The sequence below is a fragment of the Agrobacterium sp. 22-221-1 genome (genome assembly GCF_053522445.1).
Window position 1 is genome coordinate 230453 of record NZ_JBNWCL010000006.1, and the last position, 57016, is coordinate 287468.

The following is a 57016-nucleotide window of genomic DNA, read 5'->3' on the forward strand; positions in this document are numbered from 1 at the left end:
CGTTTGCTCGAGGAAATGACGGCCACCCATGCCGATCACAAACGTGACGATGATGAGGATGACGACAAATCCGAGAAGCGGTTTCCATATCCGGAAGGGCATGGCAATGAAAGCCAGAAATGCCCAAAGCGGATCACGCGCGGCGGCTCGCATCATGTTTTTGAATGCGTCCCGGACAAGTCGCAATCGGTTCATGGAGCACCCTGCCCGCTGTCGCCACACTCTCCTGTGCCCGGCAGCCCTGGTTCGATCAGATCGGCAAAGAGCGCCTTGTCATTGTCGCGTGTCAGAAAACCCGGCAGTTCGCGGCGCAGCCATTCACCAAGCTGCTGCTTAAAATCCTGATCATCCGAGGTCTCCAGGTGATGCAGAACGAGCGACCCTATCAGGACCTTGCGGCGCGTATCGTTGTTGCGCTCGGTTTTTGAAAGCCGGGCCTTGAGCGCGGACCGTTGCGCCTCCAGTTCAGCCAGGCGTTGTGCGATGGTTTTCCTTGCCACGATTATTCCTTTCGATTGCGGCCGCACCGGAACTGCCGCTGTGACCGCGGCTTCGCTCCCGGAAGACAGACCAGTTTCTATGAGGAGATCGACATAGCGATTGCAAGAGGAGGTTGGACCCTGTGGTTCATGAGGTTGCGGTGGCTGTTGCCTGAGCTCAGGATTACTCCGCCACCGGTGAAGCTCAGTCGCTGGAATTTCCGGCTTGTCCCGCGGCCTGTTCGAGCTTTTCGATGTGCTCGCGGCAGAGCGTCTCAACCAGCTTGTGAAGTTCAGCCGTCCGCTCCTGAAGCCAGATGAGCGCTTCTTCGGAAACCTCGAAACGCTTCGAATAGCGTGCCTTGACGTAGGCCTCATTCAGGATGTTGTACCATGTGGTAAATCGCTGACGATCGCGCGGCCAGATGTCGATCAAACGGTGATCGCGACCTTCGGAAAGTCCGCGCAGGAATTTCAGGTTGTGCGACGCAGGGGAATAGTTTGTCAGTGTCAGGAGGTAGCAGTTGTAGGCGGTCTCAACTGCTTGGTGGAGCAGGAAGACGGCTTTTTTATCCATTTCCTTTCCAGAAGCGATTTCGGCTAGCTCGAGAAACTCGCTTGCGCTCTTCATTTCCCGCTGGAAATGTTCTTCCGCCACTCTTAGTGCATCGTTAGGGCTAAGAGGCTTGGGCCCGGCGAGTTCTCTGTCATCGAATTCGTAGAGGACAATACCCTCGCGAGTGATATCGACGAAGAAGGCCTGCCCATCATTCAAAAAGTTGGTGATCTCCCGAGCGCCATGCACGATGAGACCAACAGGCGTCTCGATCTCCTTGTCCCACATCAGCCGGTCTGTTGTCTTGTCCCAGTATTTGGGATCGGCCAGTTCCTTGTTGCTGACGATGACGAGAATATCGAAATCCGATCGATAGCCTTTCGACGTATGCGGTTCATCCACCCAGGTGCCACGCGCGTAAGAACCAAACAAAATGATTTTGAAAATCCGCCCGTCTTTCTTGGCATCAGACTTGGAGCGCTCCACCAGATCAGCAAACTCTTCCTGGATAATCCCGACGACGCGCGCAAGCTCGCGTTGCTTTCGTTCCGGCAGGTGTTCAAGGCTGGTCTTCATGTCTGCTCCGTTTCTCGACGGTATCTTGTATGGTCCATTGTAAACTTCTTTGAAACTCCGATTTTTGGTAGCCACCAATCGAATGCCTGTCTCCCGAACTATCCACCGCGCGTTGCCTGCGCCCGCTCCTGCTTGTCGAGCCGCGCCTGCAATGTTTTCCTCCGCTCGTACAGCAACCCTTGTCCCTTGTCCCTGATCAGTCGTTCGATCAGCCTGCGCCTATCGCCCTCCCCGGATTGATGCGTTTGTCCCCTATTCAAACACGAGCAATCGCCACTTGGCGACTACTACTTTTAGTAGTCGAAATGCCTGTTCGATGTTGCTAGCCTCGCCACCGGTAAACAGACAAGGGCGCACTTACGACTTGCAGCGCAGTTAAGCGCTGGGTTTCCCCGTTGAGAACCGGAGATTTCGTTTGGCGATTTATCATCTGAGCACCAAACCGGTCTCGCGGTCATCTGGCCGCAGCGCTGTGGCATCTGCCGCCTACCGTTGCGCGGTTCTCCTCACCAATCAGCGCGATGGCCTTGTTCATGATTTTACCCGCAAAGAGGGCGTGGAGCATAAAGAGATCGTGCTGCCGGAAGGTCTTTCTGCCGACTGGGCTTTGGATCGTTCGGCTTTGTGGAACGCTGCCGAGTTTGCAGAAAAGCGCAAGGATGCCCGCGTTGCCCGCGAATTCGAAATCGCGCTTCCGCGTGAGCTTTCGCCAGAAGGGCGACTGAAGGCTGCGCGCGCCTTTGCCCAGGATCTGGCAAACCGCTATGGCGCGGCAGTGGATTTTGCCATTCATTCGCCAGGCGAGCATGGTGACATCCGGAACTACCATGCGCATGTGCTGATGACGACGCGAGAGGTTCGCCGGGTCGGCCTTGGCGAGAAGACCCGTCTTGAGCACAAGAACGCACGGCTGTTGGCAAATGGTATGGCGACAACCGACATGCAGCTTCAAGATATCAGGCAATCATGGGAAGGCATCGCCATCCGTCAGCTTCAACGCGAAGGCCTGGATATCCGCATCGATCATCGCTCACATGCGCAACGCGGCCTCGAGTTGTCGCCGACCGGGCATATGGGCGTGCATGCCTCTCAGATGGAACGGCGAGGAATGGCAGTCGAGCGCGGCCGGCTGGATGACAAGGCAGCACGGCGAAATGCCGAGCTGATCCGCCAAAAACCGGAACAGGTTTTGTTGCTGATCAGCAATGAAAAGAGCGTGTTCGATCGACACGATATCGCCAGGACCCTGCATCGCTATATCAACGATGACGCACAGACATTCCGAAACGCTTTCGCGGCTGTCATGACATCACCAGCGCTCGTGGAGCTTCAGGCTGAGCGCATCGATCCTGAGACAGGCAACGTGTGCAATGCGCGCTATTCGACGCGGGACATGATCGATCTGGAACTCGCAATGGCGCGGTCGGCGAAGCGGTTGCATCAGGCGCATTCCCATGGCGTCGATCCTCGCCATGTCGCGCGTGCAATCGAGAGGCAGAATCGCTCTATCCGGAAAAGCTCCGGCGGACCGTTTGCTGCGAGCGATCCGTCAGCGGGATTGTCGGACGAACAGCGTCACGCGATAAAACATGTTACCGGTCCTGAAGGCATCACGGCCGTGGTCGGGTTCGCTGGTGCGGGAAAGTCCACCATGCTGGCAGCCGCGCGTGCGGCGTGGGAGGCTCAAGGTTATCAGGTCCATGGCGCGGCGCTTGCCGGAAAGGCTGCCGAGGGTCTTGAAGAAAGTTCTGGCATCCCGAGCCGCACCCTGGCGTCATGGTCTTACAGTTGGAACCACGGCCGGGGCATGATCGGCAGCAGTGACGTGTTCGTCATCGACGAGGCCGGCATGGTCGGGAGCCGGCAACTCGCCCGCTTTATCGTAGAAGCAGAAGAGCGCGGCGCAAAGATCGTTCTCGTCGGCGACCATGAGCAGCTGCAGGCGATCGGGGCCGGCGCCCCCTTCAGGGCGATTGCCGAGCAGATTGGCCATGTCGAACTTTCCGACATTCGCCGCCAGCGCCATGATTGGCAGAGACAGGCATCGGTTGCCTTTGCGACCCATAAGACGGCCGAGGGCCTCGCCGCCTACCGGGATCACGGCGACATCCACTTTGCGGAAAGCCGCGACGCAGCGATGGCGCAGATCGTGCATGATTATGTTGCCGACAGTGAGAAGCGTGCCGATGGCACCCGGGTTGCCATGGCGCATCGCCGTGCCGATGTACGCGCCCTCAATGCTGCCATCCGTTCCGAACTTCAGAACAGACAAAGGCTGGAGCGCAGCCACGGGCCGAACGCCGGTGGGGACCGTGAGAATGGTGAGGACGGTCGTGAACTAACCTTCCAGACCAATAACGGCAAACGCGCCTTCGCCGCCGGTGACCGGATCATCTTCCTCGAAAACAACCGCGACCTCCGCGTAAAAAACGGCATGCTTGGCACCGTCGAGCATGTCGAAAAGGGCAAGATTATCGCCCGGCTCGATGGTCGAGGCAGCGACAGTGTCAACGTTCCCACGGACAGCTATCAGGCGATCGATCACGGTTATGCGACGACGATCCATAAAAACCAGGGTGCGACGGTCGATCGCGCCTTTGTGCTGGCGTCCAGCACCATGGATCGACATTTGACCTATGTCGCCATGACCAGGCACCGCGACAGCGTGCAGCTCTATGCCGACAGCCAGGAGTTCACCAAGGCCGGCCGGCTGGTTGACCATGGCGTTGCGCCCTACGAACATAATCGTCAGGCGCGAGAAAACTATTTTGTGACGCTGGAGAATGACAAGGGCGAGCGGCATACAGTGTGGGGCGTTGATCTCAAGCGGGCCATGCGAGATGCATCGCCAGAGATCGGAGACAGGATCGGACTGCAGCATGAAGGCGCCACGCCTGTCACGCTTCCGGACGGCACGCAGGTCGAGCGCAATGCGTGGCGTGTCGTCAAGGGTGATGAACTGGCCTACCAGCAGTTAGAAAACCGCCTGTCGCGTTCCGGCGCGAAAGAAACCACGCTGGATTACATCAGGGACTTTGCCGAGCGGCGGGGTATAGCGGAGCAGCTCGGGGTCAGGAGCGAGATCGAACTTGCTACCGCCCAAAAAGAGCGTCAAGAGGTTTTGGCCCGTGCGGCCCATCCGGTGCGGGAGCAACAGGGCCGGCCATCAGAGCGTCGGCATGTTTACGAGGAACCTGCAGGCGATCTGGCCGGCCCTGTTCGCCGCGAAAATCGTCGCAATCAGTTCGCCGGAAATATCGATGACGGACGGCAGGACGACAGGACGGAGGACAACAAAAGATATCGCCGCATCCGGTGGTCCGATCTCATGTCGCAAGACGGTGCCGTCCCTGCCCCCACAGGAGTTGCCGGCCAGCAATCGCCGCTGGAACCCTGTAAGCCCAATCCGCTGGTGCCGACGATCATTCGCTACGAACGCAGCATCGAACAAATAGCTCGGGAAAGAGCGATGTCCATCATCGATCAGCGATTCGACACGGTGGAATCTGTAGCGCGGCACGTGTTCCGTGATCCGGTGGACGTCGCCGCTAGGCTGCGCACCGCGATGACCGAGAAGGAAGGCAACGGCAGTATCATGGCGAAGGCCATGGTCGAGCAGCCAGAGCGCTTCGGGGAGCTACGTGGCAAGTCAGGTCTGTTCGGAAACAACAAGGAGCGGAAGGAGGCGCTGCAATATGCCAGGTCTCTCTCTGCCCATATTGGCCATGTCTCCGAGGCATGGGAGCGCCGGCTTGGCGAAGAACGTCAGAGCGAACAATGGCAGCGCGAACAGCGCGATGGGATCGAAGTGCCAGACCTCACGCGGCGCAGCGCCGAAATCCTTGCCAAGATGGAGAAGATGCCGGTCGAGAGGCGAAACAAGCTCGTCACAGAGCTGCGATCGTCACATGAGGGCCGAGCCGCGCTCGATGAGGCCAGGCTGATAGCCGAAGCAATCGCGCGGCGGTTTGGTAGTTCCGATCCTCGCAGGATTGCCGAGGAGATCGCTGCACGCCCGGAGCTCGCAAAGCAGGCTGAGCAGATCCAGATTACCGCCAGTATCGTGAACCGAACGCGCATGGCCGAGTTCAGCCATGACCACGCGTTGAAACAGCAGCTTGCCCGGTCTCGGGGGCCTGGATTGAGCAGATAGCAGGAGCTGACGACGACAGCAGTGTTTGATAGCGGTCACCCTTGAAAGTCCGCCGCGTTTCCAAATCTCCTGGGCGGCGCGATGGACCTGCCCCGTCGCGACCGGAGAGAGCATTCCGTTTCTGACCTGTTTGCGTTTCGGGTTGCATATCATCTCGATGTAATCGAATACACACCGATGATGAAAGGCTGGAAGATGTCAGTCGTCTTTGCAAGGACCTCCTCCGAAAATGCGGAAAGCCCGGGACATACGGCCTCGTTGCAAATACTGGCCACAATGCAGCTCGCCCACCCATTCCGGCGCGAGCATGCGCGCGTTGCTCTCTTGTCCAGGACGCAATTATCGAAGCAGGAGCCAAAGCTCTTGCAGCGGAAGCCACTTCCCGATCAAATTTCAGGCCATATGATCTTTACTTTCGGATCATATGATCTATATTGTGACTATCAGGAGGCCACTATGCAAATCGCCGTCAAGTCCCACAAACCCGCGGAACTCAATGCCGTTGCACTCAAGGCCTATGCCAAGGTCGCCGATGCATGGTCGCTGAGCCTCAGGGAAGCAGCGGGCCTCGCCGACATGTCGGAGAGCACATGGAAGCGCGCGCGCAAACCGGGGTTTACCGGCGAATTGACGAAGGACCAGTTGCTGCGCCTCAGTGCCGTGATCGGGATCTACAAGTCGCTCGAACTTTACTTCTCTGAGCAACTCTCTGGAAGCTGGTTCACGCGCCCGAACACGGGCCCGCTCTTCAGCGGCGCGCGGCCGGTCGACACCGCCATCGATGGCGGCCTCCCGCAAATTCTGGCGATCCGAACCTATCTCGACGCGCTGCGGGGCGGCGCATGAGGAAAACCGAACTGTCGGTTCGGGGACTGGTTCGCCTGCTGCCCGCGACCTACCACAAGCCGCCGGCGCTTCGCGGTCTGGTCGACAGCGACGAGGAACTGGAGGTCCTTGCCGAGATCGAGGGGTTGACCAGCGCCCGGTTGCTCGCCGAGCGCGGCCGCAATCCGCATCTCGATCCGCGAGAGCTCGCCTGGCGGCGGCGCAACCGTGATCTCAGGATCTACGGCGACACGCACGTCAATGCCGCCTTCACCTATACGCGGACAGGTGGCAACCGCTTCAATTCCGAAGATCGCGGTGCATGGTATTGCGCCTGGGACGTGATGGTATCGGTTGCGGAGGTCGCATGGCACAGAACCCGCGAGCTCCGTTTCACCGGATCGTTCCATGACAGCGCCCGCTATGTCGAACTGATCTCCGACTTCATCGGAGAATTCGACGACCTGACCGATGAACCCGAACACGCCGCGCTCAACCCGGACCCGGAGGTTGGCTATCTCGAGGGACAGGAACTGGCCGCCCGGTTGCGAAGAGATGGAAGCCGCGGCCTCATCTATCCCTCCGTCCGTGCGCCCGTCGGAAACTGCCTGGTTTGTTTCGATCCGGGGGCTGTCCAGAACGTCCGGCCCGGCGCGTCCTGGGATCTGAGCTGGCAAGGCACACCGGACTATTCGATCGTCGCCATCTCGTAGCGGCGACAAAGCACGGGTTTCCGCGGGATGGTCGACTGCCGGTTACGACGTCACCCACTCACCTTCGGCAATGAACCCACCAATCTGGCGTTTCCAGAGACGCGCGAATAAACCATCGCGCTCGACCAGTTCGTCTGGTCGCCCCTCTTCGACAATCCGGCCGTGATCCAGCACGATAATCCGGTCCATCCGTGCAATGGTCGACAGGCGATGGGCAATGGCAATGACCGTTTTGCCCTCCATCACAAGATTGAGCTTCTCCTGAATGGCGGTCTCGGATTGACGAAAGGGCTTGGGCTACGGTTGTGAGTTGCGGGGCAGTTCCCGGGGTTCGTGAATGACGAGCCGTAAATGTCTTACGCCCTGCCTCCATCCTGAAACCACGTGGTCGGAACAACAGACCGACGGGAGCGACGCACAAATATTCCGCGAGACGAGGAACCGTTCGTCCTTCCGCGCATTCATAAGCCGGACGGACCTTCCCCTCCGCCCATCCCTCCTTGCAGCACTGTAAGGTTGGCTACGCTCGAACCCTCCCCGCCGGAGGGTTTCTTTTTAATAGCGTGGCTATGGTGACTGAGTGTCAAAACGTTCCGCTGGTTATGTAACGGAAAGCAGTACCCGACACAGCCAGCCATGCCGCCCCGCACATAAATACGAGCATAAAAGCGCCAAAGGCGCCACAAAATCGCCGTACAATATTCAACCATCGCACTTGCCAATTGAACCGCGGGCCCGAGCGGTTCCCACCTAGCAGATAATAGCTGACGAAAACTGCCGCATGGACAATTACGATGGCGACAGCGACAATTCCGGATGCTTGAAGTAACGCCCAGGTTGCTGCAGGCTGCAAAAGAATTCCTGGGAGCTCGACAAATTTGCCTGGCAAATGAAACGACCGCAGGGTCTGGCGATTTTCCCACGCAATTTGCAAGAAACGGACGCTGACTACCGAAATGAAGGCTGGCACGAAAAAAACAGACCACATTTCCCGGGTACGGACCGCACCGACGACGCACATCACTACGACCCCTGCCGCCACTGTCGTGAGGATCGTGATAGCAAGATATGCGAATACGACATACAGATAGACTAGGCCAGCCGCGAGCAAGGAAACAACCACGCAAACCGGAATGAAGGCATCAGTGCTCTGTGCGCTATTCGTGCCGTAGTAATTATTCACGACATGGGTCACATTGAAGTACTGGTTTCCAATGTTATTTCCGGCACTGGGAGGCATAAAAAAGTACGATAGGAGGAGCCCGATTACCGGACCAAGAATGAGCCCGTTGATAATTGGATGAGATAAAATACCAACAATGGTTTCCATGTGTCATGCCTCGAATACAGTCGCGTTGGCGTTACAACCAATCCATTCACAACCAGTTATTGAAATTATTAAAAGGCTTTCCGACAACGATGATGTCGTAGCTGAGCGTTTTGCATTTCCTCCTCTCCGCGCTACATTGGCGGCAGCGAGGGTTGCAGAAATTCGGGGTAACAATGACAGCTATTCGGAGACGGGCGTTCCTGGCAGGGGCCACGTTCGCGTTGCTTCCAGCAGATTTTTGTCTTGCCCGGCAAAATGAGAGACAGATGGCAAAAGCGCTCTGGGAGCAATGGCAAAGGGATTGGCGTTGGATGGAGGCGACCGCCAGGCGCAGAGGCTGGTCCCTGACGCCTCTCTCTATCTCGCCACCCGCCACAGCAATCGACTTGACGTCCATTGAAACGCATCACGGATTGAACTTCCCTCCCCAGCTTCGAGAGTTGCTCACCGGTTACTCCAGACACGTTGAGTTCGGTTGGTATATTCCGCCGCATCTCCAGCCCCTCGAAAAACTGGGCTTGCCCAATATGAGTGCCAACCGGTCGGCAGTCTGGAGCATCGAGCACATACGTCAGCACGCGATCCCGAACTTCCTTGGATGGAAAAATGCGCTGGCAAGCAAGGATCGTTCGGAAGCGCCAAATACGCCCGAAATGTGGGAGAGCCAGTTTCCTTTCTACAGTCTGGTCAACGGCGACATGCTGACGATCGACATGTCCGTCGAGGACGGCCCGCAGCCGGTCCGCTATTTCAGCCATGAATTGCAGACTCTCCACGGCATGGCGCTTGCGCCAGACTTTTTCGCCTTCATCACCGAAATGTCAAAGCTTGGCTTTGCCGGTACGGAGTGGGCTTCATGGGGAAAATTCGGATCATGGGAAGAGCCGAACAAGACCTATTACATCAAGGCCGACAGTACTGGCGGCCAGGAGTGGCTTGCCTGGCTCGCAAGGGACGACGTCCGCGCGGACGAGCCTCCTCCGGCGATTGTTGAAGAAACAGCCGCAGAACGCCAACTTCTCGACGCCGCGCGCTCCGGCAATGTCGCCGCAGCAATTGTGGCTCTCGGAATGGGCGCACGGCCCGATGTCGTTCCCAATCCTGACTGGCTCATGGAAAACATGGCCTGGAACGACGAGTTTTCCACGCCCCTGACTTATTCCGTTCAAGCGAACCACATCGGCCTGGCACAGACCTTGCTCGATCACGGGGCTACACTGAATACCCGACGGCTTGTTACTGGCGATGCTGTTCAAACCGCGTCCCCCAAAACTCTGGAATGGTTGATTGAGCGAGGAGCCCGAATCGATGGCTGGAAGGACGACCGCTTCTGGCCGCTGCATTTACTTGTGACCCGTCGCAGCGAAACAACAGCCCGGACAAGATCCGAACTGGAAACCCGGCTTCGTAAAGACTGGGGTCTCGATAAGTTGGCAACGACGCAAACAGAGCGCGAGATGCATGCGGTCCAGGAGAAGCTTGTTCAGCAGCAACTCGCCGCCTGGCTGGACAGGCCAACTTATCTCGCAATGCTGCGGACGCTCCTTGAAGCCGGCGCCACAGTCGACGCGCCGTGGGACAATGGCATGACCATGCTGATGTGGGCGGAAGAAGATGACGCGCGTGTCCTTCTCAAAGCCGGCGCCAATCCAAATGCACGCGATGCCTACGGAAGTGCTCCATTGCATATCGCCCTCCGCAATTCGGTCGCGAAAATTCACCTGCTCGTCGCTCATGGCGCGGAGATCGACGCGCTTCAGGCCCCACCGCTCGATAACGACGTGGATCGTCGTGCCAGCACGCCACTGCAATCGGCCCTGACTGTTGCAGGATTGGGACGGCTGGACGGGGTACAGGCTCTGCTTGAGCTCAAGGCCGATCCACTCAAGCGCGATCGCGATGGCCGGAGCGCCCTCTGTTACTCCACCACAGTCGCAAGTTTTCGGATTATGCAAGGCTATGGGCTCGATCCGAATGAACGCATGCCAGATGGCGGAACGATTCTTCACAATCTCTTCGAGATGACGAGCGTGCGTGCCGCCTTCGAGGACGAAGTTGCCATGTTGGACCTGTTGCTTTCACTTGGCCTTCCCGTCAACGCGCAGGACAATCAGGGCAGGACCGTGCTTCACAAGGCCGCCGAAAGAACAGAAGTGGTCGACGATATTGCATTGTTGCTGGACCGAGGTGCCGATCGCCTCGTCCGCGATAAGGATGGCAAGCGCCCGGTCGATCTTGTGCCAGGATCATTGGACGAAATCCGTTCCTTGCTTGGCTGAACGAGATGAAGCTGTTCCAGGATTGTTCGTAAGGGCGGTTACCTTCACACCGACAAGGTAGCGTTTGCCGTTTCGAAGCTTGCCGTCAAGATGCGAGTGCTCGTGGCGCGCCAGCAGTATCATCGACTGATGAGGTGAGATTTAAGACCTTTGGGGTAAAGCTCCGGCTTCCCTTCGATATCCAGCTCTTTCGGATCATACCAGGCTGCGATCATCAAGGTACCATCATCCTCCTGAAATCTAATTCGTTCTTGGCCCTCGAACGCTCCTTCGGGAAACGCGAGATCAAAAATGAACAGGATTTCGTGGCGGCGTTCACCCTGATGGAAGAAGACATTCTCAACCACCAAAGGACCTGCGAGTACTGAAACATCAGTGTCGATTTCCTCTTTGAACTCCCTGATAACTGCATCTTTTGCGGACTCGCCAAACTCGACGCTACCGCCCAGCGGACGAACGCCTTTTAGTCGTCCTTCGTGGTCGTAAACCTCAAATGCCAAGAGCCTGGGACCTCGCCAATGTAGGCCGAGAGCTTTGATACGGATTACACTGGATTTTGAGGTGGTTGTCATTCTTTCCGCCTGTCGCAATCTCGTCCATCCCGTGGAGTGCTCCCCATTTCACCGGACAAGACGGCTAGTTTGATTTAGCCCTGATGAACTGCCGAGGGGAAGCCATCTTGAGCGCGGAATGTGGATGGATTTCGTTGTAGTCTTCGATCCATCCGTCGATGAGCCGGAGCGCTGTTTGTGCGTCGGGAACCTGGGAGATGCGGATATAGTCCCGCTTCAGGGTTTTAACGAACGCTTCCGACATACCATTCGATTGCGGACTGGCCACCGGCGTGAAGCAGGGCGTCAGATTGAGCGCCTGGGCAAACAACCTCGTATCCCTCGCGGTGTAAGCTGAACCATTGTCCGAGAGATGCTCGATTGCTTGCGGGGCTCGGGTTGCGCTGAAGCGTTTCTCGACCGCCTCCAACATCATGTCGCGCACGTCTGAGCCGGAAATGCCTGCATTGGCAACCGCCGTCCAGGCGATGATCTCGCGGTCGAAGGCGTCGATGATGAAGGCGAGACGAATGACCTCGCCATTCCAGCAGGTGAACTCCAGACCGTCCGAGCACCAGCGCAGATTGGAGCGCATAATTGCGGCAACGCAGGCCGGACTTGTTCGGTTCGCGTTGCAGGCATCCGCAAGAACCGTATCGCGTTGCGGATCAAGTTTATCCCAATAGCCGATCTGCTCCTGTAGCGCTGCGATTTGAGCGTCTGGCTCCATCACAACCGGTGTTTCCATGGGGACGGTGGAAAACTGGTCGGTTGATGCAGCACTGCTTCTCAACTTCGAGGGTGATGGGGAAACATCGGCCGGCGCGAAACTTGGCGTCAGCAAAAAGTTCTAGGGCGCGAAACCCAAGGCAAACTAAAGCCGCCGCCCGCGGGCTGGAATGACGAAACCTGCCCGACGGCGCACCTCTCTCGACCGCGCCAAAAAAACTGCTTGACCTCAACCAAGGTTGAAGTTCTAGATATATTGTCACCTTGTTTTCGCAAGGCTTTTTTACTTGCTCTTGAGCAAACAGTGACAAAGGAACACCCCATGGCTTTCCAGCTTCCCGACCTTCCCTATGCCCATGATGCGCTCGCTCCCTCGGGCATGTCCGAGGAGACGCTGAAGTTTCATCACGATCTCCATCACAAGGCCTATGTCGATAATCTCAACAAGGCGATATCAGGCACCGAATGGGAGAAAAGTAGCCTTGAGGACATCGTGCGGGGCACCTATGAGAAGGGCGCGGTGGCGCAGTCCGGCATCTTCAACAATGCCTCCCAGCACTGGAACCACAATTTCTTCTGGGAAATCATGGGGCCGGAAAATCATGCGATCCCGAAGGTGCTGGAAGATGCGCTGACGCAGTCTTTCGGCTCGGTCGCGCTGTTCAAGCAGAATTTCGCGCTTGCCGGTGCCTCGCAATTCGGTTCGGGCTGGGCGTGGCTGGTGGTGGATACCGATGGCACGCTGAAGGTCACCCGCACGGAAAACGGCGTCAACCCGCTGTGCTTCGGCCAGAAGGCGCTTCTCGGCTGCGATGTGTGGGAACACAGCTATTACATCGATTTCCGCAACAAGCGTCCGGCCTATGTCGACAACTTCCTCGACAATCTGGTGAACTGGCAGGCAGTCGCCGCCCGTCTCTGATCTGAGCCCCACCGATCCGGCCGGTCCCGCTGCCCTGGGCGGCTGGCCGGATCAGGCGCAGCCGGACAGCCGCCGTCCGGCTGCAACTCCATTCGAGCATTCCCATGCCCTATGTCGTCACCGAAAACTGCATCGCCTGCAAATACATGGACTGCGTGGAAGTCTGTCCGGTCGAATGTTTTTATGAAGGCGAGAACATGCTCGTCATTCACCCCGATCAATGTATCGACTGCGGGATTTGCGAGGGCGAATGTCCCGCCGCCGCGATCCGGCCGGATACCGAAGCGGGGCTGCATGTCTGGCTCGACCTCAACCGCCACTATTCCGACATCTGGCCGCGCGTGCACCAGAAAAAGTCACCGCCTGACAATGCCGACATCATGAATGGCGCTGCGGCAAAAATGTCCATTTTTTCGAAAAATCCGGGAGCGGGCGGTTAGCCCGGCACGTCATGTCTCATAATCTCAGGCTGATCGATGGCGGTGTCGTCAATCACGCGCATATTCCGCTGAGGGCCTCCACCTCCACGACGATCTCACCGCGTGAGTTCAAGGATGCGATGGCCGGCCTCACCTTCACCGTCGCGGTGGCTGCCGCCGCCCATGCGGGTGAGCGGATCGGGCGCACGATCACCTCCTTCATGCCGCTCAGCGCGGAGCCGCCGCTCCTGATCGTCTCCATTGACGCCAGCAGCCGCATGGTCGATCTCATCGCCGCAAGCCGGCGCTTCTCGGTCGCCGCACTGGCCAGAGGGCAGGAGGAGATTGCCGACGTGTTTGCCGGCAAAGGAAACCTGCCGGACCGGTTTTCCGTCGGCGGCTGGGATGTCTGGCCTTCGGGAAGCCCAAGGCTTGCCGAGGCGCTGTTATCCATGGATTGCGAACTCGTCGGATCCATCGACGCCGCCGATCACATCCTCTTCGTCGGCGCCATCGTCGAAGCGACGTCCGATCTGTTGCGCAAGGCCCTGCTCTGGAACAAGCGGGACTACACCGGCACGAATGAAGGCGGCTGAGGTTGCTTCCTCTTCGTCGCCGGAAAAGGCTCTCATCGTTGCCATGATGCCAACAGCTAGAGGGAAACCGGAGAATGGTGGCGGCCGTCATTGTGTGCCCGGGCAAAGCTTCCCGGCGCAATGCCCATTCTCCTGCGGAAAGCGGTGCTGAATGCGCTGGCGGATTCATAACCGATTTCATCGGCAATATGATCGAGCGATTTTACGCCGCGCATGAGGGCATCTCTGGCAAGCGCCATCCGCCAGCGGGCCAGATATTCGATCGGCGCGCAGCCCACCATTTCAAGGAAGCGCGCCGAAAATGCGGAGCGCGACATGCCGGCGATCCCCGCCAGTTCCGCAACCGTCCAGCCCACACGGACATTCGCATGCATGGCCGATAAGGCACGCGCAAGCCCCGGCAAACGCATTCCCTTCACCAGTCCTGCAGGAATTGCCGCATTGCCAGCATCCGGCCGGCGCAGCGCTTCGACCAGAAGAACCTCCAGCATGCGCCGGATGATCAGTTCCTTGCCCGGATCTTCGCCTGCGCATTCCTCAGACAATAGCTCGATCAGACGCGCCAGCCGGGATGCCCCCTTCTCCGCCGCAGGCACGTAGATCAGACTGGGCATGAGCGACAGGAGAAGCGAAGCGTTGATACGTTCGAACGTGAAGCTTCCGCCCAGCGCGAGAAACTCGGGCATACCCTCCTGTTCGCCATGGCGGACGGGCCGATCCTGCGGTTCGACCGGAACACATTCGACGTCGGTCTCACTGCAAAGCGAAAAAGCGGGCGTTGTGGGCAAAAGCAGGAAATCACCACGTCCCAACCGGAGAGGCTCCCGGCCTTCGATCATCACCCAGGCCGCCCCGGCCAGAACCAGCGCAAAACCCGGTGCGTCATGGGCGCGATAGCGCACTCCCCATCTGCCCTTGCCGGAAATCGGCTTCGAGACGGCGGCGCTGGGTCGCAAGAGGTCGACGATATCGCTCAAAGGATCCATTTTGGACGATCAATAACAAATAACAGTTGTTTGAGCATATATCATCCATTCCGGACCGTCTATCTCCTGCCCATCAACAAAGGAGACCTAAGATGACCAACACCGTCCTCATTACCGGCACATCGTCAGGTTATGGCAAAGCAATTGCCGAACTGTTCCTCGCACGCGGCTGGAACGTCGTCGCGACCATGCGGCGCCCGAGTGCTGCCCGCTTCACCGGCGATACCGGCCGATTGCGCGTGCTGCCGCTGGATGTGACGGACGAGAAGAGCATTGCAGCGTCGATCGATGCCGCCGGCCCGATTGACGTTCTGGTGAACAATGCCGGCATCGGCATGGTCGGCGTCTTTGAGGCAACGCCGATGTCGGCAATCCGCACGATCTTCGACACCAACAGCTTTGGCGTGATGGCCATGACGCAGGCTGTCATTCCGCAGATGAGAAAGCGCCAGTCCGGCACCATCGTCAACGTCACATCCACTGTCACGCTTGCTTCCTTCCCGCTTGCCGCCGCTTACACCGCCAGCAAGCAGGCAATCGAGGGTTTTACCGGTTCCCTCGCGCATGAACTGGCTCATTTCAACATCGGCGTGAAGCTGGTGGAGCCAGGTTATGCCCCGACAACCGGTTTCACGAACAACGCCATTCTGCCCCTCGAGCAGCTGCTTCCCGATGATTACGCGGCCTTCGCAAGGCCGGTTCTCGAGGCTTTTGCAGCACCGGCATTGACGACCCATGAATCCGACGTTGCCGAAGCGGTCTGGGGCGCGGTGCATGACACCTCGGGGCAGCTCCACTTTCCCGCGGGCGCGGACGCCGTTGCCCTCGCCCGCAAACACTGAGATTCAGAAAGCAGCAGGGTGCCGAGTGTCTAAAGAGCACCCGGCCTCTGCTTTTCAGAAGATTCACGCGGGTTCTGCCGGCAGTTTCTGCCTGATTTCCGGCCAGAGCCCTTCCGTCACCGCCATCAGCGCCGGCGTTGCCGCGGCAACCCACGGAATGCCGCTGCCGGGCCGGGTTCCGAGGCGAACGTCCAGACCGGCCTCCCTTGCCAGAACAACCCCGCCGGCAATGTCCCACATCGTCGTCAGCTTCTGCAGATGGCCGTCGAAAACGCCGCGTGCAGCGAAGGCAAGGCCGATCGATGTGGAGCGGATGGATTCCACCACCCAGCCCGCATGCCTGAGCCCGACATTCAGAGCCGCCACTTCTTCCGCATCGGCGGCGGCGCTGTCGCCGAGCGACATGACCTGCACAGCCTCGAAGGGTACATGGCGGTCAAGCGGCTTGCCGTTCAGCATCAGCCCGGTTCCATCCGCCGCCGCGTAGATATCACCAAAGACCGGCATGGCGACGACGCCGAGTTCCGGTCGGCCGCTCCGCACGAAGCCGAGCGAGATGCCCCAGAGCGGCGAACCGCGCAGGAAATTGGCGGTGCCGTCGATGGGATCGATGATCCAGTAGGCGTCATCGGCCACACCGCCCATTTCTTCGCCCAGTACTGTCTCACCGGGAAAGGCTTCCGCCAGACGGTCACGGATGAACCTTTCGACCGTGACATCGGCTTCTGAGACGAAATCCTGAAAACCCTTCGTCCGGGTAGCGATGGCGTCGCGCGCCTCGAAAAAGCGAAGGGCAAGGCCCATCGCTTCTTCGATAATTGCGACGGCGCGGTCGAGACGCCCGCTCATCGTTTCCACGCCCTGCCGGTTTCGCCAGCGCCCGCCTTCAGCCAGCCGGTGAAGGCTTCGACTTCATCGGTCTGTATCGCCCCGACACCGGCCTCGGCGAGAGCACCCCAGACGGCTTCGGGATTTGAAAGCGCACGCGTATCGTTGAAATCAAGGCAATGGGATACGTCGAGCGAGTTTATCCAGAGGCGGATATTCTGGCGCTCCATCTCGGCACGGCCCTCGGCCAGATCGGCAATATCGGTGAATTTCACCTCGATCATCGGCGCCTTCAAGGCCTCGATGCGGCGCAGATCCTCGGCGAACCTGCCCTTCCTCACCGGAAACATCGGCATATGCGGGATCTTGCCGAACCAGTCGGCATCCAGCACTTCGAAATGGCCGGCTTCCGGATCGATATCGGTCTTCACCAGCACCTGATCCTCGACGCCAAGCCGCAGCACGGTTTCCATGACCTGCGGCAGATCGCGGGTGAATTTGGTGTCGATATTGACGGTGATCCTGCCGCGCGCCTCTTCCAGCAATTCTTCCAGCGTCGGCACGCACTCGTCGGTCACATCAGCCGCATCACCGCCCGTGCCAGACTTCAGCCTGGCTGCGCGAACCAGCTCGAACGGCAATTCGCTCACCGTCCCTTTGCCAGTCGTGGTGCGGTCGAGCGTTTCATCGTGAATGACGACCAGCCGGCCGTCAGCCGTCGCCTGCGTATCGATCTCAATCATCTCGACACCGCCCGCAACCGCGGCGCGGACGGAGGCGAGCGAGTTTTCGGCGGTGGCCGTCCAGAAGCCGCGATGGGCGACGGTCAGGATGGCCGGATTGTCGCGCGTGCAGAGCGCAAGCACATTGCAGGAATTGGAAGTCTTTCGGGAGGTGGCAAGGGTCTGGTGCATGGTTTTCACTTTCGGACGTTGCAATTACCGGGTTTGAGCGCCCGGATCAGATTTTCCCCATGCCCGCCGCCATCAGGTCGTCGCGCAGGATGCGGCCGGCGATGATGAAGACGATGAGTGCGGGAAGAAGCAGGATGAAGGAGACGATGGAGGCGAGCGGCAGCTGCATCGAATAGGGATCGAGATACATGTAAAGCTTGATCGGCAGCGTCTCGACGACGGGCGCGCCCACGATGAAGGACTTATCGAACTCCTCAAAGCTGCCGATGAAGGACATCAACGCGCCGGCCAGAAGCCCAGGCACCGCCAGCGGCAATATGATGTGGAGGACGATGCCGACTGTTCCTGCGCCGAGCGAACGGGCGGCATGGATGAGGTCGTCTGGAATGGTCTCCAGCGCCGCCGTCATCAGCCGGATCATCAGCGGCAGGGTACCGACGATCTGCACGAGGATGACCCCCGTTACCGAATAGGCGAGGCCGAAAAGCAGGAACACCTGCCCGATGCCGACGGCGACGACCAGCCCTGGAATAATGATCGGCGCCAGAATGAAGATTTCCACCAGCCGCTTCAGCCGGAAGGGAAACCGCGCCATCGCCCAGGCGGTCGGAAGAGCGATGACTGCCGTCAGGAAGGTGACGACGATGGCGATGACGATGCTGTTGACGGCGGCGCGGATGAGGCTGCCGTCGCTCATGATGCTTGCCCAGCGCGCCGTGGTATAATCCTTCGGCACGACAAGCGGCGGCGACCAGCCGTCGGCAATGCTCCAGAGAAACATCAGCGCCAGCGGCACGGCGATGGCGAGCGTCAGCGCGCCATACAGCCCGATCGAGACAAAAATCCGGTCCTCGGGCGTGAAGGCGCGGCGGCGGGGAGTGATGGCGGGGTCGATGGTGATAACACTCATCATGCGTCTCCTCGGTTTTGCCCGGGGCCGATGCGGGATGTGAGGGAATAATAAAGAATAAGCACGGAGACCGCGAAGAGGCTCAGAACCATGCCCATGGCATAGACCTGATTAAACCGACCCTGATTGAATTCCTTGACCATCAGCACCGAAAGCGGCCGGGCCGTCGGCGGGCCGACGATATCCGGAATGGCGTAAGAGCCCATGGAACCGATGAAGGTGAGAAGAATGGCGGCCGTGATGCCTGGCATGGCGAGCGGTACTTCCACGAAGAAAAATGTCTTCAGCCGCGAAGCGCCAAGCGTGCGGGAAGCATAACGTATATCCTCGGGAATGGCTGCAAAGGCGCTGGTGATGATCAGCGTCATGAAAGGTATCTGTTTCCAGACGCTGGCGAGAATGACGCCGATGCCCCAGTCATCACGCACGAGCTTGGGCAGTTCCAGCCCCAGCGGCGCGACCAACCGGTCGAGGAACCCACCCCTTTCGAAAACCACGATCACCATCAAGCCGACGATGATGCCCGGCACCGCCATCGGCAGCTTGTAAAGGCCGCTGAACAGTTTTCGTCCGAGAAAGCTCTTGCGGATCAGAAGCGCCAGCGGCACAGAGGCCGCAAGCGAGACGATGACAGGCATGACACCATAATAGATGGAGGTCGTGAGCCCCCGGATCATCGACGCGCGGGTGAAAATCCGCTGGTAGAACATCAGCGTGAAGCTGCCATCCTCCTGCCTGAAACTGCCGATCAGCGCCGACAGCAGCGGCCCGCCGAAGAAGACCAGAAGATACCCAACACCCGGCAAAAGCAGGAATAGAAGCTGGGAGCGCCTGTTTCGAAGGAGTCCGGCCATCATGCCGCCTCCCCCGCCATCCTGTCATCGAGAAGATGGACCGAACCGGGAAACTGCAGGGCCACCCTTTGCCCGGCGTCGATCAGGGTTTCCGCGCCGGACTGGCTGACCCTTATCTGGCGGCCGCCGATCTCTACTGTATAGAGCGCATTGGCGCCCATGAAGGAAACGGCGGAAACCGTGCCCTCACCGGCCTGATCGGCGCGGATGTGGATGTTTTCCGGACGAACGGAAATCTGGACATTGCCGGCGGCAACCCGGTCAAGTGTCACGGACTGGCCCCAGGGCAATTGCGCCTGCTGGCCCTCAGCGGAGACCGGCAGAAGATTGGTCTGGCCGAGAAAGCCGGCGGTAAATGCGTGTTTCGGCGCACGATAAAGCTCGAGCGGCGTGCCGATCTCGACCACCCGGCCGGCATTCATGACGACGATCCGGTCCGACATCGCCATGGCTTCGGCCTGATCATGCGTCACATAAAGGCTGGTGGCGCCGATGCGGCGGTGAAGCTCGGTCAGCTCATGGCGCAGTGTGTCGCGAAGTTTGGCATCGAGATTGGAAAGCGGCTCGTCGAACAGAAGCAGGCTTGGCTGCATGACAATGGCCCGCGCCAGCGCCACACGCTGCTGCTGGCCGCCGGACAATTGCCGGGGCATGCGATCCACCAGCCCGGTGAGATTGCAGATATCAAGCGCATGGGCGATGCGCCGCACCCGCTCGTCCTTCGCGACCTTCTTCATCTTCAGGCCGAAGCCGAGATTTTTGGCGACAGACATATGCGGGAAAAGCGCGTAGGACTGGAAAACCATGGCGATATCGCGCGCTTCCGGCGGCACCTGATCGATGCGCTTGCCACCCAGCCGGATCTCGCCGCCGGACGCCTGGCTGATGCCGGTGAGGATGCGCAAAAGCGTGGACTTGCCGCAACCCGAGGGCCCAAGAATGGTGACGAATTCGCCCCGCTCCACCGTGATAGATACGGGATGAAGCGCCCGGCTCGCCCCATAATCCTTGCTGATATTGCTGATCTCGAGTTCACTCATGACGAGCCTCCCTCATATTTTTTGACCAAGGGTTCCAGACCGTGCAGCCACTTGCGGCACACGATCCGGCAATCCCTGATGGCGTTACTGGTTGAGGACTTTTTCATCGAGCGCTTCGGCAAGCGCTGTCGACATGTCCCAGAAAGCCGGCAGCGACAGGCGCGGATAGACGCTCTGCGGCAGGACATGCTCCTGCACCGCCGTCGGCATCAGATCATTGGTGACATCCGTGCGCGGAGAACGGGAAGCCTTGTTTTCCAGCTTCCAGAGCTGGAATTCCTTGCTCATCGCCATATCGATCAGAAGCAGTGCGGAGGCGACATTCTTGGCGTTGGCCGGCACGAACATGGCGTCGCCAGAGCCGACCTGGCCTTTTTCCAGAAGCGTGATGCGGAAACTGTCGGGCAATTGCTTGGTGCCGAGGAAGCTCATGACCTGATCTTCCCAGACGGTGCCCATGTGAAGCTGCTGGTTGTTGATGAGGTTGAGCGTATCGGCATTGCCATTGGTCAGTTCAGCGACGGCCAGAAGACGGCGGTAATAATCCCAGACAGGCGTGAGGCACTCGGACTCCATGGCCCACTCTTCGGCCTGCTGCAGCGTCTGGCTATAGTCGGTGAGCTTTGCACGGCAGTCGCCGGTGAGATAGTTGAGCGCGACCGAATAGATGAAGCCGCCGCCCGAGCCGCCCTTGGCCGGCAGGGTGACACCAAGCCGCTTGGGGTTCTTTTCCGCCCAGACCAGCAGGTCCTCGAAGCTCTTCGGCACATCCTCGGCCTTCACGAAGGCAGAGTCATAACCGATAGCCGTCTGGTTGAGATGCACCAGCGGGAAGCTGCCGCCATGCGGCTTGCCGAAGACGGTCTCGGCCAGTTCCGGATTGTAGTTGGCCATGTTCGGCAGAATTTTCGTCAGCGCAATGTTACCGACAACGCCCTTGGCGGACAGCAGCGGATAGCTGCCACCGCCCGCGAAATAGGCGTCTACCGGCGAATCCTGACCTGCCGCCTGTACCGCGATCAGCTGTTGGTTCGCTTGATCGCCCTTAACGTCGCTATAGGCGACCTTGATGCCGTATTTGGCTTCAAAACGGGTGATCAGTTCTTTCCACGTATCGGCGAAACTGCCGGCGAAATTATACATCGTCACCGTGCCCTCGGCTTTGGCGGCGGGAACGACGATGTCGTAGAAATTGTCGCGCGTGACCTTCGAAAGATCGAAGTCGAGGTTTTTCATGTTGCTGTCTGCCGAAAGGCACGGCGCTGCCGTCGTCGCCAGCGCAAGCGCGGCGATCGCAAGAAATTTCATGCGCATTGAATGGTTCCTCCTGGGGACCCGTTGTTGACCGGCCCCTTATTAATACACTCTAAGTGTAATATTTGTGACAGTCCAGTGAAAAATGCTGTCGCAAACCAGTGCCCCATGTTGCCGCCGCTCCGCGCAGCCGTTATCCAAGGCCATGACAACAGATCAGACGCCGCACCGGACCTTTGACCGCCAGCCGCTTGCCAGCGAAAACGAGCGTCTCATTCTGGATATCGTGCGCCGCCACGGCCCCATCGCCCGCGCATCGATCACCGGCCACACCAACCTGACCCAGCAATCCGTGCACCGGCTGATCGAAGGCCTTCAGGAGCGCGGGCTTCTGCAAACCGGCGCGCCGCTCAAGGGCACGCGCGGCCAGCCCAGCCCCACCATCGAACTGGTGCCGGAAGCAGCCTATTCGCTCGGCATTTCCATCAACACAGATTCCGTGGTGATCTGCATCGCCGATTTCCGCTGCGACGTGATTGTCGAGGAAAAACTGAAGATGCTTCCGGAGGACCGGGAGGAGACGCTTGCGGCCTTGTCGCAGGCCCTCGAACGGCTGCTCTCGGAACACGGCATCCCGCGCGAGCGCCTGCTTGGCCTCGGTTTTTCCATGTCCGGCTTTTTCGTGTCTGAGGACCGCGCCTTCAATGCGCCAGAGCCCCTGCGCGACTGGTCGCTGATGGACCTGAAGCCGATCCTTGAGAAACGGTTCCGCCTGCCGGTCTGGCTGGAGAACAACGCCACCACCGGCGCGATCGGTGAAAGTCTTCGCGGCGTGGGCTCCTGGTGCCAGACCTTTGCGTACTTGTCGTTCAACTACGGTTTCGGCGGCGGACTGATCCTGGGCGGTCAGCCATTTCACGGTTTTCACGGCAATGCCGGCGAATTCAGCGGCATATACAGCCCGGACGAAGCGTCCAAACGTCCGGCGCTGCAATATCTGATCGCCGCGCTGCAAAAAAACGGCGTCGACATCCATTCGATCGAGGCGCTTTACCAGCGCTTCGACCCCGCATGGCCGGGCGTCGAGGAGTGGCTCACCGAGACGATGCCACAGGTGGACCGTCTGGTGGCGAGCCTGATCTCGGTTCTTGATCCGCAAGCCATCGTCTTCGGCGGGCAATTGCCGCGCACGCTGGGCCAAATGATGATCGAACGTACGCGCATGCCCTCAGAGCGCCAACATCGTTATGGTGTCGGGCCAAATGAGGCGAAGCTGGTTCTCAGCGAAACAAAGGGCGATCCATCCGCCATCGGTGCTGCGCTGCTGCCGCTCAGGGTGCGTTATTTCCTGTAACTCAGCCCAAACGGCCTGATGTAATCCCGCAACAATCATCACGGAAACGTGAGCCTGATTTCGCCCCCGGTTTTTTACTGGTTGGCAGCTTGCATCCGAAGGCGATAAATATGATTAGAAATATCATGTTTATCGCGACATGACGCAGCGTATCCGGCTGCTTCATGCGCCAGGCCAATACGCCACCGGGTCGATTGATGAGCAAAGCCCTGTTACAGGTTCTCGATGCCGAGGAGGAAAGCCGCCTGATGCGGTTTTTCCGCCGGCGCCTGCAGAACCGGGAAGACGCTGCCGACGCCATGCAGGAAACCCTGCTGCGGGCGCTGGAGGTTTCTCATGCGACGCTGATCGACAATCCACAGGCCTATCTTTTCCAGATCGCCCGGTCCGTCGCCCGCCTGACCGCCATTCGCCAGTCGCGCGAGCGGCCGTTATTCGCACCTTACGAAGCGGGTTTTGCCGTTGCCTGCGAAGAGCCGGGGCAGGAGCGGATCGTCGTCGGGCGGCAGCACCTTATTTTGATGGCGCGGGCCATCGAGGCACTGCCCAAGCGTTGCCAGCAGGTCTTCGTGCTCAGCCGCCTGCATGGCCATTCCAATGGCGAAATCGCCGCCCGTCTCGGCATTTCCCGCAACATGGTGGAAAAACACATCATCAAGGCGCTGCTGCACTGCCGTCAGGTCCGCGCGCAAATAAAAATGTAGACCGGCATCAGGTGTTCGCATCCTTTTTCACTCTATAAGGGAAAAGGACCACATCTCAGCACGCAACAAACGGCAGATCAGGACATGAACAAGCGCCCGGACGGTCTGAAGGATAACGGCTTGACCGATGAGGCTCTGGCCGAAGAGGCCGCGTTGTGGGTGGCGCGCATGCAATCGGCAGACGCGACGGAAGCGGAGCGCGAGGCGTTTCATGTCTGGCTGCGGGCCGATGCCGCCCATGCCAGCGCCTATGAGGACATGCAGAGCCTATGGGGCGAGCTTGGCGATATCGAGCTTGCACCGGTTGAACAGCGAAAACGGCGCGGACCTCGCCGGGCAATGCTGGCGGGCGTTGCCGGTCTCTGCCTCATCGGGCTTGCGGCGCTGTTTGCGGAGAAAAGCGGATTGAAGGACCGCTGGCAGGCGGATTATTACACCGAAATCGGCGAAACACGCATGCTTTCGCTGGAAGACGGGAGCCGCATCAGCCTGAACACCGATACCGCGATTGCAGTTCATTATTCGCAAAAGGAACGGCGCATCACCCTTCTTCGCGGCGAGGCCTATTTCGATGTCGCCAAAAACCCAGAGCGGCCCTTCATCGTCGAGGATGGAGCGCTGACGGCAAAGGCGCTCGGAACCCATTATTCGGTGCGCACCGGCAATGGCGCGCTGCCGCAGGAGGTGCAGGTGGAGGAAGGCCGGGTGGAGGTGACCGCAGGCGTCGAGATCGCTGTGCTCACGCCCGGAGAGGCCGTGACCCTTGGCGGCGACGGCAGGCTGGTGCGCGCCCGCAAGGATGTCGCCAACAGCATGGCCTGGCGCGAAGGCAAGCTCGTCTTTTCCGGCCAGCCGCTGCGCGAGGTTCTCGATATTCTCTCGCAATATCGCCGGGGCCGCATTGTCATCCTCGATGAGGCGGCGGCGAGGCAGCACGTCTCCGGCATCTTCGACCTCAAGGACACGGATCAGGCGCTCACCATTCTCGAAGAGAGCCTTCCCGTTTCGGTATCGCGGCTTTCCGGAATGCTGGTTCTCGTCCGCTCGCGATAAAATAACTTTTTTTCGCGAATCCGACGTCAGGAGTCGGCCCGCCTTTTCACTCTAGGCAATCAGGACCCGTTTAATCGGGCTGCATGAGATCACGAGTGAGAGGGAATGACATGAATTTGGGCAAGCAGGCACGCGGCTGGTTCTGGCTGACGACGACGGCGATCATCGGGGGTATCGTCGCGGCGGGTCCGGGCGCCACGACCGCCAGCGCGCAGACACCGCCCGCCGCAAGCGGCGCACCCGCCACCGTCACCGTCTCCATTCCCGCAGGGCCGCTGGAAAACGCCATTCTCAGCTTCGGCCGTCAGGCCAATCTGCGCATGGTCTACCCCTCCGCGATCACCAGGGGCCGCAGCACGGCCGGCGTCAAGGGCACGCTCAGCGTATCGGCGGCCGTCAGCGGGCTTCTGGCCGGATCGGGACTGAACTACGCATTGGCCGGCGGCAACACCGTCCGCATTTTCGATCCCGCCAGCCAGACCGGCGAAAGCGGCGGTTCGGCTGCCGCCGGCAGCACCCTGCTTGCGCCGATTACCGTGCAGGGCACCGGCCTTGAAGGCGCCAGAGGCATCATCGAAAGCAATGGCTATGTCGGCAAATCCGGCCGCACCGCCACCAAGACCGATACGCCGGTTGCCGAAACCGCCCAGTCGATCACCACCGTCAGCCGCAAGCAGCTCGACGACCTGAAGCCGCAGAACCTCTCGGAAGCGCTGAACTACACGCCCGGCGCGCGCATCGGCCAATATGGCGCGGAGCCGCGTTTCGACGCCTTCAAGGTGCGCGGCACCGATCTCAGCACCACCGGCATCTTCCGCGACGGCTTGCGGCAGGTCAGCAGCCAGAACGGCAGCGCCCGGCTCGAGCCCTATGGCGTGGAAGCGGTTTCCATCCTGCGCGGCCCGGCCGCCTCCATCTATGGCGCCAGCAGCTCCGGCGGCATTGTCGATATCATTTCGAAACGCCCGACCGAAGAGACGCTGCGCGAGGTGGAGCTGCAATATGGCTCCTTCGGCCGCGTGCAGGGCGCTTTCGATCTTTCCGGTGCCGTCGATGACGAGAAGACCATGCTTTACCGCCTGACCGGGGTGGCCCGCGACGGCCGCAACGAAATCAGCGCCATCAAGGACGACCGGCTGTTCATCGCGCCGGCCTTCACCTTCCAGCCGGATGCCGGCACCAAGTTGACGCTGCTCGGCGAATATATGGACAGCACCACCGGCGGCACCTGGGGATACATCAACAATTACGGCAGCGACGGCAAGTCGATCGGCGCGACGCCGGTTTATGGCGGCGATTCCCGTTTTAATGATTTCGAGCAGAAACAATGGCGTATCGGCTATGAGTTCGAGCATGAAATCAACGATAACGTCACCTTCTACAGCAAGGCGCGTTATTCGGGGCTTTCGGCCGACCAGCAATGGGTCTTCGCCAACTATCCCGGCATCACCATCGAGGACAATGAAGGCGTCTCCGCCGACAATTACCTGAAGACCGAATTCGACACCGGCCCGGCGAAACATACGCTGCTGACCGGTATCGACTTCAGCCACATGTCCTACACCTCGAAACAGGGCAGCGGGCCGGGCCTGTTCACCGACACCTATACCTATACGCCGGATGTATCGCTGATATTGACCCAGCGGATGAACACGCTCGGCATCTATGCGCAGGATCAGGTCGAAATCGACCGCTGGCGCCTGACGGCCGGCATCCGCCACGACTGGCTGGACACCGAATATCAGGCCCAGACCGTCGGAGACGCAACGGCTCCAACCTATGACAGCGATGAAACCAAGACGACCGGCCGCGCCAGCCTCGGTTATGTCTTTGACAGCGGCGTGATGCCCTATGTCAGCTACGGCACCTCCTTCGTCGCCAATCCGGGCGTCATCATCACCACGGGAACGGTAACGGGCCAGGCGCAGCCGACGGTCGGCAAACAATATGAACTCGGCGTGAAATATGCCCTGCCGCAATATAACGCCCTGCTGAGCGCCGCCTTCTTCAATCTCGATCAGGACAATGCGACGGTCTACGAGACTTCATCCGGCATCAACCTGCTGCGCCAGCTCGACCTGCGCTCGCGCGGCGTGGAACTCGAAGCCACGGCCTCGCTCGACAATGGCTGGAGCCTCATCGGCTCCTATTCCTATAACGACGTTGAAATCACCAAACTGACGTCGGAAACGGTGGGCAAGCAGCTCAATTCCTCGCCCTATCACACCTTCTCGCTGTGGGCCGATTACGAGTTCCAGAGCGGCGCGCTCGAAGGCCTCGGCATCGGCGCGGGGCTGCGTTATGTCGGATCGAGCTTCGGCGACAACCAGCACACGCCCATTCTCGACAATGAGGCCCGCACCTTCGTCGATGCCTCGCTGCGCTACGATCTCGGCAAGGCCCTGCCCTCGCTGGAAGGCGTGAAACTGCAGATCAATGCCACCAACCTTCTCGACGAGGTGAAACAGGTCTGCACCACGGGCTTCTGCTATTATGACGAAGGCCGCAAGGTCGTCGGCAGCATCCGGTATCGCTTCTGATGCTGCAGCAGAACCCTGCCACAACCAAGCCGTCGCCGGCCGCCGTCTTCGTGGCGGTCGGCGGGCTTTATGTCGGCCAGAGCGTGATTGGCGGGCTGACCTTTCTCGGCCTGCCGGCGGTGCTCAGAACCGCCGGGCTGCCGCTGGACCAGATCGGCCTGCTTTATCTCGTCGTTCTCCCCTGGGCGCTGAAATTCCTCTGGTCGCCGCATGTGGAGCGCTACCGGCTGCCGCCCGTCGGCAGGAACCGGTCGCGGGTGATCGTCGGCACGGGCATCGTCGCCTGCGCCTGCGGCCTCGCGGTTCTTGCCTTTACCGGCCCGTCGCCGGTTTCCGTCGCAATCGCCATCCTGTCGGTAATCGCGCTGGTGACGGCGACCGTCGACATTGCCTGCGACGGCTATGCGGTCGAAACGCTGGCGGAAGAGCATCATGGCTGGGGCAACGCCGCACAGGTGGGCGGCTCCTATCTCGGCTCCGCCATCGGCGCCGGCCTGTTTCTGGTGCTGGTGGAGCGCGCCGGCTGGACGAGCGCCACGCTGGTCATGGCCGGGCTGGTCATCCTGCTCGCACTTCCCTTCCTGTTCGGCCCGGCGGCAAGAACGGCCACGCAAACACGGGATCACCTGCCATCGATCAAAAACGCGCTCAAGCGACGGGAAGTCCGCACCGGCCTTCTGATCGCGGCCGTTTATGTCGCCGCGCAGAAATGGGGTCTGGCAATGCTCGGCCCGTTTCTGGTCGATTACGGTTTCGATCTCGCCACCATCGGCGCGCTGAATGGCGTGGGCAGCATGATCGTCGGTTTCGCCGGCGCGCTGCTCGGCGGAACGCTGGTACGCCTCTACGGGGCGTCACGAATCCTGCTCATCGCCATTTTCGTGCAGACGGCGCTGTTGTGCCTCTTCGCCTATTTCAGCGTTCATCGCGATATTTCGCAATGGGTCGTGATGGCGGTTGCGGTGGCAAGCTCGTCGGGCATCATGTCCATCGGTTTCGTCGCGCTTTACGCCTGCTTCATGGGCTGGTCCGACCCCAGGCAGGCCGGGGTCGATTTCACCTTGTTCCAGTGCATGGATGGCGTTGTCGGCATGATCGGCGGGTTGGGCGCAGGCGCGATCGCCGAAAAATTCGGCTATCAGGCCTCCTTCATCATTGCCGCCATCGTTTCGGTGCTCGCCGCACCGGTCATCTTCCTGCTGATGCGACGGCAGAATTCCTGAACCGAAGCCCCGGGCGCGGCGGCTTAAACCGCGCCCGGCAGGCCTGTTGCATCGGCCTATTCGACCACCACCGACAGTGCCGAGCCGGTATAGACCGGCCGCAGCTTGACATTGCCCGCATCTATCGAGGTAAAGGTTCCGGTCAGACCGTTGGCGGAGATCACGTCGAGCCGCGTGCCGGCGGCTGGCGCGCCATCGAAAGCGAGCTTCAGCGTCGCGCCGTCCAGCACCGCATTGCCCTTGATCCGAAGCGCAGCCTTTTTCGGATCGACCGCCAGCGTGCCGCCCGACTGCGCATAGTCGCCGCCGATGACAAGATCCGTCTCTCCGCCGAGCGAGAGCGTGCCGCCGCTGACCAGCACGCCGCCGGTTCCAAGCGCATCGGGGGACGACGCCACCAGCGTTCCGTCCTTAACGATCGTGCCGCCGCCATAGCTGTTATGGCCGCCAAGCGTCAGCGCTCCGCTGCCGGATTTGACGAGGCGCCCTGCCCCAGCAATATCGTTCGTCCATCTGTCCGCCGCATTGAACCCGCCGGCGGCAGCGTCCATCGTCACCTCGACATCGCCGTCAAACGCGCCGTAACCGCTGGCCGCAGCGACCAGATTGATGCGGCCCCAGCCATTGCTGTCATCCAGCAGCGGATAACCGGCCTCGATGCCGGTGGAAAACAGCACGGCGCGGCGCTGGGCGGCATCGAGATAGGGCAGACGTGTCTCCAGCAGGATCTCCGCCCCCTTCGGCACGACCATCGGCGCATCGCCTGCGGCCTTGTCGCGGCTGAAGGAATAGGTCATGCGCCTGCGATAATCCGCCCCGTTCTTCGCCGCATAGGCAAATTGGTCGACATCCGGCTTTGCGCCATGGGCGAAATCGATGAGCGACTGGCCCTGCGGCAGACGTTTGGCGAAATAGGCCTGCAAGGCCGCATGCGCGGCCTTCTTCACCTCGGCATTTTTGGGGTCCTGCAACATGGCGGCGGCCATGGCGGTTGCGGTGATGCGGCCGCCGATCACATCGAGTGGTGAATGCATGCCGGCGACGATGCGGCTCTCGCCGAGTTCGGAAGCCGCCGTCAGCAATTCGGAAAAGCGCTCCGGCACCGCATAGGCATAGGCAATGGCGGCCAGATAGGCGGCATTGGTGTGCCCGCTCGGAAAACCGCCATCCTTGCCGCGCCCGCGATTTTCCCGCGCATATTTCAGCGCCGGCACGATGACGCCCGGATCGCTGTCGTGGCTTTCGAAGCTGCGGTCGCCAATCGTTTCCTTGCCGGTCTCGATCACCTCGCCTTTGTCGTTCATGCGCCAGGGCCGTGGTGAGGAATAGAAATATTTCGCCGGCGACGTCGTGCCCTCCGGGCCGCGGATCACCTTCATGAAGGCGACGAAATCCTTCAACTCGCTATCGACTGCACCCGCCTCGGTGCCCTTGTCGTCTTCCTTGCGGGTGATGACCTCGTTCGGGTCGAAATCAGCCAGCGTATGATTGATCGTCGTCGTTGCGCCCGCTCCTTCGCGATACCAGGCGGCAAGCGGCCCCATGCCGTCGATGACGCTGTAACCCTGCGAACGCCGGTCGTTCATATAGGCTTCGAAAGCGGCAGCGCGGGTGCGGTTCTTTCCGGTGACGGACAGCACGTAACGCATGTTTTCCTGCCAGACAGCGGGATCGACAATCTTCACATGGCTGAAATCCGCCGGGCCATCGCCATTGGCGCCGCCATCCGCCCATTTTTCATCGCCAAGCCTCCAGATACGGTTGAAACCGGAGAGGATTTCGATGATCGGGTTGTCCCTGTCGTCATAGGCGCGAACCGCCTCGCCCTTCTCATTCTTGCCGGTCTGGTTGCGATAATTGTCGGCAAGCGGCAGCGGATATGTTGCCGCCGGTTCCGGCACCGTAATGGCATAACCCTGCCCTGCCGGCCCGGTGCGATCGAACGCCTGCGCGCCCGGAACCAGAACCAGCAATGCGACGGAGGCGAACAGGCTCGAGCGTGCGGAGAGAAAAGATGACATCTTCAGTCTGGCCATGACGAATCCTATGATTTTCAGCGAGTGACGCGTGACGAAAACAGGCGGCGCGGCGTTCCGCGCGCCTCATCGTCAGGTTTAAACGGAGCACATTTCAGTTTTTCGATGGGTTGCCGGGAACGGCTCCCTGCGGCAGTTCCTCCAGCGAAAATGCGCCGCCTTCGGAAAGAAACGGCGCGATATGCCCGGAGCACCGCTCCGGACATATCGTTCGAGAGGTTCATCATTCCGCCGGAGGCGGACGGTCGGGCCGTTATTTCTTGACCGCGACAGCCTCGTTGATCTTGGCGACGTCATCTTCCAGAACCTTGTAGGTCTGGTCGAGCGTCAACTCACCGACGATGAGCTGGCTCATGCGCTGCACGATCTGCTGATACATGGCGCTGCCGCCCTTGGCGCGTTCGAACTCTCGGGCGGCCTGCGGCACGTTCTTCTTGTTGTCGAGGAACACCTTCATCGCCGCCTTGGCGTCTTCGCTCTTCAGCTTGTATTGCGGATCGACGATCTCTGCGCCAGTCAGGATGACGTAGTTCTCGGCGATTTCCCGCTGCACCTTTTCGGAGCCGAGGAATTCGATGAAGTGAGCCACATCTTCCGGATATTTTGTGCGCTTGAAGCCGACAATGGCGGTGCCGCCGGGCATGGCGTAGCATCCGGCCTCGCCGCAGGGCGCATTGATCGCCGTCCATTCGAAACTGTCGCCGATCTTGTTCTGGAACGGATTGACCATCCAGTTGCCGGCCAGATAGGTCACGACATTGCCGTTGACGAACTCGTCACCCATGTTCTTGTACTGCGAACCGCCGGCCGCACCCCACATTTCCTTGGGGAAGCTGCCATTCTGCGTCCATGAATAGATATCGGCGATATATTTTTTCGCCGCGTCGTCCGGGAAGCTGAACTTGCCGTCCTTCACATAGGTCGCGCCATAAGCAAAGGCGCCGCCGGAGAAGCGGTGGCCGGAACGGTCCATGGTGAAGGGAATCTGCACGCCCGTCGCCTTGGCGACACGGGCGGAAGCCTCGACGATCTCGCTGAATTTCGCGGTTGGGCCGGGCAAGGGTTCCCCCGCCTGCTCGAACAGCGTCTTGTTGACGAAGGGCAGGTTCAGCGTCTGCGACGCCATGTAACCGTTGATCGACTGAGGATCGTTGACATTCGGCAGGCGAAGCTGGTTGAGGCTGGAACCGTGCAGCTTCGCGAAGGCTTCCGCATCCTTCATATAGGGGCGCATGTCGAGATAATAGGGCGCAAGCTGCCAGTCGGTGATCTTGGCGATATCAGGACCTTCGCCCACCGCCAGCTGCACCGGCAGCTGCTTGGAAACCGCGTCATAACCCGAAGACACGAAATTGATCTTCACACCCGGATTGGCCGTCTCGAACTCCTTGCTGAGTTCCGACATGCGTTGCACATAACCCTGGTCGTCATCCGTAAAAAGGAAAGTAATCGTGCGGGTCTCGGCCTGGGCCGTCGCAAGACCTGCGACAGAGGCCACCACGAGGGCGCTGACGCCCGAAAACAATCTCATCATGCTCATCCTCCCAATGAAAACATTTTCATAAATCGAACGAAAGCTCCTCTGCTTAATTCGATTTATAATGTTTTGCGACTTGACAGAATAAACGTCAAGCTGTTTGTTTTACATAAATCGCACAAATCGACGCAGAAAAGCGAAAATCGGTTTGTGAAAATAATTTCATAAAGATCGATGGGAGGCGATCCATTATGACGGATGGACCATTTGCGGCGAACGCGTCGCAGCCGACATATACCGTCGCAAACGGCGAAACGGTGACTGCCTGGATCGTCTCCGATCTGGTGGAGATGTCGTTTCCCGGCACCGCAGCCCCCGCCGAAGATCGCGTGAACTATCGCTTCATCAACGGTTTCGTGGATGTGGGCGACCTGCCCTGCCGCAAGGCCTTCCAGCAGACCATGATCGGCCGCGATATCGCACCCGATGCTGGCTTTACGGTATCGCACCTCAACCTGCCGGGCTCCAACCGCCGTGTCGAATTCACCGGTTTCTGGCATGTTCCCACCCATGTGCAGCGCTGGCTGAAGGGCACCTTCCGCAGCGAGGTTGCGAGACAGGCGCATTTTCGGCTGCGCACCTGCGGCGGCGTCCGCATCTGGGTGGGCGGCGTCGAACAGGTCCGTTTCGAACCTTTCATCCGTAATGTCGAAAGCAGCCGTGACATCACGCTCGATCTCGCGGCCGGCGATAACGAGGTGCTGCTGCTCTGCGAGGATCTGGCGGAACGCGACATCATCTGGTTCTTCGAGCTTGAGGTAATCGATCCTACGCCGCTGACCGTCGTGCTGCCCGTACCGCTCGACCGGGAGGAGACGAAGCGTCTCGCCGCGCTGGTGCGCGATGTTCGTCCAGTGCGGGACGTGTTTTCCGGCACGGCCCTCGAACTGGTCTTCGGGGCGGCGCCTGCGAACGACCTGCCGGTGCACATCGCGGTCAAAAGCCATGGCCACGAGCGCGCTTCGCTTGCGGAAGTGGATACCGTGCTGAAGGCCGGGCAATCCTCGCTGACGATCCCCGGAACGACAGGCATTTCGGACGGATATCACGGTGTCAAAATCACCATGGGTTCGGGAGCGGGAACGGTAACCCGCGTCATCGACGCCGCTTTCATGCATGATATCGCACCGGAAGCACACAATGCCGATATCAACGGGCGAAAAAAGGCCGCCCTGTCCTTCAGCGCCCGCTTCGGCGCCTGGCGCATCGGCCGCGCGCTGGCGATGGTCGCCACCGGCAGCGATGACATCGAAACGATCGGCGGCATCGTCGATGCGACGCTGCATTCCATCGATCGGCGGGAAGACTGCTCCGATTTCGTCTTGATCCCGCTTCTGTGGCTGGTGCGCGCCTATGGCGACCGCCTGCCGGCAGAGATGCGGGCGCGGATCGATGCCTCGATCCTCGGCTATCGTTACTGGGTGGACGAACCGGGCAATGACGTCATGTGGTTCTGGAGCGAGAACCATGTTCTCTGCTTCCACACCAGCCAGTTATTAGCCGGCGAGTATCTGCCGGATGCCCTCTTCACCGCCTCCGGCCGCACCGGCAGAGAACAGGCGGCGTTGGCCGCCGACCGGCTGGAGCGCTGGTTCGACAGCGTCGAGGCGCACGGGCTGGCCGAGTGGAACTCCGCTGCCTATTATCCGGTGGATTTCATCGGCCTTCTCGCTATCGAACATTGGGCGGGACCGGAGCTTGCAGCACGCGCGCGCTATCAGATCGATCTCATCTTCGAAATGATCGCGCTGCACACGCTCGGCGGCGTCCCCTCCGGCTCCCAGGGAAGAGCCTATGACAAGGAGTTGCGCGCCGGGCCGCTGACGGAACTGGCGCCCTTTGCGCAGGTCGCCTTCGGTCAGGGCTGGCTGAACAACGGTGTCGCCTCGCTGCCGATGTTCTGCTGCGGCGATTACCTGCCGCCGGCGCATCTCGCCGCCCTTTCACAGTTGACAAGTGGCCGCATGGTCGAGGCGCGGTATGCGCAGGGGCTGGAGCCCGGCAAGCTCGTGCTCTTCAAGAACGAGGCCGCCCAGCTTTCCACCGTTGTCGACCACAAGACCGGCCGCAAGGGCCACCAGCAGCACGTCATGGACATCAAGCTTGCCGGCCACCCGATGGCGCGGCTCTGGGTCAACCATCCGGGCGAAGACGATCCGTGGGGCAGCCAGCGCCCCTCCTACTGGGCAGGCAGCGGCATCCTGCCACGCGTGGCGCAACATCGCGATCTGGCGATGATGATCTTCGATACGCACGATCACCGCAACGACTGGACCCATGCCTATCTCGGCCGCGACGGGCTGGACGAGGTGCTGGTGGAGGGCAACTGGCTCATCACCCGCTCGGGCCGCGGCTTTGCCGCGCTTTATGCGACCAACGGGCTTCAGCCCATCGCCGCCGGCGCCACCGCCAGTCGCGAGATCAGATCGCCCGGCCGCCGTGCCGGCTGGGTCGGCATCGTCGGCTGCGGGGATGTCGCGGAGTTTGCCCGTTTTCGGGAAAAAATCCTCGCCACGCAGATCACCTTCGATGCCGAAAGCCGGCTGCTCTCGGTCACGCCGCCGGGCGGAGCTGAGCTTACCCTGACCTGGGACGGCGCATTCACCATTGGCGGGCAGGCCATGGCCTTCGACCACGATCAGCCCCAGCCGGAAATCACCTTCGACAGCGCCGACCCCGCATCGGGCGGCACGGCACAACCATTCTACTCCCAGAGCCTTTCCGCTTTTCTGCGAAACGCGAAAACGCTCTAGCTCTTTGTTTTAACGCATTATCCGGACGTAAAAGCGATCCCCGCTTTTACTGGAAATGCTCCTAGCGGAATTTGACAGATGAACCAGCCAAGCATGGAAAAAGACACTCTCAGGACGACGATCGACAATGTCGCCGCCGCGTTCAGCCGCCTCAAGGGCATTCAGGAAGGTCTGGTCAGCGGCAGTTCCGATGGCAAGATCCAGTTCGATGAATGGGACTGGGAAGTGGGTGTGGGCCTTTACGGTTTCCTGCGCCGGGCGCTGGCCGCCAACGACCGGAAGGCATTGGATGACCTCGTGACATGGTATGGCTGGCAGATCGAGCGTGGCCTGCCGCCGCGCCAGATCAACAGTTCCGCCCCGATGCTGCCGCTTGTCATCCTCACCGAACATGTCGATAGGCCGGATTTCCGGGCGCTGGTGGAAGACTGGGCCGACTGGCTGGTGCATCAATTGCCGAAAACCGAAGATGGCGGCTTCCAGCATGTCGTCAAGGAGCGGCTGAATGAGGGCGAGCTCTGGGACGACACGCTGTTCATGGCATGTCTGTTCCTCGCCCGCGCCGGCGTTGTCTGCAAACGTCAGGACTGGATCGACGAGGCGGTCTACCAGTTCATGATCCATACGCGTTATCTCTCAGACCCCGTCACCGGGCTCTGGTATCACGGCTGGACCTTCAACGGACGCCATAATTTCGCTGACGCCTTCTGGGCGCGCGGCAATTCCTGGATCACCGTCGCCATTCCCGAGCTTTTCGAACTGGTGCCGACGCTTGGCGAAAAGGACAGGCGTTTCCTCGCCAATGTGCTGGCAAGCCAGGTGCGGTCGCTCAGGCAGTATCAGCGCGAGGACGGCATGTTCCACACGCTTCTCGATGATCCGACCTCGCCGGTGGAAACGTCAGCCACGGCCGGCATAGCCTATGGCATTCTGCGCGGCATCGAGGCCGGCATTCTCGGCGAAGAAAATCGCCCGCATGCGGAACGCGCGCTGAAGGCTGTGCTTGGCAATATCGACGATGAAGGCGTCGTCCACGGCGTTTCCGACGGCACGCCGATGGGCCACGATCTCGACTTCTACCGCCGCATTCCCAATCTGCCCACGCCCTACGGGCAGGCGCTGACGATGCTGCTTTTGATCGACGTTTTTCTGAAAAGGCCAAAGGCATCGTGAGCATCATGAACATCAGTCAGGACATCACAGTCGCGGCGGGTGGCCTTGATGCCACGGCAGCCATCCAGCAGGCTATCGACACCGTGTCAGCCGCAGGCGGCGGGCGCGTGTCTCTCTCGGCCGGGCGTCATGTCAGCGCCGGCCTCCATCTCAAAAGCGGCGTGGAACTGCATCTTGCCGAAGATGCGGTGCTTGCCCCCGTTTCCGATTACGACGCCTATGCCCTCACCCGGGTTTCGGTGATTGCCGAAGACTCCGATCGCGGCATGATCATCGCGAGCGGCGCAAGCAATATCGCCGTCACCGGCCCCGGCCGCATCGAGGCTGGCGGTGAAAACTTCATCGTCGGCGACGACAAGGCCATGGGCACCTATGTCCCGGCGAAAAAGCGCCCACGCGTGATGGTGCTGGAAAGCTGCCGCAACGTTCGCCTTGAAAACCTGTCCGTCAGTGGCTCGCCGATGTGGACGCTGCATATGGTCGATTGCGAAGACCTTCATTTCCGCAATCTCCGCATCGAAAACGACCGCCGCCTGCCGAATACCGATGGCATTGTGCTCGATGCCTGCCGGCGCGCCCTGATCGAGGATTGCTTCATCTCGACCGCCGATGACGGCATCTGCCTGAAGACCAGCGCCGGGCCGGATGGCAAGGCCGTTGGAGCCTGCGCCGATATCACCGTTCGCCGCTGCACCGTTTCCAGCATGAGTTGCGCGCTGAAGCTCGGCACGGAATCCTTCGGCGATTTCACCAATGTCGTGTTCGAGGATTGTAAAATCATCGAGTCCAATCGCGGCATCGGCCTGTTTTCCCGCGATGGCGGCGCGATGCGTAATATCCGTTTTTCACGGATCGAGGCCGAGTGCCACGAAACGCCGGGCGGCTTCTGGGGTTCGGGTGAGGCTGTCACCGTCACCGTCGTCGACCGCCGCCCCGAGCGTCAGGCCGGCAGCGTCGACAATCTGGTCGTGGAAGATCTGAGCGGCTCCATGGAAGGCGCGATCAACCTCGTCGCCACATCGAAGGCCGGCATTCACAATGTCCGGCTGGAGCGCATCACGCTGTCGCAGCAGCCGGGCAAGCTCGGCACCGGCCTGCAATATGATCTGCGCCCAACCAATGCGGATATTGCGCCAAGCCCCCATGCCGCCGGCCGCGCCAATGCCTGGACGCAGGATGCTGAGGGCAGGATCGTCGGAATGGAGGATTATCCCGGCGGAATGCCGGCGGTTTATCTTGCCGGCGTAGAAGGATTTGCGGCCCGCGATGTCGCCATCAAAAGAACGACGCCCTTGCCGAAGGGCTGGAACAGCCAAGACATCGTCGCGACGACGAACTTGCCCGAAGGGAGCAGGTGATGGGAAGTCTGAAACTCGAAAACCTCAACAAGGCGTTCGGCGCCGTTCATGTGCTGCATGACATCGATCTTCAGATCGAGAACGGCGAATTCGTCGTCTTCGTCGGCCCCTCGGGCTGCGGAAAATCGACGCTGCTGCGCATCATCGCCGGTCTCGAGGACGTCACCTCCGGCACCATCGGCATCGGCGGGCGCGATGTCAGCGCGCTGTCTCCGGCCGAGCGCAAGATCGCCATGGTCTTCCAGTCCTACGCGCTTTATCCGCATATGAGCGTGCGCAAGAACCTTGCCTTCGGCCTGGAAAACCTGCGCTTCAAGCGGGCGGAAATCGAAAGCCGCATCAACGAGGCGGCGCGCATGCTCGCCATCGAACCCTATCTCGACCGCAAGCCGAAACAGCTTTCCGGCGGCCAGCGCCAGCGCGTCGCCATCGGCCGCGCCATCGTGCGCGAACCGGATATCTTCCTGTTCGATGAGCCGCTTTCCAACCTCGACGCGGCGCTGCGCGTGCAGACACGCGCCGAAATCACCCGCCTGCACCGCGATATCAAAACGACGATGATCTATGTCACCCACGATCAGGTGGAAGCCATGACCATGGCCGACAAGATCGTGGTGCTGCGCGCCGGGCGCATCGAGCAGGTGGGCAGCCCGCTCGAGCTTTTCGACAATCCGCGCAACCTCTTCGTCGCCGGTTTCCTCGGTTCGCCGCGCATGAACATGCTGAAGGGCACCATCACGAAGGGCAGCGACGGCGGCATCGCCATCGACGCCGGCTACGATGTGTCCCTGCCCTGCCTCGTCGATCCGGCAGCCGTCAGCCCCGGGCAGGCGGTTCTCGCGGGCATTCGCCCCTCGCATTTCACCATCGCGGATCGAGGATTGCCCTTCGAGGTGCAGTATCACGAAAGCCTCGGCACAGAGACCTATCTCTACGGCAATCTCCAGGGTGAGAAGGAACAGATCATCGTGCATCAGGCCGGTCATTTCGCCCCCGCTTCCGGCTCGGTGCTGAAGATCATGCCGGCGCGGGAAAAGGTGCATGTCTTCGATCCCGTAACGGAACTGGCGCTGCCGCGCCTCGACAGCGAAGGGAGGGGTTAGCATGGCCAATCCGACGCTTGCGAGACTGTCCGACCGTGCGCTCGATGCCGTGATGGCGATTGCCGAAGTGCCGCTCAACTTCATCGAGCGGCTGATCGGCAAAAGGCGCATGCCCTATATCTTCCTGATGCCGAACCTCGTTCTCTTCGGCATATTCACCTTCCTGCCGATTGCCATTGCCGTCGGTTACGCCTTCACCGGCGGCACCGAACTCCTGATCAGCGACCGCCCCTTCGTCGGGCTGGAGAATTTCGGCAAGCTGCTCGATTGCCAGAGCTACATGGACCCCGGAAGCTGCCGGGAATCGCTGTTCTGGACGGCGATCTGGAACACGCTGTGGTTCGTGGGCTTCAACGTCATCGCCACGCTGCTGGTCGCGCTTATCACCGCCCTCATCCTCAACCGGGCAATTGCCGCGCGCGGTTTCTTCCGCGCCATGTTCTTTTACCCCGTCCTGCTGTCGCCCGTCGTCATCGGCCTTATCTGGAAATGGTTCCTCGACCGCAACGGCCTGCTCAACGCCTTTTTGCAGATGCTGGGCGTGCCGCCGGAAATCTTCCTGCTGGATGTCGGCTGGTCGCGCTTCTTCGTGGTGGTGGTCTCGGTCTGGTTCCATATGGGCTTTTATACGCTCATCCTGCTCGCCGGCCTTCAGGCCATCCCGAAGGACCTTTATGAAGCCGCCGCCATCGACGCCGCATCGCCCCGGCGCACGCTTTTCCGCATCACCCTGCCGCTTCTCGGCCCAAACCTGCTCGTCGTGCTCATCCTGCTGATGATCAGATCGGTGCAAATATTTGATGAAGCTTGGGTTCTTACCAATGGCGGCGGACCGGGCACGGCCAATACATTCGTGGTGCAATATATCTACCAGATGGCCTTCGGCAGCGATCTGAGGCTCTTCGGCCTTGCATCCGCCGCATCGGTTCTGATGGGCCTTGTGCTTCTCGGGCTGACGCTCGTGCAATTGCGCCTCGGCAAAAAGATGGAGTCCTGACCATGTCCAACACCGTCTCCTTCCTCACACGCACCCGCCGCCCCGGCCGGATCGGCCTCACCGATATCCTGTCATGGGTCTGGCTCATCGGCGGCACGCTCGCCGTCCTCATCCCTGTTGTCTGGGCCGCCATGTCATCGCTGAAGCCGGAAGCCGAAATCACCCGGTTTCCGCCGAGCCTTCTGCCGCGCGCCGCCGTGCAGGTGGAGGTGCAGGGTTACGACAAACCGCTCAGCCTGTGGAAAGCCCCCATCGACGGCATCGAGCGGGAAATGGCCATGGTCCGCCGCATCGGCCTGAAAGCCCAGATGGTGGACCCCGCCAATCCCGGCCCACCCGTCAGCGTCGATACGCGGGAAATAACGCCTGTCCAGAAACTGACCGTCGCGACGGAGAACTTCACCGATCCGCTCACCCGGTTCAGCTTTTTGACCTTCCTCAAGAACTCGGTCTTCGTCACTTTCGTCGCAACCGTCCTGACGCTGATCGTCAACGCCATGGCAGCCTTTGCGCTCTCCAAATACCGCTTCCGCGGCGAGAAGGCGATCTTTGTGCTGATCATCTCCACCCTGATGATCCCGCTCACCGTCGTCATGGTGCCGGCCTATCTGGTCATCGTCGGCGTCGGCCTCGTCGACAATCTCTGGGGCGTCATCATCCCCACGGTCGCGACGCCGACCGGCGTGTTCCTGCTCAGGCAATATATGCTGACCATCCCGGACGAGCTGATCGAGGCGGCCCGCGTCGATGCGGCAAGCGAATTCCGCATCTTCTGGCGCATCATCCTGCCGCTGACGGCGCCGGCGCTCGCGGTGCTCGCCATCTTCTCGGTGCTGTGGCGCTGGAACGACTTCCTCTGGCCGCTGATCGTTCTCAGCAGCCGTGAAAACTTCACGCTGCAGGTGGGGCTGAACGCCTTCCAGGGCGAGTTCTCGGTGCAATGGCACTATATCCTCGCCATGACCTTCCTCAGCCTGGCACCTGTCACCGTCGTATTCCTGTTCCTGCAGCGTTACATCACGACAGGCATTGCCGGCACGGGGATGAAGTGACGTGGGGTTTGAGGATGCTCGCTTTGAAGCATAGCCGCATCGACTATTGGATGATGTGGTACCGAGACCTCTCCACCCCGTCATACCGGCCTTGAGCCGGTATCCAGCCAGCCCAAGTCCTTGGGCTGAAAGGGTCTCTCCGCCGCGCGAGAGCCGCGTCGGCTGGATGCCGGATCAAGTCCGGCATGACGGCGAGAAAATTAGCCTCCCAACAGGCATTCTGCCACCAGCCCGCAGAGACGGCCTATGATCCTACTTCGGCGGCGACGCGATGCTGCCCCTCAACACCAGCCGACAGCCGAGTTCCAGCCGGTGCGCCGGACGCGTCGGATCAGCCGCCACAAGCCGCTGCTCCAGCAGCGCAAGCGCCGCGCCGCCCAGCCTGTCGGCGGGCAACTGTATGGTGCTGAGCGGCGGTACACTGAAGGCCGCCGGCATGATATCGTCAAACCCCAAGACCGAAACATCGTCCGGCACCCGGATTCCGGCTTCTGTCAGGGCCTTCAGACAACCGAGCGCCAGATTATCGGCGGCGCAGAAAATCGCCGTGGCGTTTCTGAGCGGCCGCTGTTCGGCCAGCAGGCGGCGGATGGCGGCCTCGCCCCATTCCGGCTCGTAGCTCTCCACCTCGATGACCATATCGGCGGGAACAGTGAGACCCGCCGCGAGATATGCGTCGCTATAACCGTCATATCGGCGGCGGATCGTCGTGCGCCCTTTCCAGGTGATGTGCAGAATATTGCGATGCCCGAGCGACAGCAGATGTTCGATACCGAGCCGCGCACCAAAACGGTTCTCGGCGGTCACCGTATCGACGATCATGGCCGGGTCCTCGCCATTGATCAGCACCACCGGCCGGGAAAGCGCAGATAGCGCCTCGACCAGTTGCGGCCTGTCATCGTTCAGGATCACGATACCGTCGACATTGTCGGCATCCGCCGCCGCCGCAACCGCAACCGGGTCGAGCCGGCTCGTTGTGCTGACATAGGGAACGATGCGAATGCCGCGCCGCTCGCATTCGCGCCGGAAGCCGTTCAGCATCGTCCAGCTGACCATGTTAAGGTCGCTCTGCGGGGCTGCATCATTGGTCATGGCCAGAAGCACAACACGCAAAGTCGCGATCGTCGCCTTCTGTCGCCGGTTTTCGAGATAACCAAGTGCGCGTGCCGCCTCCAGCACCCGTTCGCGCACCTGCGTGGTCAAGGGTGCGGTGCCGTTGATGGCGTGGGAAGCCGTGCTCAGCGAAACATTCGCCTCCCGCGCCACGTCCTTAAGCGTCGTTTTCCTGTCTATTTTCATAAAGGGGAAATTCAACCACTCTACTTCGGACGGTGCGGGCAGAAAGCCTGCCTCACGCAGTCGATCTGAAGAATACCCGTGCCTGTTTGCTGTTCTCTCGTCGCCGGAAGACTACAGCATCATCCGTAAATGCGGAATTGATTTCTCTGGGTTTTTAATCCCCCGCAAGAAACGCCGCCCGCAGCGAACCGCGGGCGGCGAGGCGGTCAGAGCGCCTGGGAGATATGGTCGATGCTGCTCTTTACGGCAGCGGCCGGATCCTTCAGCTCGTGCACTTCCGTCGCGAAGGGTTCGAAGCTGTAAGGTCCCTTGTAACCGGCCGCCTCAAGCGTCCTGATCTGGGCGATATTCTCCAGCCGGTCGCCGTCATCCACCAGAACGCGGTGGGCGTCGAGCATGTCGGTTACGGAGACCGCAGGATCGATCACGCCTGAAATGTGGACCAGCCCCGTTCGCTCCGGGAAGAACTCCGTCTCGCCTGCGAGATGGTGGTGGAAGGTGTCGTGCACCAGCCTGTAGACATCGCCGCCACCGGCCGCATCGATGGCCTTGATCGCTTCGGCCTTGGTGCGCAGCGAAGAGATCGGGAAACCGAGCGGCTCGACGAAACCGATCAGGCCGCGTTCCTTAAGGATCGGCTTCATGGCCTTCAGCGCCGTGACGAGATCGTCAAAGGACACCGGCGTACCGTCGTTGAGCGGGCACATGACCAGCGCTTTCGCGCCGCTGGCCGCCGCATAATCGGCCATGGCGACGGCCCGCGCAGGCAGGTCGCCCGACCAGACGTTGAAGGGATAAAGCGCATTGATCGAGATGATCGTCACGCCGGCCCTTTCGGCCGCCGCCTTCACGGCCGCCGGCTCCACCGTGCCGACGATATCAGGCAGGTCGTTGCGGATTTCGACTTCGGCAAGGCCGAGTTCGCGGGCTGTCGCGAAGAACGCCTCAAGGGAGAGCTTCGGCGCGGTGATGTGGTTGATGGCAAAACGCATGAAAGACCTCACTGATAAAGGGCGGGACGGGTGGGAAGCTCAATTGCGACGGCTGCCCCGTCCGTTTCCTGCGCGGCCACGCAGGCGTCGGAGGTAATGGCGGCCACGTAGCCGTCCCAGGCGTTGGGTCCCGATGCCGTGCCCTTCGCCGCCGCATGGATGAAGTCCTGCAATTCGACATCGTAGCTGGCGATGAAGCGGTCTTTCCAGTCGGTAAGGATATCGTTCTGCAGCTTGGCACCGAGGCGGGTCTGTACCGACATCGGCTCCGGCAGGCTGGCAATGCCGTCCTCGCCCACCACCTGGCACTGGATATCGTAGCCATAATGGCAATTGACGAAGATTTCGACGTCGATGATCGTGCCCTTCGCCGTCTCCAGAATGACGATCTGCGGGTCCTTCAGCCGCGCATGGCTTCTGGCCGCCGAACGGGGAAAGAGAACGCGCGCCGAAACATAGTCATCGTCGAGTAGCCAGCGCAGCACGTCGATCTCATGGATCATCGTGTCATGGATCGCCATCGGGGTGACATATTGCTCCGGAACCGCCGGGTTGCGGTGGGCGGCGTGCACCATGATCGGCGCGCCGATCCTGCTATCGACGGCCTGTTTCAGCGCCACGTAACCGGCATCATATCGGCGCATGAAGCCCACCTGAACCAGCCGCCTGCCATGCGCCACCTCGGCGTCGACGATGCGTCTTGCGCCTTCCGCCGTTGTCGCCAGCGGTTTTTCGCAAAAGCATGGCTTGCCGGCGGCGATTGCCGCCAGCACATATTGCTCATGCGTGGCACCCCATGAGGTGACGAGCACGGCATCCACATCCGGCGATGCGATCAGCTCTTCGCCGGTGGCGAAAACGACGGCATCCGGGGCGATGTCGTTTTTGACCGCCTCGGCGGAGGCACGGTTGACGTCGCTCAGCGCAACGATCTTCGCGCCGCCCAGAACCTTATTGATACGGCGGGCATGATCACGCCCGATTGCGCCGGTGCCGACGACACCAATTCTCACAGTCATCTGAAAAACCTCATTTCCAGTATTTGGCGACGTATCGCCGGGTTTCGCTGAGCATGAACCGTGCGCTTTCATCGACACGATCTTCCCAGGCAAAGACGCAGTTCGACAGCACGCCGTCGAATTTCATGTCGGCAAGCGTCGCAAAGAAGGTTTCCCAGTCGATCTCGCCCTGGCCGAAATCGGTGTGCTGGTGCACCCTGACCTTCGAGCCGGGGGGATTGACGATGTAACGCAGCTGCGACGACTTGTTGTGGTCATAGGTATCGGCAAGGCGCACATGCACCAGATGGCCCTCGGTCGCACGCAGGTTCGCCACCATGTCCGGACCGTAAAAGAACGTGTGCGGCGCGATGAAGGAGGCCTTTACCGCCTTGGAATTGATGGTCTTGATGATGTCGATGGCCGGCGCGATCTCCTCGATCCAGTCTTCGGGATGGGCCTCCAGCGACAGTACCAGACCTTCCCGCTCGAGGATCGGCACCAGAATATCCATGGCGCGGAAGAACTGCGCTTCGCAGGTTTCCGGCCGATGCAGGCCGGAACGGTCGTTGAGGCTGCGCTCCGGCGAGCCGCCGCGGCCGAATTCCGAAACGAACATCGGGCATTCCATCTCGACGGCAATCTCGATGGCGCGTTTCCAGTTGTCGATCGCCACCTCCCATTCGTCCGGATAGGGGCTTGCCCAGCGATACATGGGCTGCAGCGTCGCAAGGCCGACACCATGGTCCTTCAGCGCCTTTTTGAATTCGGCGACGCGTTCGGGATAGACCTTCGGTCGGGTCCACCAGGAAAGAAAATCCGGACGGGGTGAAAGTTCGACGTAATCATAACCGAGTTCGGCAACCTTGCGGCAGGTCTCGGCCAGGGAGAGGTGCCGGAACATGTGGGGATCGAGCGTATGTTTCATGGCTGTTTCCAGTGGAGTGATAGATGGACCGGGGCCGAAGCCCCCGCTTATTTGGCGTAGGCGGTCATGTTTTCCGGGGTCACGAGTTCGAAGGGCACCCAAAGCGTCTTCTCAGTGCTTTGCCCGGCAGCGGCCTTCACCGCCGTCTGAACCGAGACTTCGCCCTGCTTCGTCGCATTCTGGTAGACGGTAATGTCGAGATCGCCGGCCTGCATGGCGGCAAGACCGTCCGGCGTGGCGTCGATGCCGGCAATGACGACATCCTTCATGGAAATGCCCGCTGCCTTGAGCGCCTGCGCGGCGCCGATCGCCATTTCATCATTGTTGGCGATGACGGCATCGAACTGGATGCCCGCCGTCAGCCAGGAGGAAACGAGGTCCTGCGCCTGCGTCCGGCTCCAGTTCGCCGTTTGCTTTTCGAGGATTTCGATCTTGCAGTCCGGCTTGGAAAACACCGTTTCCACATCCTTGGTGCGCACCAGCGCCGCATGGTTTTCCAATGGTCCCATCAGGATCACGGCCTTGCCCTTGCCGCCCATCAGCTTGCAGGCGGCTTCAGCTTCCATGGTGCCGGAATCGAGTTCGTTGGAACCGACGAAGGCCGTGCCGTCAGGCAGGCCGGTTTCGAGTTCTGCCGGCGGATGATTGACATAAACGAGCGGGATTTTTGCGGCGGACGCGGCCTTGGTGATCGCCGAGGTGGCATCGCCATCCACGGCATTGACGATGATCGCATCGACACCGTTGGCGATGAAATTCTGCACCTGATTGAGCTGTTTCGAAGGATCGAGCTGGGCGTCTTCCACCAGAAGCTCGATGTTCTTGTCACGCCCGGCCTCAGCCCTGATACCGTTCAGCAAAATCGTCAGGAACGGATTGTCGAACGATGTCATGGAGACCGCAACACGGGTCTCGGCAAGGGCAGGCGTTGCGAAAATACAGAGCGCAGTCGCCATCAACAGGTTTTTCAAAGTCTTTCCTCCCGCGGAAAACTTCCGCTGGTTCAATCGCACTGATATCGCTGAAGCCGGAATATCCTCCCCCGCCTTCAGCATCTTCGGTCTGTCACGTCATTGTCAGGCCCGAACGGGTCTCAGTTCTTGGCCTGATAGTCCTTGAGGTTTGCGGGTGTGACCAGTTCGAAGGGTACGAAAACCTTCTTGTCCACCGCATCCCCCTTTGCCAGTTTCAGCGCCGTATCAACCGCGCCCTTGCCCTGACCGGCGGCATTCTGGAAAACGCTCACATCCAGCTCACCCGCCGCCATGGCGGCAAGCGCATCCTGCGTGGCGTCGATGCCGGCGATGATGACGTCATCCATCGATCGGCCGGCCGCCTTCAGCGACTGTATCGCGCCGATGGCCATTTCGTCATTGTTGGAAATCACCGCATCGAACTGCACCCCGGCCGAAAGCCAGTTGGTCATCAGGTCCGAGCCTTGAGTGCGCGACCAGTTGGCGGATTGTTCCTCGACAAGCTTGATGAAGCTGCAATCGGACGTCGCCACCACGTCCTTGATATCCTGCGTGCGCATGCGGGCCGCCTGGTTGGAAAGCTCGCCCATCATCACCACCGCCTTCGCTTCCGCCTTGCCGGCCGCCTTCAGCAGGCGGCAGACTTCCTGCGTCTGCAGGGTGCCGGACTGCTTTTCATCGGAGGCAACGAAGGCCTGCTTTTCCGGCAGGCTGTCGAGGTTGACCGGCTGGCGGTTGACGTAAACGAGCGGAATGCCGGCGGCAGCGGCAGCCTGCGAAAGCGCCACGGTCGCATCCGTATCCACCGGGTTGACAATGATGGCGTCGACACCGGCGGCGACGAAGTTCTGCACCTGGCTCAGTTGCTTGCCGACATCGTTCTGCGCATCCTCGATCTGCAGCGAAACGCCGCTCATGCCCTTGGAATAATCGATCATGCCGTTGCGCAGCACGGTCAGGAAATTATCGTCGAACAGGGCCATCGAAACGCCGATGGTTTCCGCCGAGGCGGTCGTCGCCAGCATGGTGGCGAGCGCTGCAATCGCGAAATGTCTTTTCATGTTGTTCTCCTCCAAAACCCTTGAAAAGAACCGGCTGCACGGTCCAGCGCCCATCGCGCCGCCACCGTTTTCCGGCAAAAAATACCCGTCGCCGCGAAGACAAGTCCGCAGCCTGAAGCAATCCGAAACATCGTTATTATCGTGGATCAGCCTCCTGCCCGCTCCACACGCAGGCAAGATTTCCCAGTCCTGGTCCGGCGTCAACGGGTCAGCGGCAACAGAAACCATCAAGGCTGATAGAAAGAGACGCGGAATTTATGATAGAATCTATCAAACCATCAAAGGCTTTCAGGAACCCACAGATGGGCGGGTACAAACCGCTGTCCCGGCGTTTCCGCCATGCCGTGTTCGATGCTGTGAACCATGGTGGCGATGAGGTCCGCGCACAATTCACGGAGCGGCGTCTGGAATATGCCGCTGATACGCTTTTCCAGCAGCGCCTGACGGGATTCGGGCGTCAGTTCATTCACAAGACAGACGATGGCCTCCTGCCGGTTTTCCTGCTGCAGGGCCTCGATGACGCCTTCCATGCCGCCGCCGATGCAATAGATGCCGACCAGATCCTTGTGCTTGGCGATGGTGTCCATCACCAGCTCATAGGTCAGCCGCCGGGTTTCCAGCGTGATCAGCGCGTCCATCACCTCGAATTCCGGCGCATATTCCCGCATATAGCTGCGAAAGCCGGTTTCGCGCAGCGAATGACCGTGAAAACGGTGGCCGCCGAGCAGCAGAAGCACCTTCCCCCTGCTGCGCGCCAGCCGCGAGATCATCCAGGCCGCCGTGCGCCCGACTTTCATGTTGTTGGCGCCGAGATAAGCTTCCCGCACCCCCTGCGCGAAATCCGAAAGCAGCGAAAATGTCGGAATGCCCTTCGCCTTCAGGGCCTCGACGGCGGCGGTGACATCGTGATGGTCAGGCCCCGTGGCCGCCACGGCCTGCACGCGGCCCTTCATGCCCGTCAGAAGGGCCGCAAGCTCGCTCGGCTCGCCCGACTGGGCGAATTCGATGCGCAGATTGAGATGGCGATCCCGGACGTTGCGCGCCGCAAGCTCCAGCTCGTCGGCAAAGGTCTGGTAGAAGGCGTGCCGTTCCTTGCGCAGAATGATGCCGAGACTATAGGACGGCAGATCGGCCAGCATGCGCTGGCGAATGATGTTGGTGGCATGGAAACCGATCTTCTCCGCCGCCTCGAACACCCGCCGGGAGGTTTCCTCCCGCACCGGCAGCCGGCCGTTCAGCACCCGGTCGACGGTGGCGACGCTGACGCCAGCGGCTGTCGCAACATCTGTGATGGTCGGACGTTTCATGCGGGCACCCCGTAGACGGAAAGATTCCTGTCATATCTCGCAAAACATGTCACGGATCATGATGGAATCCAACATGCGTGAAGGGATAAGGGCATGGAGTGCTTCATCAGAGAGTAATCAGGCCAGAGCTACACCGCAGGGCCGACTTGCCTGGTCCAGTACGCTCCTTCCCTCATCTCTGTGCTTGTCACAGAGATCCAGCCAGCCCAAGTCCTTGGGCTGAGAAGAGTCCTTTCGCCGCGCAGACGCGCGTCGGCTGGATTCCTGTGACATCCTCGGGCTTGTTCCGGGGAACAGGAATGAGGAGGCGGGGATATGTCAGAGCGAGAAAATCACCCGCCCGCCGAGTAGCCTGAATGGCCACTGTCACACGTAAGGAAACTGCGGCAGCGGCATTCGCACCGTTTTGACGATGCCGAATGCCGCCAGACAATCAGACGCGTTCCAGCGCCACGGCGATACCCTGCCCGACGCCGATGCACATGGTGGCGAGCGCAAGACGCTTACCGGTCAGCGAAAGTTCAAGCGCCGCCGTGCCGGCAATGCGCGCGCCGGACATGCCGAGCGGATGGCCGAGCGCGATGGCGCCGCCATTGGCATTCACCCGCGCATCGTCATCCGCAATGCCGAGCTGCCTCAGCGTCGCAAGGCCCTGGCTGGCGAAAGCCTCATTCAGCTCGATCACATCCAGCTGCTCCTGCTTCAGCCCAAGCCGGGCCAGCAGCTTTGCGGAGGCCGGGGCCGGGCCGATGCCCATGACGCGCGGCGGCACGCCGGCGGCGGCACCGCCGAGAATGCGGGCAATCGGCGTCAGCCCGTATTTTTTCACAGCTTCCGCCGATGCGACGATGAGTGCGGCCGCGCCGTCATTGACGCCGGACGCATTGCCCGCCGTCACCGTCGCGCCCTCGCGCCTGTTGACCGGCTTCAGCTTCGCCAGCGCTTCAAGGCTGGTCGCACGCGGGTGTTCGTCCTTCGAGACCACCAGCGGATCGCCCTTGCGCTGCGGGATGGTCACGGACACGATTTCCCTGTCGAGGCGACCATTGGCCTGCGCATCAGCCGCCTTCTGCTGGCTGCGAACGGCAAAGGCGTCCTGATCCTCACGGGAAACCTGATAGTCAATGGCCACGTTATCGCCGGTTTCCGGCATGGAATCGACGCCATATTGCGCCTTCATCAGCGGGTTGATGAAACGCCAGCCAATGGTGGTGTCGTAGATTTCGGCATTGCGCGAAAAGGCGCTCTCCGCCTTCGGCAGAACGAAGGGCGCGCGGCTCATGCTTTCGACGCCGCCGGCGATCATCAATTCCGCCTCGCCCGATTTCACGGCGCGGGCGGCTGCGATGAGGGCATCCATGCCCGAACCGCACAGCCGGTTGATCGTCGTTCCGGTCACCGAAACCGGCAGGCCGGCGAGCAGCAGCGACATGCGTGCGACGTTGCGGTTATCCTCACCCGCCTGATTGGCGCAACCGAAGATCACATCTTCGACCGCTTCCCAGTCGACGAACGGGTTGCGCTCGACAAGCGCCTTCAGCGGCACCGCCCCGAGATCGTCGGCCCGCACCGAAGAAAGCGCGCCGCCGAAGCGGCCGATGGGCGTGCGGATATAGTCGCAGATGAATGCGTCGGTCATCGGTTTTTCCTTAAAGTTCCGGGGCGACGAGATCGGCGACCTCGCCGTCGACATGAAGCGGCGCACCGGTCATGGCCTGCAATTCATCGAACGTCATCGCCGACAGTTTTTCACGCAGCACGAAACGGCCATCCACCACGTCTATGACAGCATGGCTGGTATAGATACGAGTGATGCAGCCGACGCCGGTTAGTGGGAAAGCGCATTTCTCAACGAGCTTCGGTTCGCCGTTCTTGGTCACATGTTCGGTGATGACGAAGACCTGCTTGGCGCCATGCACCAGATCCATGGCCCCGCCGACCGCCGGCACGCCCTTGGAACCGACACGCCAATTGGCGAGATCGCCATTCTGCGCCACCTGATAGGCCCCGAGGATCGCCACATCCAGATGCCCGCCGCGCACCATGGCGAAGCTATCGGCATGGTGGAAAAAGGCGGCACCGGGTTTCAGCGTCACGGCCTTCTTGCCGGCATTGATAAGGTTCCAGTCCTCTTCACCTTCCGGCGGCGCTTCGCCAAAATTGAGAATACCGTTTTCGGTATGGAAAATCGCCTGTCGACCGGGCGGCTGGTAACGCGCCACCATTTCAGGAAAGCCGATGCCGAGATTGACGTAAGCGCCGTCTTCGATGTCCTGCGCCGCGCGCCACGCGATCTGGGCGTTGGAAAGCTTGATGTCTTCGCGGGTGTCGATGGTCTGGGTCATGCGTAGGCTACTCCCGCACGAATGAGGACTTCTTCCTGTTGCGGCTCGGGAATTTCCACGACGCCGTTCACGAAAATGCCTGGTGTCACGACATGCTCCGGGTCGATCTCGCCGGCGGCGACGATCTTCGAGACCTGCGCGATGGTGGTCTTCGCGGCCATGCACATCAGCGGGTTAAAATTGCGGCCCGCCTTATTGTAGGTGAGGTTGCCATAGGTATCGCCAAGCTCGGCCTTGACGATCGCGAAATCCGCCTTCAGCCAGCGCTCCTGCACGTAAGAGCGGCCGTCGAATTCCGCGATCACCTTGCCTTCAGCCAGTTCCGTGCCGAAACCGGTCGGGGTGTAGAAGGCCGGAATGCCCGCACCGCCGGCGCGGATGCGCTCGGCAAGCGTGCCCTGCGGCACCAGTTCCAGCTCGATTTCGCCGGCCAGATATCTGTCGGTAAAGGCTCGCGGATCGGAAGAGCGCGGGAAGGAGCAAATCATCTTTTTGACCATGCCGGCGTCGATCATCGCGGCGATGCCGATGCGGCCGTTGCCGGCATTGTTGTTGATGACCGTCAGGTTCTTCGGGCCCTTGTCGATCAGTGCATGGATCAGCTCGATGGGCGCGCCGGAGCCTCCGAAACCGCCGATCATGATCGTCGCACCGTCACCGATGCCGGAAAGCGCCTCTTCCGCGCTCTTGATTGTCTTGTCCATTAAAACCTCCATCCAGCCGGACGGATGGAACCCGCAAGGCTGCCTGACCGTGAGGTAAATCCGAAACCGGCTCGACGGCAAGGATTTTGTGCGGTATATGATTTTTGTTCGTATATCGCACAAATGGAGCTTCGACATGGCCGTCAGCGAAAGAGACATGATGGGCGGTCTCGCCAAGGGATTACGGGTGATCGAGGCCTTCAGCGCCGAGCGGCCGCGACTGTCGATTTCCGATGCAGCAGAGATTGCCGGGCTGGACCGCGCCACGACGCGGCGTTGCCTGCTGACGCTTTCGGAACTCGGTTATGCCGCTTATGACGGCAAGTTCTTTACCGTGACGCCGAAGGTGCTGCGCCTCGGCACCGGCTGTCTGGCCACCATGCCGCTGCCGCGCATCGTGCAGCCGCTGCTCGACCGACTTTCCGAAGAGATCGGACAGAGCACCTCCGTCTCCATTCTGGATGAGACCGAGATCGTTTATGTGGCCCGCGCCGCGCAGCAGCGGGTCATGTCGATTGCGCTGATGCCAGGTTCGCGCCTGCCCGCCTATTGCACCTCCATGGGCCGCGTTCTTCTTTCGGCGCAGACGGCCGAGCGGCGGCGCGACATTCTCGAAGCCTCCCGGTTGGTGGCGCGCACGGAAAGGACCATTATTGCCATGGACGCCCTGCTCGCCGAAATCGAGGCCACCGGCCATCGCGGTTATGCGTTGATCGATCAGGAGGTAGAGATCGGCCTTCGCTCCATCGCCGTGCCGCTGAAAACCATGCGCGGCCAGACGGTTGCCGCCCTCAATGTCGGCCTTGCCGCCTCGGTCGCCTCGATGGAGGATCTGGTGGAGCGATACCTGCCCGCCCTTCTTGCCGTTCAGCGGGAACTGGCAAGAATGCTGGTCTGAAGCGGCACCTGCCGCGCCCCGGAATCCCCCATTTTCCGCTGCTCCGCCAGCCGCCAGGCGCGCGGCGTCATGCCGGTCTCGCGCTTGAAGAACCGGTTGAAATAGGCCGGATCGGCAAAGCCCAGCCCCTCCGCAATCATCTGCACGCTGGAAACGGTAAAGATCAGCTCCTGCTGGGCGATCTCGATCTGACGTTTAGCGATCAGCCGCTGCAGGCTGAGGCCGGAAACGGAGCGGACCAGACGGTTGAGATGGGTCTCGGAAAGACCGAGCTTTTTCGCGTAAAACTCCGCCTTTTGCGGCTCGCGAATATGGCGTGCAATCAGCGACAGCAAAAATTCGAAACGCTGTTCCGCAAGACCTTCGCCGGTTCCTTCCAGCAGCGGCCGCGCCGCCCGCGCAAGAAGCGCCGTCACGATGGCCAGTTGACCTTCGATGATAGCATCCCGGCCTGTCTCGCGTGTTTCATATTCAGCCGAAATCTGTTCGAACCCACTGCGCAGGCGTTCGCCATCGGTAAAATCCCGCAGCGGCAACAGGACAGGCCGGTGGAAATTCCGCAGCAACAGCGCCTGCACCGATGCCGGCAGGGCGCCCGGCAGCACGGTAACGATCACCCCGCCAATATCGCGCGAAAACCGGAAGCCATGTTCGAACCCCGGCGGCACGACAATGGCGACCGGCGGGCGGATCGCCTCGATGCGGCCATCCAGCAGCGCATCGCCCTCGCCGCCCCAAATGTACAAGATTTGCTGAAAGGCAGCGTGACGGTGCAGGCCGATTTCAAAGCGGTGCAGGCTGCTTCTGGAAAAAAGCGTCTCGCAATGAAAGCGGAAATCAGTGCCTTGCACCGCTTCTTCGCCATACAAACCCTCACTCGCAGCAAGCCGCATGTTCCTTCGCTCCTCCGCACAATGGTCGGATTGTGCAATTTGCCGATCAGAAAGTCCATTGAGCTTGCCGCATCCCTTGGTCAATTTCTTGATAGGAGACAAGTTCGGGAGGAAACAATGCGCACCCAGGTCGTCATCATCGGCTCCGGCCCTTCAGGGCTTCTGCTTGGCCAGCTTCTGGCCAGAGAAGGCGTCGAGACCGTCATTCTCGACCGGGTCAGCAAGGATTACATTCTCGGCCGTGTCCGCGCCGGCGTGCTGGAAGAAGGCACGGTGCAGCTCATGGAAAAGGTCGGCGCGGATAAGCGCCTGCACCGGGAAGGCCTGCCGCATGACGGTTTTTCGCTGACCTTCGACGGCCGCGACCACCGTATCGATCTCTTCGACCTGACCGGCGGCAGCCATGTGATGGTTTATGGCCAGACCGAGGTGACCCATGACCTGATGGATGTCCGCGAAGCGGCAAACCTTGTGACCATCTACGACGCCGGCAATGTCGAACCGCATGATTTCGATGGCGCAAGCCCCTATGTCACCTATCAGAAAGACGACGTAACCCACCGGATCGATTGCGATTTCATCGCCGGCTGCGACGGCTTCCACGGGGTGAGCCGCAAATCGGTGCCTCAGGGCGCAATCAAGGAATTCGAGAAGGTCTATCCTTTCGGCTGGCTCGGCATTCTGGCCGATGTGCCGCCCGTCAGCCATGAACTCATCTATGCCAACCACCCGCGCGGTTTTGCGCTCTGTTCCATGCGCTCGCACACCCGCAGCCGTTATTACATTCAGTGTTCGCTGGAGGACCGGCCGGAGGACTGGAGCGACGAGCGTTTCTGGGACGAAATCCGCCGTCGCCTGCCGGAAAACCATGCGGATGTGATGGTAACCGGCCCGTCCTTTGAAAAATCCATCGCGCCGCTCCGGTCCTTCGTCTGTGAACCGATGCGGTTCGGAAGGCTGTTTCTGGCCGGAGACGCCGCCCATATCGTGCCGCCGACGGGCGCGAAGGGTCTCAACCTTGCCGCCAGCGATGTGCATTATCTGAGCGAGGCGCTGATCGAATTTTATCGCGAGAAGTCCGAGGCCGGCATCGACGGCTATTCGCAGAAGGCGCTTTCCCGCGTCTGGAAGGCCGTGCGCTTCTCCTGGTGGATGACGACGATGATGCATCGTTTTCCCGATACCGGAGATTTCGGCCAGCGCATTCAGGAGGCGGAGCTGGACTACCTCGTGCAATCGCGCGCCGCTTCCACCGCGCTTGCGGAGAATTATGTGGGGCTTCCTTATTAGGGGCTGCCCCAGACACGCGGCTTTTATCTCTACCGTTTCCACACCCGTCACCCCGGACCTGATCCGGGGTCCAGCGCGATCAAGTCATTGATCGCAAAAGACTCTTTTCACGGCGCAGAACGCGTCGCGGCTGGATTCCGGCTCAAGGCCGGAATGACGAAGGAGAGGTTCTCAGACTTTTCCGACCCCCACCCTCATCTCAAGAACCGGCCTCCGGCCTACCATCCAGCAACTCGCCCGCCGCCTCGCGAATAGCCTGCATCAGCAGCGAAAGCGGCAGCGAGGGCTGCGTATCGGCCCTCACCGTCAGCCCCACCGGGCCACTGGTATCGCCGGTCTCGACGGGCAGGATCGCCAGAATACCATCCGCCACATCGGCCGCCACCACGCCTTCCGAGATGATCCAGATCGCATCGCTGGTGCGCAGGAAGGCGCGACCGAAGGCGTCCGACACGGTTTCGATGCGGATCGGCAGGGCCGGCACGCCGTTGGCGATCAAAAACTGCTCGACGACGGGGCCGATGACCGATTGCCGCGTCGGCATCAGCACCGGATATTCATGCAGGTGATCGAACACCGAAAGGCCGGGTGACAACAGCGGGTGCCCGGCGCGCACCACGAAGCGCACCTTTTCCGAATAGAGATGCTCGAATGAAAAACCCGCCATTTTCTGCGGTGCAGCCAGACGGCCGACAACAAGATCGAGATCGCCGACGCGCAGTTGTTCCAGCAGCACGGCGTTTTCGCCTGTGACGATCTTCACCGGGCTGCCGGTTTTCTCGGCCAGAAAACCGGCCATCGCCTTCGGCATGATGCGAACAGACACCGTGGGCAGCGCGCCGACCCGCACCGGCGGACCGGCGCGCGCCGCCTCCTGCGATACCGAATCGACCGCCTGCCTGAGCGCCGTCATCGTCGCGCCGGCATGGCGCAGGAACACCTCGCCATAACGGCTGATGCGGATGCCGCGCCCCTCCCGGTCGAACAGCGAGACGCCGAGAATATCTTCCAGTTCACGGATCGTCTTCGTCACCGCCGGCTGGCTGACATGCAGGATTTCCGCAGCGCGGATGACGCTCTTTTGCCGCGCCACCTCCACGAAAGTTTGCAGGTGGCGGAACTTGATACGCTGATCGACCATCGCTCATATAATCCACAGGTTATGATTTTCATCGATAATGTCATTTTACTTAACCGGAACCCGCTTGCAATATCCCCGGCAGGAGGAGCACATCATGCATTTTCTGCGCTGCGGCGAGGCCGTGATCCATTACCGCGTCAGGGGATTGGACACAGGCAAGCCGGTCATCGCCTTCATCAATTCGCTCGGCACCGATTTCCGCATCTGGGATGCGGTGATCGAAGCGCTCGGCGATGATTATGCCTATGTGCTGCACGACAAGCGCGGCCATGGGCTTTCCGATGTCGGGCGCGCTCCCTATTCCATCGACGATCATGCCGGCGATCTGATCGCGCTGCTCAATCATCTTGGCGTGAAGAGCGCGATCATCTGGGGCCTGTCGGTGGGCGGCCTGATTGCGCAGGGGCTTTATGCCCGCCGTCCCGATCTGGTGCGCGCTCTGGTGCTCAGCAACACCGCCCACAGGATCGGCACGGCGGAGATGTGGAACGCCCGCATCGACAAGATCGCCGCAGACGGCCTTGTCTCGCTGGTCGATCCCGTCATGGAGCGCTGGTTCACACCCGCCTTCCGTCAGCCTGACAATGCCGCCTATGCCGGGGCGCGCAACATGCTTTCGCAACAGCCGGAAGCCGGCTATAGCGGCACCTGCGCCGCCATCCGCGATGCGGATTTTACCGAAGAGGCCGGGCACATCGCCGTGCCGACGCTTTGCGTGGCGGGCGATCAGGATGGCTCCACCCCACCGGAACTGGTGCGGTCGCTCGCGGATCTCATTCCCGCAAGCCGTCTCGTCACCATCGCCGGCTGCGGCCACATTCCCTGCCTTGAACAGCCGCTCGCCTACGCACAGGCAGCCTCCATTTTTCTCAAGACCTTGCCGGAGCATTGACCGATGGCGGACCATATCGACAAGAACGCAAGATTCGAACAGGGCATGAAGACCCGCCGCTCCGTGCTCGGCGACGCCCATGTCGACCGGGCGCAGACCATGACGTCCGGTTTCGACCAGCCTTTCCAGCAGCTCATCACCGAAGCCGCCTGGGGCACGGTGTGGTCGGGCAACCACTGGACGAAGCGCGAGCGCTCGATGGTCACCATCGCCCTGCTCGCCGCACTCGGGCAGGACGAGGAACTTGCCATGCATGTGCGCGCCACCGCCAATACCGGCGCCACCGAGGCGGATATTCGCGAGGCGCTGCTGCATGTGGCCATCTATGCCGGCGTGCCCGCCGCCAACCACGCTTTCAAAATCGCCAAGCTTGCCCTGGCCAGCATGAAAGTCGATAGTTCCCCTGATAATTCTGGCACTTATAATTCTGGCGATGAGGAGGAGACGAAATGAGCAACCAGCCGCCGGAAACCGGACCGTTCTTCGCACGCAACCGCGACATCCATCCGCTCGCCTATGCGCCCGGCTACAAGACCTCGATCCTGCGCTCGCCGCAGCGCGCGCTGATTTCGCTGGAAGGCACGAAAAGCGAGATCACCGGCCCGGTCTTCGGCCATGGAATGCTGAACCCGCTGGATAACGACCTCATCCTCAA

The 57016-nt window shown here is 60.6% G+C and carries 50 protein-coding genes and 3 pseudogenes (2 of these 53 cut by a window edge); 24 read left to right on the forward strand and 29 right to left on the reverse strand.

Annotated elements, in window-relative coordinates; genetic code table 11:
• From ACQZ5N_RS11820 to ACQZ5N_RS11830, 3 genes are all read right to left on the reverse strand, one after another.
• Positions 1-195, reverse strand: partial view of a type IV secretory system conjugative DNA transfer family protein gene (locus ACQZ5N_RS11820; RefSeq protein WP_448732982.1) — the start only. The gene continues 1470 nt to the left of window position 1, outside the view; only the first 195 of its 1665 coding nucleotides appear in the window; the start codon lies at positions 193-195; the stop codon falls past the left edge of the window.
• Entirely contained in the window at positions 192-500 is a 309-nt protein-coding gene (locus ACQZ5N_RS11825) for a mobilization protein (RefSeq protein WP_425644757.1), read from the reverse strand. Before ACQZ5N_RS11825 ends, ACQZ5N_RS11820 begins: the two co-directional genes overlap by 4 nt.
• A gap of 184 nt (positions 501-684) precedes the next feature.
• Positions 685-1611 (reverse strand): nucleotidyltransferase and HEPN domain-containing protein, encoded by a 927-nt coding sequence (locus tag ACQZ5N_RS11830; protein WP_425644759.1) that lies wholly within the window; start codon positions 1609-1611, stop codon positions 685-687.
• A gap of 415 nt (positions 1612-2026) precedes the next feature.
• Here ACQZ5N_RS11830 and traA point away from each other — a divergent pair, with 415 nt between their 5' ends.
• From traA to ACQZ5N_RS11845, 3 genes are all read left to right on the forward strand, one after another.
• Complete coding sequence (gene traA / locus ACQZ5N_RS11835; RefSeq protein ID WP_448732983.1) at positions 2027-5764, forward strand: Ti-type conjugative transfer relaxase TraA; 3738 nt, start codon at positions 2027-2029, stop codon at positions 5762-5764.
• A 456-nt stretch (positions 5765-6220) separates the two neighbouring features.
• The gene (locus ACQZ5N_RS11840) at positions 6221-6610 is read left to right on the forward strand and encodes an antitoxin Xre-like helix-turn-helix domain-containing protein (RefSeq protein WP_448732984.1); all 390 of its coding nucleotides are present in this window, start codon (positions 6221-6223) and stop codon (positions 6608-6610) included.
• The gene (locus tag ACQZ5N_RS11845) at positions 6607-7302 is read left to right on the forward strand and encodes an RES family NAD+ phosphorylase (protein WP_080830066.1); all 696 of its coding nucleotides are present in this window, start codon (positions 6607-6609) and stop codon (positions 7300-7302) included. The genes ACQZ5N_RS11840 and ACQZ5N_RS11845 overlap by 4 nt, the downstream gene beginning before the upstream one ends.
• 42 nt (positions 7303-7344) lie before the next feature.
• Here the strand turns inward: ACQZ5N_RS11845 and ACQZ5N_RS11850 are convergent.
• Both ACQZ5N_RS11850 and ACQZ5N_RS11855 read right to left on the reverse strand, forming a co-directional pair.
• Positions 7345-7584: pseudogene (locus ACQZ5N_RS11850) on the reverse strand (ABC transporter ATP-binding protein); the annotation flags it as partial.
• 301 nt (positions 7585-7885) lie between these two features.
• Positions 7886-8632 carry a hypothetical protein gene (locus tag ACQZ5N_RS11855; RefSeq protein ID WP_448732985.1) on the reverse strand — a complete coding sequence of 249 codons (747 nt, stop codon included), beginning with the start codon at positions 8630-8632 and terminating at the stop codon, positions 7886-7888.
• Positions 8633-8898: 266 nt separating this feature from the next.
• Between ACQZ5N_RS11855 and ACQZ5N_RS11860 the strand changes: the two genes are divergently transcribed.
• On the forward strand, positions 8899-10911 hold the full coding sequence (locus tag ACQZ5N_RS11860; protein ID WP_448732986.1) for an ankyrin repeat domain-containing protein: 2013 nt from the start codon (positions 8899-8901) through the stop codon (positions 10909-10911).
• Between the two features lie 119 nt (positions 10912-11030).
• Here ACQZ5N_RS11860 and ACQZ5N_RS11865 read toward each other — a convergent pair whose 3' ends face one another.
• From ACQZ5N_RS11865 to ACQZ5N_RS11875, 3 genes and pseudogenes are all read right to left on the reverse strand, one after another.
• Positions 11031-11483 carry an NUDIX hydrolase gene (locus ACQZ5N_RS11865; protein WP_448732987.1) on the reverse strand — a complete coding sequence of 151 codons (453 nt, stop codon included), beginning with the start codon at positions 11481-11483 and terminating at the stop codon, positions 11031-11033.
• A 64-nt stretch (positions 11484-11547) separates the two neighbouring features.
• A pseudogene (locus ACQZ5N_RS11870) lies at positions 11548-12060 on the reverse strand (DDE-type integrase/transposase/recombinase); the annotation flags it as partial.
• Between the two features lie 12 nt (positions 12061-12072).
• Positions 12073-12210 (reverse strand): annotated as a pseudogene (locus ACQZ5N_RS11875) (DUF6862 domain-containing protein); the annotation flags it as partial.
• A gap of 303 nt (positions 12211-12513) precedes the next feature.
• On the opposite strand from ACQZ5N_RS11875, the gene ACQZ5N_RS11880 reads away from it, so the two are divergent.
• The 3 genes from ACQZ5N_RS11880 (at position 12514) to ACQZ5N_RS11890 (ending at position 14128) form a co-directional block, all read left to right on the forward strand.
• Complete coding sequence (locus ACQZ5N_RS11880; protein WP_448732988.1) at positions 12514-13113, forward strand: superoxide dismutase; 600 nt, start codon at positions 12514-12516, stop codon at positions 13111-13113.
• A 104-nt stretch (positions 13114-13217) separates the two neighbouring features.
• Positions 13218-13553 (forward strand): ferredoxin FdxA, encoded by a 336-nt coding sequence (gene fdxA, locus ACQZ5N_RS11885; RefSeq protein ID WP_080819016.1) that lies wholly within the window; start codon positions 13218-13220, stop codon positions 13551-13553.
• 11 nt (positions 13554-13564) lie between these two features.
• Positions 13565-14128 (forward strand): flavin reductase family protein, encoded by a 564-nt coding sequence (locus tag ACQZ5N_RS11890; RefSeq protein ID WP_448732989.1) that lies wholly within the window; start codon positions 13565-13567, stop codon positions 14126-14128.
• 56 nt (positions 14129-14184) lie between these two features.
• On the opposite strand, the gene ACQZ5N_RS11895 is transcribed toward ACQZ5N_RS11890, so the two are convergent.
• Positions 14185-15114, reverse strand: coding sequence for an AraC family transcriptional regulator (locus tag ACQZ5N_RS11895; protein ID WP_448732990.1), 930 nt, complete (start codon positions 15112-15114; stop codon positions 14185-14187).
• A 92-nt stretch (positions 15115-15206) separates the two neighbouring features.
• Between ACQZ5N_RS11895 and ACQZ5N_RS11900 the strand changes: the two genes are divergently transcribed.
• Positions 15207-15956 (forward strand): SDR family oxidoreductase, encoded by a 750-nt coding sequence (locus ACQZ5N_RS11900; protein ID WP_448732991.1) that lies wholly within the window; start codon positions 15207-15209, stop codon positions 15954-15956.
• Between the two features lie 63 nt (positions 15957-16019).
• Here ACQZ5N_RS11900 and ACQZ5N_RS11905 read toward each other — a convergent pair whose 3' ends face one another.
• From ACQZ5N_RS11905 to ACQZ5N_RS11930, 6 genes are all read right to left on the reverse strand, one after another.
• Positions 16020-16805, reverse strand: coding sequence for an inositol monophosphatase family protein (locus ACQZ5N_RS11905; RefSeq protein WP_448732992.1), 786 nt, complete (start codon positions 16803-16805; stop codon positions 16020-16022).
• The gene (locus tag ACQZ5N_RS11910) at positions 16802-17698 is read right to left on the reverse strand and encodes a glycerophosphodiester phosphodiesterase family protein (protein ID WP_448732993.1); all 897 of its coding nucleotides are present in this window, start codon (positions 17696-17698) and stop codon (positions 16802-16804) included. The genes ACQZ5N_RS11905 and ACQZ5N_RS11910 overlap by 4 nt, the downstream gene beginning before the upstream one ends.
• Before the next feature lie 46 nt (positions 17699-17744).
• On the reverse strand, positions 17745-18608 hold the full coding sequence (locus tag ACQZ5N_RS11915; protein WP_135397509.1) for an ABC transporter permease: 864 nt from the start codon (positions 18606-18608) through the stop codon (positions 17745-17747).
• Positions 18608-19462 carry an ABC transporter permease gene (locus ACQZ5N_RS11920; RefSeq protein WP_448733038.1) on the reverse strand — a complete coding sequence of 285 codons (855 nt, stop codon included), beginning with the start codon at positions 19460-19462 and terminating at the stop codon, positions 18608-18610. The genes ACQZ5N_RS11915 and ACQZ5N_RS11920 overlap by 1 nt, the downstream gene beginning before the upstream one ends.
• A complete protein-coding gene (locus tag ACQZ5N_RS11925; protein ID WP_448732994.1) occupies positions 19462-20502 on the reverse strand; it encodes an ABC transporter ATP-binding protein in 1041 nt (346 codons plus the stop codon). Before ACQZ5N_RS11925 ends, ACQZ5N_RS11920 begins: the two co-directional genes overlap by 1 nt.
• Positions 20503-20586: 84 nt before the next feature.
• The gene (locus ACQZ5N_RS11930) at positions 20587-21816 is read right to left on the reverse strand and encodes an ABC transporter substrate-binding protein (protein WP_448732995.1); all 1230 of its coding nucleotides are present in this window, start codon (positions 21814-21816) and stop codon (positions 20587-20589) included.
• 145 nt (positions 21817-21961) lie between these two features.
• Between ACQZ5N_RS11930 and ACQZ5N_RS11935 the strand changes: the two genes are divergently transcribed.
• The 5 genes from ACQZ5N_RS11935 (at position 21962) to ACQZ5N_RS11955 (ending at position 28630) form a co-directional block, all read left to right on the forward strand.
• Entirely contained in the window at positions 21962-23110 is a 1149-nt protein-coding gene (locus ACQZ5N_RS11935; RefSeq protein ID WP_448732996.1) for an ROK family transcriptional regulator, read from the forward strand.
• Positions 23111-23307: 197 nt separating this feature from the next.
• Entirely contained in the window at positions 23308-23814 is a 507-nt protein-coding gene (locus ACQZ5N_RS11940) for an RNA polymerase sigma factor (RefSeq protein ID WP_104679929.1), read from the forward strand.
• A gap of 84 nt (positions 23815-23898) precedes the next feature.
• The gene (locus tag ACQZ5N_RS11945) at positions 23899-24867 is read left to right on the forward strand and encodes a FecR family protein (protein WP_104679928.1); all 969 of its coding nucleotides are present in this window, start codon (positions 23899-23901) and stop codon (positions 24865-24867) included.
• A 110-nt stretch (positions 24868-24977) separates the two neighbouring features.
• Positions 24978-27407: a TonB-dependent siderophore receptor gene (locus ACQZ5N_RS11950; RefSeq protein ID WP_448732997.1), complete on the forward strand. Its 2430-nt coding sequence runs from the start codon at positions 24978-24980 to the stop codon at positions 27405-27407.
• The gene (locus ACQZ5N_RS11955; RefSeq protein ID WP_448732998.1) at positions 27407-28630 is read left to right on the forward strand and encodes an MFS transporter; all 1224 of its coding nucleotides are present in this window, start codon (positions 27407-27409) and stop codon (positions 28628-28630) included. The genes ACQZ5N_RS11950 and ACQZ5N_RS11955 overlap by 1 nt, the downstream gene beginning before the upstream one ends.
• A gap of 56 nt (positions 28631-28686) precedes the next feature.
• On the opposite strand, the gene ACQZ5N_RS11960 is transcribed toward ACQZ5N_RS11955, so the two are convergent.
• Both ACQZ5N_RS11960 and ACQZ5N_RS11965 read right to left on the reverse strand, forming a co-directional pair.
• Positions 28687-30666, reverse strand: a complete 1980-nt coding sequence (locus tag ACQZ5N_RS11960; protein WP_448732999.1) for a phosphatase PAP2 family protein — start codon at positions 30664-30666, stop codon at positions 28687-28689.
• Between the two features lie 253 nt (positions 30667-30919).
• Entirely contained in the window at positions 30920-32200 is a 1281-nt protein-coding gene (locus ACQZ5N_RS11965) for an ABC transporter substrate-binding protein (protein WP_448733000.1), read from the reverse strand.
• A 194-nt stretch (positions 32201-32394) separates the two neighbouring features.
• Between ACQZ5N_RS11965 and ACQZ5N_RS11970 the strand changes: the two genes are divergently transcribed.
• The 6 genes from ACQZ5N_RS11970 to ACQZ5N_RS11995 all read left to right on the forward strand — a co-directional run bounded on the left by ACQZ5N_RS11970 (position 32395) and on the right by ACQZ5N_RS11995 (position 40639).
• Complete coding sequence (locus ACQZ5N_RS11970; RefSeq protein WP_448733001.1) at positions 32395-34956, forward strand: hypothetical protein; 2562 nt, start codon at positions 32395-32397, stop codon at positions 34954-34956.
• 78 nt (positions 34957-35034) lie between these two features.
• The gene (gene bglB, locus ACQZ5N_RS11975) at positions 35035-36129 is read left to right on the forward strand and encodes a beta-galactosidase BglB (protein ID WP_004433483.1); all 1095 of its coding nucleotides are present in this window, start codon (positions 35035-35037) and stop codon (positions 36127-36129) included.
• 5 nt (positions 36130-36134) lie between these two features.
• The gene (gene pglB / locus ACQZ5N_RS11980; protein ID WP_448733002.1) at positions 36135-37487 is read left to right on the forward strand and encodes a polygalacturonase PglB; all 1353 of its coding nucleotides are present in this window, start codon (positions 36135-36137) and stop codon (positions 37485-37487) included.
• Positions 37487-38590 (forward strand): ABC transporter ATP-binding protein, encoded by a 1104-nt coding sequence (locus ACQZ5N_RS11985; RefSeq protein WP_448733003.1) that lies wholly within the window; start codon positions 37487-37489, stop codon positions 38588-38590. Before pglB ends, ACQZ5N_RS11985 begins: the two co-directional genes overlap by 1 nt.
• Position 38591: 1 nt before the next feature.
• Entirely contained in the window at positions 38592-39587 is a 996-nt protein-coding gene (locus ACQZ5N_RS11990; RefSeq protein WP_448733004.1) for a carbohydrate ABC transporter permease, read from the forward strand.
• 2 nt (positions 39588-39589) lie between these two features.
• Positions 39590-40639, forward strand: coding sequence for a carbohydrate ABC transporter permease (locus tag ACQZ5N_RS11995; RefSeq protein WP_448733005.1), 1050 nt, complete (start codon positions 39590-39592; stop codon positions 40637-40639).
• Positions 40640-40891: 252 nt separating this feature from the next.
• On the opposite strand, the gene ACQZ5N_RS12000 is transcribed toward ACQZ5N_RS11995, so the two are convergent.
• The 10 genes from ACQZ5N_RS12000 to ACQZ5N_RS12045 form a co-directional block, all read right to left on the reverse strand.
• Positions 40892-41938 (reverse strand): LacI family DNA-binding transcriptional regulator, encoded by a 1047-nt coding sequence (locus ACQZ5N_RS12000; protein WP_448733006.1) that lies wholly within the window; start codon positions 41936-41938, stop codon positions 40892-40894.
• 206 nt (positions 41939-42144) lie between these two features.
• Positions 42145-42930: a TIM barrel protein gene (locus ACQZ5N_RS12005; protein ID WP_448733007.1), complete on the reverse strand. Its 786-nt coding sequence runs from the start codon at positions 42928-42930 to the stop codon at positions 42145-42147.
• Between the two features lie 8 nt (positions 42931-42938).
• Complete coding sequence (locus ACQZ5N_RS12010; RefSeq protein WP_059758397.1) at positions 42939-43949, reverse strand: Gfo/Idh/MocA family protein; 1011 nt, start codon at positions 43947-43949, stop codon at positions 42939-42941.
• A 10-nt stretch (positions 43950-43959) separates the two neighbouring features.
• Positions 43960-44856 (reverse strand): sugar phosphate isomerase/epimerase family protein, encoded by an 897-nt coding sequence (locus tag ACQZ5N_RS12015; protein ID WP_080819044.1) that lies wholly within the window; start codon positions 44854-44856, stop codon positions 43960-43962.
• A 47-nt stretch (positions 44857-44903) separates the two neighbouring features.
• The gene (locus tag ACQZ5N_RS12020) at positions 44904-45812 is read right to left on the reverse strand and encodes a sugar ABC transporter substrate-binding protein (protein ID WP_448733039.1); all 909 of its coding nucleotides are present in this window, start codon (positions 45810-45812) and stop codon (positions 44904-44906) included.
• 137 nt (positions 45813-45949) lie between these two features.
• Positions 45950-46891, reverse strand: coding sequence for a sugar ABC transporter substrate-binding protein (locus tag ACQZ5N_RS12025; RefSeq protein WP_174046391.1), 942 nt, complete (start codon positions 46889-46891; stop codon positions 45950-45952).
• A 278-nt stretch (positions 46892-47169) separates the two neighbouring features.
• On the reverse strand, positions 47170-48198 hold the full coding sequence (locus tag ACQZ5N_RS12030) for a LacI family DNA-binding transcriptional regulator (protein WP_262530904.1): 1029 nt from the start codon (positions 48196-48198) through the stop codon (positions 47170-47172).
• 433 nt (positions 48199-48631) lie between these two features.
• A complete protein-coding gene (pcaF, locus tag ACQZ5N_RS12035) occupies positions 48632-49837 on the reverse strand; it encodes a 3-oxoadipyl-CoA thiolase (RefSeq protein WP_448733008.1) in 1206 nt (401 codons plus the stop codon).
• A gap of 10 nt (positions 49838-49847) precedes the next feature.
• Positions 49848-50543: a CoA transferase subunit B gene (locus ACQZ5N_RS12040; protein WP_448733009.1), complete on the reverse strand. Its 696-nt coding sequence runs from the start codon at positions 50541-50543 to the stop codon at positions 49848-49850.
• Complete coding sequence (locus ACQZ5N_RS12045; protein ID WP_448733010.1) at positions 50540-51247, reverse strand: 3-oxoacid CoA-transferase subunit A; 708 nt, start codon at positions 51245-51247, stop codon at positions 50540-50542. The genes ACQZ5N_RS12040 and ACQZ5N_RS12045 overlap by 4 nt, the downstream gene beginning before the upstream one ends.
• 136 nt (positions 51248-51383) lie before the next feature.
• Between ACQZ5N_RS12045 and ACQZ5N_RS12050 the strand changes: the two genes are divergently transcribed.
• Positions 51384-52145 carry an IclR family transcriptional regulator gene (locus ACQZ5N_RS12050; RefSeq protein ID WP_448733011.1) on the forward strand — a complete coding sequence of 254 codons (762 nt, stop codon included), beginning with the start codon at positions 51384-51386 and terminating at the stop codon, positions 52143-52145.
• On the opposite strand, the gene ACQZ5N_RS12055 is transcribed toward ACQZ5N_RS12050, so the two are convergent.
• A complete protein-coding gene (locus tag ACQZ5N_RS12055; RefSeq protein ID WP_448733012.1) occupies positions 52115-53038 on the reverse strand; it encodes a helix-turn-helix domain-containing protein in 924 nt (307 codons plus the stop codon). The genes ACQZ5N_RS12050 and ACQZ5N_RS12055 overlap by 31 nt on opposite strands.
• Before the next feature lie 117 nt (positions 53039-53155).
• On the opposite strand from ACQZ5N_RS12055, the gene pobA reads away from it, so the two are divergent.
• Entirely contained in the window at positions 53156-54328 is a 1173-nt protein-coding gene (gene pobA, locus ACQZ5N_RS12060; protein WP_448733013.1) for a 4-hydroxybenzoate 3-monooxygenase, read from the forward strand.
• 199 nt (positions 54329-54527) lie between these two features.
• On the opposite strand, the gene pcaQ is transcribed toward pobA, so the two are convergent.
• The gene (gene pcaQ / locus ACQZ5N_RS12065) at positions 54528-55469 is read right to left on the reverse strand and encodes a pca operon transcription factor PcaQ (RefSeq protein ID WP_078053171.1); all 942 of its coding nucleotides are present in this window, start codon (positions 55467-55469) and stop codon (positions 54528-54530) included.
• Between the two features lie 94 nt (positions 55470-55563).
• On the opposite strand from pcaQ, the gene pcaD reads away from it, so the two are divergent.
• The 3 genes in view from pcaD to pcaH are tightly spaced (at most 3 nt apart) and all read left to right on the forward strand, a layout consistent with a single transcriptional unit that may run on beyond the window.
• The gene (pcaD, locus tag ACQZ5N_RS12070) at positions 55564-56361 is read left to right on the forward strand and encodes a 3-oxoadipate enol-lactonase (RefSeq protein WP_448733014.1); all 798 of its coding nucleotides are present in this window, start codon (positions 55564-55566) and stop codon (positions 56359-56361) included.
• Between the two features lie 3 nt (positions 56362-56364).
• Positions 56365-56814 carry a 4-carboxymuconolactone decarboxylase gene (gene pcaC / locus ACQZ5N_RS12075; protein WP_279658267.1) on the forward strand — a complete coding sequence of 150 codons (450 nt, stop codon included), beginning with the start codon at positions 56365-56367 and terminating at the stop codon, positions 56812-56814.
• Positions 56811-57016, forward strand: partial view of a protocatechuate 3,4-dioxygenase subunit beta gene (pcaH, locus tag ACQZ5N_RS12080; RefSeq protein WP_003505508.1) — the start only. It continues 535 nt past the right edge of the window; only the first 206 of its 741 coding nucleotides appear in the window; its start codon is at positions 56811-56813; the stop codon falls past the right edge of the window. The genes pcaC and pcaH overlap by 4 nt, the downstream gene beginning before the upstream one ends.

Bases quoted from the DNA above. Each gene is read 5' to 3' on its own strand.
- ACQZ5N_RS11930 (WP_448732995.1), bottom strand. From the start codon at position 21,816: ATGCGCATGAAATTTCTTGCGATCGCCGCGCTTGCGCTGGCGACGACG.
- ACQZ5N_RS12050 (WP_448733011.1), top strand. From the start codon at position 51,384: ATGGCCGTCAGCGAAAGAGACATGATGGGCGGTCTCGCCAAGGGATTA.
- ACQZ5N_RS11985 (WP_448733003.1), top strand. From the start codon at position 37,487: ATGGGAAGTCTGAAACTCGAAAACCTCAACAAGGCGTTCGGCGCCGTT.
- ACQZ5N_RS11890 (WP_448732989.1), top strand. From the start codon at position 13,565: ATGTCTCATAATCTCAGGCTGATCGATGGCGGTGTCGTCAATCACGCG.
- ACQZ5N_RS11965 (WP_448733000.1), bottom strand. From the start codon at position 32,200: ATGATGAGATTGTTTTCGGGCGTCAGCGCCCTCGTGGTGGCCTCTGTC.
- ACQZ5N_RS12005 (WP_448733007.1), bottom strand. From the start codon at position 42,930: ATGCGTTTTGCCATCAACCACATCACCGCGCCGAAGCTCTCCCTTGAG.
- ACQZ5N_RS11935 (WP_448732996.1), top strand. From the start codon at position 21,962: ATGACAACAGATCAGACGCCGCACCGGACCTTTGACCGCCAGCCGCTT.
- ACQZ5N_RS11925 (WP_448732994.1), bottom strand. From the start codon at position 20,502: ATGAGTGAACTCGAGATCAGCAATATCAGCAAGGATTATGGGGCGAGC.
- pcaD (WP_448733014.1), top strand. From the start codon at position 55,564: ATGCATTTTCTGCGCTGCGGCGAGGCCGTGATCCATTACCGCGTCAGG.
- pobA (WP_448733013.1), top strand. From the start codon at position 53,156: ATGCGCACCCAGGTCGTCATCATCGGCTCCGGCCCTTCAGGGCTTCTG.
- bglB (WP_004433483.1), top strand. From the start codon at position 35,035: ATGAACCAGCCAAGCATGGAAAAAGACACTCTCAGGACGACGATCGAC.
- pglB (WP_448733002.1), top strand. From the start codon at position 36,135: ATGAACATCAGTCAGGACATCACAGTCGCGGCGGGTGGCCTTGATGCC.
- ACQZ5N_RS11990 (WP_448733004.1), top strand. From the start codon at position 38,592: ATGGCCAATCCGACGCTTGCGAGACTGTCCGACCGTGCGCTCGATGCC.
- pcaF (WP_448733008.1), bottom strand. From the start codon at position 49,837: ATGACCGACGCATTCATCTGCGACTATATCCGCACGCCCATCGGCCGC.
- ACQZ5N_RS11945 (WP_104679928.1), top strand. From the start codon at position 23,899: ATGAACAAGCGCCCGGACGGTCTGAAGGATAACGGCTTGACCGATGAG.
- ACQZ5N_RS11840 (WP_448732984.1), top strand. From the start codon at position 6,221: ATGCAAATCGCCGTCAAGTCCCACAAACCCGCGGAACTCAATGCCGTT.
- ACQZ5N_RS11955 (WP_448732998.1), top strand. From the start codon at position 27,407: ATGCTGCAGCAGAACCCTGCCACAACCAAGCCGTCGCCGGCCGCCGTC.
- ACQZ5N_RS11865 (WP_448732987.1), bottom strand. From the start codon at position 11,483: ATGACAACCACCTCAAAATCCAGTGTAATCCGTATCAAAGCTCTCGGC.
- fdxA (WP_080819016.1), top strand. From the start codon at position 13,218: ATGCCCTATGTCGTCACCGAAAACTGCATCGCCTGCAAATACATGGAC.
- pcaC (WP_279658267.1), top strand. From the start codon at position 56,365: ATGGCGGACCATATCGACAAGAACGCAAGATTCGAACAGGGCATGAAG.
- ACQZ5N_RS12030 (WP_262530904.1), bottom strand. From the start codon at position 48,198: ATGAAACGTCCGACCATCACAGATGTTGCGACAGCCGCTGGCGTCAGC.
- ACQZ5N_RS12015 (WP_080819044.1), bottom strand. From the start codon at position 44,856: ATGAAACATACGCTCGATCCCCACATGTTCCGGCACCTCTCCCTGGCC.
- ACQZ5N_RS11960 (WP_448732999.1), bottom strand. From the start codon at position 30,666: ATGGCCAGACTGAAGATGTCATCTTTTCTCTCCGCACGCTCGAGCCTG.
- ACQZ5N_RS11995 (WP_448733005.1), top strand. From the start codon at position 39,590: ATGTCCAACACCGTCTCCTTCCTCACACGCACCCGCCGCCCCGGCCGG.
- ACQZ5N_RS11910 (WP_448732993.1), bottom strand. From the start codon at position 17,698: ATGCACCAGACCCTTGCCACCTCCCGAAAGACTTCCAATTCCTGCAAT.
- ACQZ5N_RS11860 (WP_448732986.1), top strand. From the start codon at position 8,899: ATGGCAAAAGCGCTCTGGGAGCAATGGCAAAGGGATTGGCGTTGGATG.
- ACQZ5N_RS11950 (WP_448732997.1), top strand. From the start codon at position 24,978: ATGAATTTGGGCAAGCAGGCACGCGGCTGGTTCTGGCTGACGACGACG.
- ACQZ5N_RS12020 (WP_448733039.1), bottom strand. From the start codon at position 45,812: ATGGCGACTGCGCTCTGTATTTTCGCAACGCCTGCCCTTGCCGAGACC.
- ACQZ5N_RS11970 (WP_448733001.1), top strand. From the start codon at position 32,395: ATGACGGATGGACCATTTGCGGCGAACGCGTCGCAGCCGACATATACC.
- ACQZ5N_RS12025 (WP_174046391.1), bottom strand. From the start codon at position 46,891: ATGAAAAGACATTTCGCGATTGCAGCGCTCGCCACCATGCTGGCGACG.
- ACQZ5N_RS11940 (WP_104679929.1), top strand. From the start codon at position 23,308: ATGAGCAAAGCCCTGTTACAGGTTCTCGATGCCGAGGAGGAAAGCCGC.
- ACQZ5N_RS12055 (WP_448733012.1), bottom strand. From the start codon at position 53,038: ATGCGGCTTGCTGCGAGTGAGGGTTTGTATGGCGAAGAAGCGGTGCAA.
- ACQZ5N_RS11915 (WP_135397509.1), bottom strand. From the start codon at position 18,608: ATGAGTGTTATCACCATCGACCCCGCCATCACTCCCCGCCGCCGCGCC.
- ACQZ5N_RS12045 (WP_448733010.1), bottom strand. From the start codon at position 51,247: ATGGACAAGACAATCAAGAGCGCGGAAGAGGCGCTTTCCGGCATCGGT.
- ACQZ5N_RS11920 (WP_448733038.1), bottom strand. From the start codon at position 19,462: ATGGCCGGACTCCTTCGAAACAGGCGCTCCCAGCTTCTATTCCTGCTT.
- ACQZ5N_RS11880 (WP_448732988.1), top strand. From the start codon at position 12,514: ATGGCTTTCCAGCTTCCCGACCTTCCCTATGCCCATGATGCGCTCGCT.
- ACQZ5N_RS11895 (WP_448732990.1), bottom strand. From the start codon at position 15,114: ATGGATCCTTTGAGCGATATCGTCGACCTCTTGCGACCCAGCGCCGCC.
- ACQZ5N_RS12010 (WP_059758397.1), bottom strand. From the start codon at position 43,949: ATGACTGTGAGAATTGGTGTCGTCGGCACCGGCGCAATCGGGCGTGAT.
- ACQZ5N_RS12000 (WP_448733006.1), bottom strand. From the start codon at position 41,938: ATGAAAATAGACAGGAAAACGACGCTTAAGGACGTGGCGCGGGAGGCG.
- ACQZ5N_RS12040 (WP_448733009.1), bottom strand. From the start codon at position 50,543: ATGACCCAGACCATCGACACCCGCGAAGACATCAAGCTTTCCAACGCC.
- ACQZ5N_RS11905 (WP_448732992.1), bottom strand. From the start codon at position 16,805: ATGAGCGGGCGTCTCGACCGCGCCGTCGCAATTATCGAAGAAGCGATG.
- pcaQ (WP_078053171.1), bottom strand. From the start codon at position 55,469: ATGGTCGATCAGCGTATCAAGTTCCGCCACCTGCAAACTTTCGTGGAG.
- ACQZ5N_RS11900 (WP_448732991.1), top strand. From the start codon at position 15,207: ATGACCAACACCGTCCTCATTACCGGCACATCGTCAGGTTATGGCAAA.
- ACQZ5N_RS11855 (WP_448732985.1), bottom strand. From the start codon at position 8,632: ATGGAAACCATTGTTGGTATTTTATCTCATCCAATTATCAACGGGCTC.
- ACQZ5N_RS11845 (WP_080830066.1), top strand. From the start codon at position 6,607: ATGAGGAAAACCGAACTGTCGGTTCGGGGACTGGTTCGCCTGCTGCCC.
- ACQZ5N_RS11830 (WP_425644759.1), bottom strand. From the start codon at position 1,611: ATGAAGACCAGCCTTGAACACCTGCCGGAACGAAAGCAACGCGAGCTT.